This is a genomic window from Pseudomonas sp. LBUM1672 (assembly GCF_059695655.1).
Map to the genome: position 1 here is coordinate 2,678,089 of NZ_CP166781.1, position 55,814 is coordinate 2,733,902.

The window sequence follows — 55,814 nt, forward strand, 5'->3', positions numbered from 1 at the left end:
TGTTAGCCGCTCGTCGAAAAACGATGATTTATCCAAGGTATGGGCTGAAGTATGGGCTGCAGGGTTTTGTCAAAAGCCAGAAACGAAAAAGCCCTGAATAATCAGGGCTTTAGCGTTTAAATATGGCGGAGGCGATGGGATTCGAACTCATGGACCTGTTACAGTCGACGGTTTTCAAGACCGTTGCCTTAAACCACTCGGCCACACCTCCGTTTGCGTTGCGGGCGCCATAATACCTGAATGAAACACACTGTCAAACTCTCTGCATGGCTTGTTACAGAGCGTCTGTTATGATCTTTGCGACTGAACGTTTCAAACCAACAGGAGTGTCGCCATGCGCGAACAGGATTACGCAGTTAATAACAGCGTGCAGGCTGAGCAGCTAGAGGTTAGCCGCGTCCTGCGCAACACATACGGCTTGCTCGCTCTCACCCTCGCATTCAGCGGCGTGATGGCGTTCGTCGCTCAGCAGATGCGTGTCGGCTACCCGAATATTTTCGTGGTGCTGATCGGTTTCTACGGGCTTTTCTTCCTCACCAACAAGCTCCGTGACTCGGCCTGGGGCCTGGTGTCGGCATTTGCCCTGACTGGTTTCATGGGGTTCCTGCTCGGCCCGATCCTCAACCGTTACCTGGGCATGCAGGGCGGCGCTGAAGTCGTCAGTTCGGCTTTCGCGATGACCGCGCTGGTGTTCGGTGGTCTGTCGGCCTACGTGCTGATCACCCGCAAGGACATGAGCTTCCTCGGTGGTTTCATCACCGCAGGTTTCTTTGTACTGCTGGGCGCGACGCTGGCGAGCTTCTTCTTCCAGATCAGCGGTCTGCAACTGGCGATCAGCGCAGGTTTCGTGCTGTTCTCCTCGGTCTGCATTCTGTTCCAGACCAGCGCCATCATTCACGGCGGCGAGCGTAACTACATCATGGCGACGATCAGCCTGTATGTATCGATCTACAACCTGTTCGTCAGCTTGTTGCAGCTGTTCGGCATCATGAGCCGCGATGATTAATCGCAGGTTCTAAATAAAAAACCCGCTCAGGCGGGTTTTTTATCGCCCGGAGTTCGGGTTTATTCCGTGATGATAATGCTGCCATCGGCCTGCTGGCGGTAGATGGTATAGGGCAGGAGCAACGTATCGAGGGCGCCGGAAATGACTACGTCGATGAGGACAATGGCCGGAGCACTGTCATGCACCTGCGCATCCCGTCCTTTTTGCAGGGGAGCATTGAGCATGCAGAAATCGTAAGTCACGCCGCTGTAGATACGGGGAACGGCACCGCAGTAACTTTTGTACTCCTTGAGATCCTTCGCCGCCACTTCGTCACCGCGAATCACAGTCTGTACCGTACCGCAACCCGTCAGCATCAATGCCGCGAGTAAAACCACCTGAATTTTCATACCGCCAATCCTTCGCCGGAAAACTGTCAATTTACGCGTTTCCAATCAAAACCGCACTCAAGCCATCGGTGGCAAGCGGCGTTTGACCGGGGTCTTCTTGACGATGGCGGTGTTGGTTTCGGCGTGGGTGTTGAGGCGGTCGAGCAGGGTGTCCAGTTGCTCCATCGAGCGAACATGCAGGCGCGCGATGAAACAGTCGTCGCCGGTAACTTTGTCGCACTCGGTGAATTCGGGGATGGCCTGAATCTGCCGCTCGACTTCCTGCAACTGGCCCGGCAACGGGCGTATCCGTACGATGGCCTGCAGTTGATAGCCGAAGCATTTCGGGTCGATTTCGACGGTGTAACCCTTGAGCACGCCACGCTCTTCCAGCCTGCGCAAACGCTCGGCAACGCTGGGTGAGGACAAGCCGCTGATCTGCGCCAGGGCCTTGAGCGAACGGCGGGAATCTTCCATTAATGCGGTGATGAGCACTTGGTCGATGTCGTCGGTCATGGCAAATCCTCTGTTAGGCAGTTGACGGAATACGCCTTGATAAAAAAGGCAGAAACCGAGTTTAGCCTGCTTTTTGCGCTGGAGAAGCCCTTGGGCGGATTGGCATAATTTGGGCTCAATCACAGGAGTCTGATGATGGACAAAACAATACGTCGCGGTTCATTTGAAATGACCGCCGCCATGCTGATCTCCGGGACCATCGGTTGGTTCGTGCTGGTGTCCGGGCAGCCCGTGCTGGACGTGGTGTTCTGGCGGTGCGTGTTCGGCGCCGGCACGCTGTTGCTGATCTGCGCGGCATTCGGCTTTCTGCGCCCGGGCATCCTCACCCGCACCACGTTCTTGCTGGCGGTGCTCAGCGGCGTGGCGATTGTCGGCAACTGGGTGCTGTTGTTCGCCTCTTATTCTCGCGCGTCGATTGCCATTGGTACGGCGGTTTATAACGTCCAGCCGTTCATGCTGGTCGGGTTGGCGGCGCTGTTTCTGGGCGAGAAAATCACCCTGCAAAAGCTGTTCTGGCTGGGTATTTCGTTTCTCGGGATGCTGGCGATTGTCAGCGCACATGGCGAGCAGGGCGCGAGTGGCAACGATTACCTGATGGGCATCGGCCTGGCGTTGGGCGCTGCGTTTCTGTACGCGATTGCGGCGTTGATCATCAAACACCTGACCGGCACGCCACCGCACTTGATTGCTCTGATCCAGGTCAGCACCGGCGTGCTGCTGCTCGCGCCATTTGCGCACTTTTCAGCGTTGCCGCAAGCGCCCAGTGCCTGGGCCAGCCTGGTGACGCTGGGCATTGTTCACACCGGCGTGATGTATGTCCTGCTGTACGGCGCGATTCAGAAACTGCCGACGGCATTGACCGGCGCGTTGTCGTTCATCTACCCGATTGCGGCGATTTTCGTGGACTGGTTTGCCTTCGGCCACCGCCTGGAGCCGCTGCAATGGATCGGTGTTGCCGCGATTCTGCTGGCCGCCGCTGGCATGCAGCAGGGCTGGGGCCTGAAGACTCGTCGCGCGGTCACCCAATAAACAGGCGTCAGATGTTCCAGCGCGGCGCGGTCTTGGCCAGTCGCTGGCGCATCTCGCCGATGTTCGATGCGAACTGGCGGATCAATAACCGATAGCCGTCCAGCGCGTTATAAACGGGCGCTTCGAGACTTGAATCAACCGGCAAATCGACAGAACGACTGAGGCGCTGCGATGCGCCGGTTTTCAGCGCCCGGGCCATGCCGATCAGTTGCACGCGAATCTGCCGGTGCTCGGCTTTGAAACTCGATTGCAGATGGGCCATGGCGTCGCGATCGTTGGCATCGGGCCGGGTGTTGCCGAGGATCTCCAGGGTGCTGACGCACATCCGCAAATTGCGCTGGATGGCATCGAGCTCAGTCATGGAAATCTTCACTTCCTTGGACACCGACGGCATCAGCGAACGCAGTTGCACCATCGCTGCGTTCAGGCGATTCATGATCTTCAGGTGTTCGTCATCGGAGACGGACTGACCATCGATGATGCGCCCGTAAATCGTCGCGCAATCGCGCAGCGAGTTGGCCAGGTTGTAGCGCCAGGAATAAACCGCATACGACGGCAGGGCGAAGGAAAAGGCCAGGGCCAACGCCACGCCAATCAGAATATCCACGCCGCGCCACAGTCCGTCGGAGATCGGGTTGTCACCATGCCCGGCGACAATAAACACCGTGATCCCCGCCAGCAACGCGGTGTAACCGCCCTTGCCGATGGCGTGATACGAGAAGAATCCGCACACCACCGACATCACAAAATAGGTCAGCCACGGCATTCCGAGCCAGGCCTGTTGCGCCACCAACAGCAAGCCGATGGTGGCGCCGATCAACGTGCCGACGGCGCGCTCGGCGGCTTTTTTGCCGATGTTGCCGTGGTGCTGCAAACCGCCGATCACCACCAGCATCGTCACCGACGCCCACTCACCGTGGGGCAGGTTGATGCCGGTGGTCAGCACGATCGATGCCAGCAACCCCAGCGACACGCGGACCGCGTGGATCAGTTTCGCGTGGCGGTAGCGCCGGTACGGGTCCAGCAACGGACGCAGTAGCCGACGCAGCAGCGGTGGCAGTCGATGGGCTCTGAACGTGTTCAGGCTTGGTGTCCTCAGAAGATGTAATCGGTGGTCAGGAAACTCGAACTGCGTCCGCTGATGATCTCGCTGATGAGTTCTTTATTGGTTTCCTGGAACTTGGTTGCCACCAGCGTGCGGATAGAGAACACCCGCAACGCGTCATGCACCGACAGCGTGCCTTCGGCGGAGTTTTTGCGGCCGTTGAACGGGTAGGTGTCCGGGCCGCGCTGGCACTGGGCGTTGAGGTTGATCCGGCCGACTTGGTTGGCAAAGGTGTCCACCAGCCGACCGACCGCCACCGGGTTGGTGCCGAAGATACTCAACTGCTGGCCGAAGTCCGACTCCAGGACGTAGTCGATCACTGTGTCGAGATGCCGGTAAGGCACGATTGGCACCACCGGGCCAAACTGCTCTTCCTGATAGACGCGCATCTGCGGCGTCACCGGGAACAACACCGCCGGGTAGAAGAACGACGCCCGTGCCTCACCGCCATTCGGGTTCACCACCCTGGCGCCTTTGCTGACCGCGTCCGCGACCAGCGAGTGCAGGTAATCGACCTTGCTCGCTTCCGGCAGCGGCGTCAGCGCAACACCGCTTTCCCACGGCATACCCGGTTTCAGGGTGGCCAGTTTGGCGTTGAATTTCTCGATGAACGATTCGACCACGTCTTCATGGACGAAGAGGATTTTCAGGGCGGTGCAACGCTGACCGTTGAACGACAGCGAGCCGGTCACTGCTTCGTTGACCGCGTTGTCCAGATCGACCTCCGGCAACACGATGCCCGGGTTCTTCGCATCCAGGCCCAATGCTGCGCGCAAGCGGTGGGGTTTCGGGTGGAGTTTTTTCAGGTCGCTGGCGGCTTTGTTGGTGCCGATAAACGCAAAGATATCGATCTTGCCGCTGGCCATCAGCGCGCTGACGGTCTCGCGGCCGCTGCCGTAGATCACGTTGATCACCCCGGCCGGGAAGCTGTCGCGAAAAGCTTCCAGCAGCGGACGAATCAACAGCACGCCCAGCTTGGCCGGTTTGAACACCACGGTGTTGCCCATGATCAGCGCCGGAATCAGCGTGGTGAAGGTTTCGTTCAGCGGGTAGTTGTAAGGGCCCATGCACAAGGCGACGCCCAGTGGAACGCGGCGGATCTGCCCGAGGGTGTCCTGTTCCAGCTCGAAGCGGCTGGAGCGGCGGTCGAGTTCCTTGAGGGCGTTGATGGTGTCGACAATGTAATCGCAAGTGCGATCGAACTCTTTCTCGGAGTCCTTGAGGTTCTTGCCGATCTCCCACATCAGCAGCTTGACCACCGCCTCACGCTGTTCGCGCATGAGGCCCAGAAATGTTTCGACGTGCTGGATGCGTTCGGCCACGCGCATGGTCGGCCACAGTCCCTGACCCCGGTCATAGGCGCGGACGGCGGCGTCCAGTGCGGTCAATGCAGTTTCAGCGTCGAGCAGCGGCGTGCTGCCGAGGATCACTTGTTCGTCGCCATTTTCGCCGGTCAGGTACACGGGACTGCGGACTTGGGCGAGGGGGCCGGACCAGGTTTTCAGTTCGCCATCGACCAGGTATTCACGCTGCTCGGTCTGACCGTCGAGGCGGTATTTTTCCGGGATGTCGCTTGAATCGGGAAACAGGTTGCCAAGGATGTGTGCTGTGGTCATGTCGCTACCCCGTCTGGATTGGGTGATGAACTGATGAATCGTTTTAGCAGACCTCGGCCTCGCTTGTCATGACTCATCTCATCGTTCGGCGGTTCAGGGTTTTCGATCGTGGAACGGCCGGCACCTACGGTCATGGCCTCAGATGCCCCCCTTGTTGGCCCCCGATGCCCTCAACCCGTGCGCGTTGGTGCCTTAGTGTTGACCTGTGCCTGATCACAATAAAAAGTGCTCCCCGCGAGGGATGCCCAACGAGAGGACAACCATGCGGGCCAGTCGAGTCTCTGAAAAGCCTAGCCTTTGTTTGGCGTTGATGGGCGGCATCTTCGCCGCGCTGCTGAGCGGTTGTGGTGATGAGCGGAAAAGCCCGGCGGTGCACGGCGACGGCCAACGCCATTCCCACAATAAGAACGGCGGATGCGATTCATGACGATGGATTTAACACGGCGCCAACTGCTGCAACGGGCGAGCGTCATTGGCGCCTTCACCGCGCTGGGCTCAACCCCCGCGTTGGCCGAGTTCCTGCGCGGGCCACGGCTGATTCCCTGGCGTAACTGGTCGGGCGGCCAGAGTTGCTTGCCGGCAGCCGCACCTTGCGTCGGCGCCTGACCGAACATGCGCTGACTTTCGAGACGCTGCTGGAACAAGTACGCCAGGCCCGGACGATGAGCCTGCTGGCCAATCCGGACCTGTCCATCGAGCGCATCACCGAAGAAGTCGGCTACAGCGACGTGCGCAGCTTTCGCCGAGCCTTCAAACGCTGGACCGGCATGAGCCCGAGCGCGTTTCGCAATGAATCCCCACTCTCAACAAATCCCATGTAGCAACTGACTTGTGGTGAGGGGATTTATCCCCGTTCGGCTGCGTAGCAGTCGTAAAACCTGAACGCACGGTCTATCTGGCGCACCGAGTTGTCTCATTTCACGACGGCTTCGCCGCCGAACGGGGATAAATCCCCTCACCACAAGGGAGCTGCGACAGGGAGTGCACAGAAAGGCTCATCCCCGGTTAAACTCCGCGCTCTTTTTCAAGGAGTTCATATGAGTTACTACCAGCCGGGCATTCTCGCCACCCCCGTTCCGCCTCAAGCCCGTCATATGTTCTTCGCCCTCGAATCCGCCGAATCCTTGCCAGCCGCGCTCGATAACTTGATGCAGCTGGTGGACGGAAAGTCGGTGGTGGTCGGCTTTGGTGAATCCCTGGTCAAGGCTCTGCACGCGCAAATCGATGGCCTGCGACCGTTTCCGGCGCTGACCGGTGTCGGCGTCGATAACCCGTCGACCCAACACGCGCTCTGGTGCTGGTTGCACGGTGTCGACCGTGGCGAGTTGCTCAATCGCAGCCACGCCATCGAAGCCGCGCTGGCCCCGGCCCTGCGCCTGGTGCAGATGAACGAAACCTTCCGCCACATGACCGGCCACGACCTGACCGGCTACGAAGACGGCACCGAAAACCCGCACGACGAAGCCGCCATGGCCGCCGCGCTGTTGGGCGACGGCGCTGAAGGCCTGGTCGGTGGCAGCTTCGCCGCGATCCAGCAGTGGCAGCACGACCTGAAAGGCTTCCACGCGATGCCGTCCCATGAAAAGGACAACATCATGGGCCGACGCTTGAGCGATAACGAAGAGCTGGATGACGCGCCGATTTCCGCCCACGTCAAACGCACGGCCCAGGAAAGCTTCGCCCCCGAGGCGTTCGTGGTCCGTCGCTCGATGCCGTGGATCGAAGGGGATCGTGCCGGCCTGATGTTCCTGGCGTTCGGTTTTTCCCTCGATGCGTTCGAGGCCCAGCTGCGACGCATGAGCGGACTGGAAGATGGCATCACCGACGGTTTGTACCGCATCAGCCGCCCGATCACTGGCGGTTACTATTGGTGCCCGCCGCTCAAGGACGGTCATCTGGACCTGCGCGCCTTGCGCATAGGCTAAGGATCAAGGAGAAAACATGGACGTCGTACGCTGGGGCATGATCGGTTGTGGCAGTGTCGCCGAACGCAAGAGTGGGCCGGCCTTTTACAAGGCCCCCGGTTCGGCGCTGGTGGCAGTGATGGGGCGACGCCTGGAGGCGGTCACCGACTACGCCGCACGCCACGGCATCGCCCGGGTTTACACCGATGCACAGGCGCTGATCGATGATCCCGAGGTGGACGCGGTGTACATCGCCACGCCCCCCGACAGTCACCATGCCTATAGCTTGATGGTCGCTGCGGCCGGCAAGCATTGCTGCGTCGAAAAACCGATGTCGCTGAATGCCGGGCAAAGCCGCGAGATGCAACAGGTCTTTGCCGACGCCGGATTGCACCTGTTCGTGTCCTATTACCGACGCTCGCTACCGCGCTTTCAACACGTGCGGCAGTGGTTGGAGGAGGGGCGGATCGGCGAGGTGCGGCATCTGTCCTGGACCCTGACCAAAGCACCTTCCCCGAACGATCTGGGTGGCGCCGACAATTGGCGCACGAATCCGGTGATGGCCGGCGGCGGCTACTTCGCCGACCTGGCCAGTCATGGTCTTGACCTGTTCCAGTATCTGCTCGGCGATATCGTCGAAGTCGCCGGTTTCACCGCGCGGCAGGCCGGTTTGTATGCCGCCGAAGACGCCGTCAGCGCCAGTTGGCGGTTCGCTTCGGGTGCCCTGGGCATGGGCTGCTGGAATTTCGTGGCAGATCGCCGAGAAGACCGGGTCGAGCTGATCGGCAGCAAGGGCCGGATCAGTTTTTCAGTGTTCGATGAACACCCGTTGCAGCTTGAAGCGGATGAGCACCTGAGCCTGCTCATCGACCATCACGAGCACATCCAGTGGCATCACGTGCTGGGCATGAACGCTCACATCCGTGGCGTTTCGCAGCATCCGGCGGTGGCCGAACAGGCGCTGAAAACCGATTGGGTGATGGACCAGATCCTCAAGCGCACCTGAACCCTCCCGAGTTCACTCACGAAACGGAATCGCTGGATCAGCTGCCGACCACCGCGAGGCTGCGTTGTGGCACAGTGCCGGTTATCAGCCATTGCGATGCGGTACGCCGAGCGGTCTATGCTTGCCAGTGCGCCCATCGTAATGGGAGAACTCTGATGATCAACGTACGCACCGCCCGCATGCTTGCCGATTACAAGCAATGGGCCGATCAGCGCCTCTTTGACAGCCTGGCCGCATTGCCGCCGGGGGAGGTCAACAAGGAGCGAGTGTCGGTGTTCAAGAACATGATCGGCACCCTGAACCACATCTACGTCGTGGACTGCATCTGGCAGGCTCACCTCGAAGGCCGAGGGCACGGCTTCAAAACCTCACACGATCTGCTGCATCCCGACCTCGCTGATTTGCACATGGCGCAAAGGGAGATCGATCACTGGTATTGCAACTGGAGCGCCCGACAGACAGAGAGGTCGCTGGATAAACCCGTCGAGTTCACGTTTGTCTCGGGCGAAAGCGGCACCATGAGCGCCGGCGCGATGCTGCTGCACGTGGTCAATCACGCCAGTTATCACCGTGGCTGGGTGATCCAGATGTATTTCGACATTCCCGCCATGCCGCCGATGACCGACATGCCGATCTTTCTGCGCGAGACCGATCCGGATTTCAACTCGCTCAGAGCACCGGCAGTTCAGCCGACATGTGTTGGGCAATTCGCGAGCGCAACCAACGTTCTGCCGGATCGTTATCGTTGACCCCGTTCCAGACCATGGACAGTTCGGACAGCACGATGTCAAACGGCGGGTCGTCGGCTCGCAGCTGGTTGCTGCCTTCGATCAACGCACAGGCCGCGTAGTCCGGCACCGTGGCCAGCATATCGGTGCCGGTCAGCAAGGCGCGCAGCCCGGAGAACTGCGGCACCGCCAGCACCACCCGCCGCGAGCGGCCGATGCGTGCCAGATCGTTGTCGATGGCACCGGTCAAATCCCCGGAAAACGACACCAGCGCATGGGGACGTTCGCAATACTCATCCAGGGTCAATGGACCCGGACGGTTATCGCCACGCAGAATCTTCACGCTCAAGTCCCGCAACTTCTTGCGCTTGGCATTGGCCGGCAATTCCGTGGTGTAGCTGATCCCGACGGAAATCTCCCCGGAGGAGAGCATCGGTGACATCAACAGGTAATTCACCCGCCGCACCACCACCACGACGTTCTGCGCTTCTTCGCGTATCTGCTTGAGCAGCGGCGGAAACAGACCGAACTCGGCGTCGTCGGACAGGCCGATGCGAAACACATCACGGCTGGTCGACGGGTCGAAATCCTTGGCCCGGCTGACCGCACCGGAGATGGTGTCCATCGCCGGCTGCAACTCCTTGAGAATCGCCAACGCCCGTTGGGTCGGCTCCAGCACCCGACCGTTGCGCACCAGCAACGGATCGTCGAACAGATCGCGTAACTTCGCCAGCGAAGCACTGACCGCAGGCTGACCGAGGAACAGCTTCTCCCCGGCCCGGGTCAGGTTCTTCTCGAACATCAACGTTTCGAAAATCACCAGCAGGTTCATGTCCACGCGGCGCAGGTCGTTGCGGTTCATGGGAGGGCTACTCGCAGGGTTTTTGGGGTCTTTTCAGTAAAGCATCAAACCCTGTGGCGAGAGAGCGCCGGTGATGAGGGGGTTACCTGTGATGCAAGACCCACCTGAAATGAAAGCCCTACCCGTGGCGCAGGGATTTACCTGTGGCGAGGGAGCTTGCTCCCGCTCGACTGCGCAGCAGTCGTAAACCCTGTGCATGCGGTGTACCTGAATGACCGCAGTTGCAGGTTTTGGGGCCGCTTCGCGACCCAGCGGGAGCAAGCTCCCTCGCCACAGAAAGCGGCGCTTATTTGGGCAGATCAATCTTGTCCAACACCCGGTTCGCGGTGATCTCCGCCACCATGATGCTGTTGGAGATACCCAGCAGGGCGTAGCGCGACTCTCCCTCCAGATGATCCACCAACTGATGGACCATCACGTCGACCGAGGCGAGTATTTCGACCAGATAGACCGCCAGGGTTTCGGCCGTGGCCTCGGGGTCTACGGAGAACAGGGTGCTGCGGGTTCGCGGGGTGGCTTTGATGTCGGCGTTCGATGGGAAGTGGAAGTCGAGGGCTCGCTCGGCGGCCTCGTTGAGTTTTTTTGAATCGGGTTCATACGGGGATGCCGGATCGGCGTCCGGTGGGTTGGGCGTTACTTTGAACATAGATGCTTCCCTTTTGTAGTAGGGGCCGCAACCATCTCGCGACTAAACGAGGGGGTGGCAGCCGTGCGCAAGTTAGTCGACCGGCAAGGAAAAGCAAAAATCCGGCGCGTCCGAAGACGCCTTGCGCACAGCTGCCATAAAGTACAGGCGAATACCTGACTGACAATACTCATGCGACCGCTTTAACTTAGCCGGGCGACTAAACCCGATCACTGATGGGCAGTGACGGGAATCAAGTTACCGAGCAGCCCCAAGGCGCACAAGCCGGCGGATTCTGGCGCAGCCGTAGGCAACGGCGCAAGGATTTGTAGCTTTCAGGAAGTATCTTCGAGGGTGTTTAAACAAGCGCTGTTTCGGTGTTAAACAGGCGAGCGCGACAGGATCTATTCATCCACCCAGCTCTGTGGCGAGAGGATTTATCCCCGTGGGTTGCGCAGCAACCCAAAAACCTGCAGCCGCGGTCATTCAGTCAAACCGCATGCACAGGATTTGCGACTGCTGCGCAGCCGAACGGGGATAAATCCCCTCGCCACAGGGGTTTTGTGAACTCCAGACATTGAGGTTTTGCAGGCCAAAAGGTTTTTGATCGTTCCCACGCGTGGGAACGATCAATGCGGGCCCGGCTCGGTCAGCACCTTCCTGAACGTCTCCACCAACGGCCGCAAATTGATCCGGTGCCACGCTGCCCACAAGGGCGTGGTAAACGAAATCCACGGCACTTCCCGCAGCACCACGCCCGGCGGTGCGTTGCGGCTCAAGCCTTTCTGAATCATCGCAATCCCCAGTCCTGACGCCACCAGACCCAACGCAGTGAAAGGCTCGGTGGCTTCCATGCGAATGTCCGGGGTGAAACCGGCGCGGATGCAGGCGCTGACGAAGTCTTCGCGGCTGGCGCAATTCTGGCGGTGCTGCACGCCGATCCATTCCTGATCGGCCAGGTCCGCCGGGGTCAGCGTGGCCTGCTGGGCGAGGGGATGGTGTTCGGGCAGGGCCAGCAGCATCGGGTCGTCCAGCACTTGAAAACCCAGCAGGTCCGGGTCATCGGCGACGGGCGGTTCACTGACCAGCGCGATATCCAGACTACGCTGGCGCAGGCCTTCGAGTTGTTCGGCGGAGCTCAGGTTGTACAGCGCAACGTGCACGCTCGGTCGGTCGACGCGCAGCACCCGCAAGGCATTGGGCAACACGCCGGCGTGCATGGCGTTTTCGATGTAGCCGATGCACAAGCCGCCTTCTTCGCCGCGACCGAGGCGCTTGCCCAGGGATTCGAGGCGGCTGGCGTGGGTCAGCAGGGCGCGGGTTTCGGCGAGGAACGTCTGGCCGTCGCGGGTCAGGCGGATGCGCTGTTGGCTGCGCTCGAACAGGGTCAGGCCCAGGCGTTCTTCGAGCTGGGCGATCTGCCGGCTCAAGGGCGACTGGGAGATGTGCAAACGTTCGGCGGCGCGACCGACGTGTTCTTCTTCGGCGACGACGACGAAGTAGCGCAATTGGCGAATGTCGATCATGTCAGACCTATCAGGACTTAAGTGCTGCACATTATGTCTTGGACGGTCCGACCATCGCAATCTAGGATCTGCTCAACGGTCAGGCAACTGACCACTGAAACTGACGAGGATTGAATCATGAGCTTGAAAGACAAACTGCCCGGCACGCTGGGTTTCGGTACCGCTCCATTGGGCAACATGTTCCGCGCCATTCCTGAAGACGAGGCGCAGGCCACCGTGCACGCCGCCTGGGATGCCGGCGTGCGTTACTTCGACACCGCGCCGTTCTACGGCTCGGGCCTGTCGGAGATTCGCCTGGGCACCGCACTGGCCCAATACAACCGCGACGACTACGTGCTGAGCAGCAAAGTCGGCCGGGTCATCCTCGATGAAGTCGAAGACGCGTCGGCCCGCGACCTCGGCGAAAAAAGCGGCGTGTTCGAACACGGCCGCCCGAACAAGATCGTCAACGACTACAGCGCCGACGCAACGATGCGCTCGATCGAAGACAGCCTCAAGCGCCTGCAAACCGATCGCCTCGACATCGTCTGGGTGCATGACATCGCTCAGGACTTCTACGGCGATCAATGGCTGGAATATTTCAATCAGGCCCGTACCGGCGCGTTCAAAGTGCTGACCCGTTTGCGCGAAGAAGGCGTGATCAAGGGCTGGGGCCTGGGCGTGAACAAGGTCGAACCTTGCGAACTGACCCTTGATCTGACCGAAGCCCAGCCGGACGGTTTTCTGCTGGCGGGTCGCTACACTCTTCTCGACCACGACCGGGCCTTGCAACGTCTGATGGACGCGGCGCTGGCGCAGAACGTTGACATCGTGGTCGGCGGTCCCTACAGCTCGGGCATTCTGGCCGGCGGTACGCACTTCGAATACCAGAAAGCCAGCCCGGCCATCGTCAACAAAGTCGAGCAGATCAAACGCATCGCGGCTGCCCACGGTGTCGACATCAAGGCTGCAGCCTTGCAGTTCTCGCTGGCCAACCCGGCCGTGGCGGCGGTGATTCCGGGCTCCAGCCGTCCGGACCGGATTGCTGAAGATGTTGCGGCACTGTCGGCCGTGATCCCCGCTGCATTCTGGCAGGCGATGCGTGACGCGAAACTGGTGAGCGAACGCGCTCCATTGCCAATCTGAGGAGTTTGAGCATGAAGATCGATCTGACTGGAAAACTCGCCATTGTCAGCGGCAGCACTGCCGGCATTGGCCTGGGCATCAGCAAGGCGCTGGCCGAATCCGGCGCCACGGTGGTGGTGATCGGCCGCGAGACGGCCAAGGTCGAACAGGCGCTGGCGAGCATTCGCCAGAGCGTGCCGGGCGCGCAATTGCGCGGCCTGACCGCCGACCTCGGCACGGCCGAAGGGGCTGAGCAACTGTTCGCCGCCGAACCGCGCGCGGACATCCTGGTGAACAACCTCGGGATCTTCAACGAGGTGGATTTTTTCGACACGCCCGACAGCGAGTGGACGCGTTTCTATGAGGTCAACGTGATCTCCGGCGTGCGCCTGTCCCGGCATTACGTGCCGGACATGGTCAAGCAGGGCTGGGGCCGGGTGATTTTCCTGTCCTCGGAATCGGGCATCGCGATCCCGGCCGACATGCTCAATTACGGCGTGACCAAAAGCGCCAACCTTGCGGTGTCCCATGGCTTGGCCAAACGGCTGGCGGGCACTGGCGTGACGGTCAACGCGATCCTGCCGGGCCCGACGTTGACCGATGGCCTGGAGCAAATGCTCAAGGACGCCACCGCCGAATCGGGGCGCAGTGTCCGGGAAGAAGCCGACGCATTTGTACGCAAGGCGCGGCCGACCTCGATCATCCAGCGCGTGGCAGATGTCGAGGAAGTCGCCAACCTGGTGGCCTACATCGCTTCGCCGTTATCCTCGGCCACGACGGGCGCGGCATTGCGGGTCGACGGCGGTGTCGTCGACAGCATGGCGATCTGAATTTTATTGATTGAGAGAGAGCATTACATGGCAAAGGCATCAGCGTTTATTGATATTCCGGCTTCGGCCGATGCGGTGTGGCAATTGATTGGCGGCTTCGACACGCTGCCGGACTGGCTGCCGTTTATTCCGAAAAGCGAACTGAGTGAAGGCGGGCGAGTGCGCAGTCTGCAAACGTCCGACGGCGCGGTGGTGGTTGAGCGGTTGGAGACGTTTGATAACGCCGGCAAGACCTACAGCTACTCGATTTTGCAGGCACCGTTTCCGGCGACTGAGTACCTGGCGACGATCAAGGTAGAGGCTCAAGGGCAGGGGGCTCGGGTGACCTGGTCGGGGCGGTTTACGCCCGTCGGTGTCAGTGAGGCCGAGGTTGAGGCGTTGTTTGCCGGGATCTATCAGGGCGGGCTTGAGGCCCTGCGGGCGAACTACCCAACCTAGAAGTACAACGCAACCTTTGTAGCAGCTGCCGAGCCTGCGAGGCTGCGTTCGGCGACGCAGTCGTCGTGAAATCAACCCCTGCGGTGTTTCAGGAAAACCGCGTTCTCAGGGTTTACGACGACTGCGTCGCCGAACGCAACCTCGCAGGCTCGGCAGCTGCTACCAAATGGTGTGTGGCTTCAGGTCTGTGGAATCAGATCTTGGCCGCAATCGAGCACCAACCGGGCACCACCCAACTCACTGCTGCCCACTTCAAGCGCAAACCCATGCAGGCTGACAATCGCCGCAACGATCGACAGCCCCAACCCGAACCCGCTTTTCTGATTCCCGCCCTCGGCACGATAAAAACGCTGGAACACCGCTTCACGTTCGCTTTCCGCAATGCCGGGCCCTGAATCGAGCACCTCGATTCGCGTGCGCCCACCTTCATTGACCCCGCGCAAAATCACCTCGCCACCGGGCGGTGTGAATTTGATCGAGTTGCTCAACAGGTTCGCCACCGCTTCAAACAACAGCGCCCGATCACCGTTCAACATCGGCAGCGATGCCGGCAGTTGCAGCTTGAACACCAGTTCGCCTTCCTCCGCCAGCGGCAGGTAAAAGTCATGCAGTTCCTGCAACAACGGCACTGGGTCCAGTTGCACAAAACCGGATCGGCGCTGGCGATCCTCCAGTTCGGAAATCCGCAGCAACCCGCGAAACCGTGCCATCAGCGTATCCGCTTCACCGAGGACGGAATCGAGCTGCACGGCCAGGGTCGAGCCGTCATCCGCCTGCTGTTGGATCCGGTACAACTGCGCCCGCAAGCGGGTCAGCGGTGTGCGCAGGTCGTGGGCGATGTTGTCGCACACACCCTTGACCTCGTTCATCAGGCGTTCGATGCGTTCGAGCATGGCGTTGACGATGGCCGCGAGCATGTCCAGCTCATCGCGGCGGTTGGACAGCGGCAAGCGTCGGGTCAGGTCGCCGGCGACGATGGCCTCGGCGCTGGCCTGGATCGCCCGAATCCGCCGCAGCGGACGCCGTCGCAACAGATGCCAACCGGCGATGCCGGGCAGGATGGTCAGCGTCACGCCCCAGAGCAACGCGTGCAGAATGATCCGGGTCACGGCAAACAGCGAACCGTTATCGCGCACCAGCACCAGCCAGCGACCGTCCTTGGTCTGGGTCGCGACCGCGTCGCAACTGTCGGTGGGCAGGCTGGGGTCGTCAGACTCTGCGCAGTCGCCGAGCATGTGAATCTTGCCGTCCAGCGGCAGGCCTTCGGGCATGTGCCGCAGCGCGCCGCTGAGGTAGCGGTGCTGCGAATCGAACAGGCCATAGGCGTCTATGCCGCGAATGTCGAAGGTCATGCTGACGGCGAGGGCGTCGGCCAATTGCTCGCCCTTAAAGTGCGAAAACAGATGCTGACGCTGCATCAGCGAGTGCTTGGCCAGGTTGTCCAGGTACGCGGATACTTCGTAGTACATGACCCCCATCAGAATTCCGCTCCAGATCACGAACAGCGAACTGTAGAGCGCGAGCAAGCGGCTGCTGGAAGAGCGCCAGCCGTTAGAGGGGTTCAGCAATGACATAACCCGAGCCTCGCACGGTCCGAATCAGTGGGACTTTGCCAGGCGGATCGATCTTCTTGCGCAGCCGGCCAATGTGCACGTCGATCAGGTTGGTGCCCGGGTCGAAGTGATAACCCCAGACCTCTTCGAAGATCATCATCCGCGAGAGGATTTGCCCGGTGTTGCGCATCAGGAATTCCAGCAACTTGTACTCGGTGGGCAGCAGCGTCAGCAGCTGATCGTCGCGACTGGCTTCATGGCTGATCAGGTTCAACTCCAGATCGGCGACCCGCAGCGTGGTCGCCTGGGCGGTCACGGTGTTCTGGCGACGAAGCAGCACTTCAACCCGGGCGGCCATTTCATCGGTGGCAAACGGCTTGGTCAAGTAATCATCACCACCCGCCCGCAAGCCGCGCACCCGCTCATCGACGTCGGAGAGGGCGCTGATCATCAGGATCGGCGTGGCCACGCCCATGGTCCGCAGCGTGGTGACGATGGCCAGGCCATCGAGCTCCGGCAGCATGCGGTCGAGGGTGATCAGGTCGTAGTTGCCGCTGACCGCACGCTCCAAGCCTTCGCGGCCATTGTCGACCCAATCGACGTCGAGGCCATGGCTACTGAGTTCGGCGACGATTTCCCGGGCGGTCACGGCGTCGTCTTCGATGGTCAAGATGCGGGTCATAGGGCTGGCCTGATAGTCAGTTCATGGCAGAGTGTGGGAGCATTTTGCCAATAAATGCTTGCGGACTTTCTAAATAAAACTTCACGTGAAGGAAAGACAAGAACTCGCAGCCTCGTTTCACTCGACAGCTGCTACAGAGTAATGCGTATTCCCTGTAGCCGCTGTCGAGTGAAACGAGGCTGCGAGCTTTGGATCGTCCAATGCATAAAACCCGCTGCGATTGCCGCTTCCTTGCAATTTGCATGGATTTCGGAAGTTCAAAATTTATAAGCAGTTGAAATAAATCGATTTATTGAAAGTTGGCGACTGGCACGGTGACTGCAATTACTCATTCGAAGAGTTGTAACACCATCTTTCCTGCCTGGAGCGATACAACAATGAATAGATCCTCTGATGGTTTCTATCCTGCCGCAGAAGAATCAAGCACGCTCTCGGGTGTGTCCTGGGGAGCGATCTTCGCCGGTGCCGCTGCGGCAGCTGCGTTATCGCTGATTCTGGTACTGCTGGGTTTTGGTCTTGGATTCTCGGCCGTTTCGCCTTGGGCTAACGAAGGTGTGAGTGCCAAGGGCCTGGGGATTTCAACGATTATCTGGCTGGCCGTTACACAGATCGTCGCGTCCGGGCTCGGTGGTTACATCGCCGGTCGCCTGCGGGTCAAATGGGCCAACATGCACGGTGATGAAGTCTATTTCCGTGACACGGCTCATGGCTTCCTGGCCTGGTGCGTTGCAACGCTGGTGACCGCGACGCTGGTCGTCGGTTCGGTCAGCAGCATCGTCAGCGGTGGTGTGCAAGCCGGGGCGAGTGTGGTCGGTGGCGCTGCCGGTGTTGCGACTCAAGCCGCGGGCACTGCGGCGGGCAATACCGACAGCGACCAGTATGGTTACTTCGTTGACAGCCTGTTCCGCGATGATCGTCCGGCTGCCGTCAGTGATGACGCTGCCCGTAGCACTGTGACGCGCATCTTCGTCCGCTCCCTGAACAATGATGGTCAGCTGTCGGCCGAAGACCGCACTTACCTGGCCCAGCTGGTCGCCCAGCGCACCAACCTGACCCAAGCCGATGCCGAACGCCGTGTCGATGAAGTCTATGCCCGCACTCAAAAAGCCGTGGCCGACGCCAAACTGGCTGCACAACAAGCGGCTGATACCGCCGCCAAAGTCGCTGCCTGGACGTCGCTGTGGATGTTCATTGCGCTGCTGATCGGTGCGTTTTTCGCCAGCCTCGCCGCTACCTTCGGCGGTCGTCGTCGGGATGCCGTGGAGTATGTGGAAACTGATGCTTATGTGACCACCACTTCCGTGCCACCTGTTCGCTAACCCAGGAGAATTACCATGCGCTCATTACTGCTGTTCTTTCTTGGCGTGCCAATCCCGATCATCATCCTGATCGCCCTGTTCATGCATTGATCTTCTGAGGCTCATGCCTCTGCCGCTTCCGCCTCGGGTGGAAGCGGCGTTTTGCTTTCTGGCGTCCAATAAAGCGAAGATGCGCCCCTTAGTTTGCATTGACTCAAGAAGGGGAGAAGTACATTGGACAAAAAGGAAATAAAACGGCAACTGGTGGCGATGCTCGACGCCGGGCGCTCCAAAACCGAGACGTTCAAGGCGTTCTCCGGTGGGGCGGTCAAGGATCGGGTACTGGCTTACTGGATTGGGGCCAGGCCGGATCCGGCACTGCGCGAAAAGCACTCACTCAAGGTCAACATTCTGATCGCGCTGACTTGCGTTCAAGCCTTGCTGGGAGCGGTCTCCGGGTTTTACCTGGGCGCGATGATCGGCTCCGGTGCGGTCGTGTTCTTCACCTTGTTTGCGGCATTGGTACCGCTGGCGTTCGCCTGGGGCTTCTACAAGTACGTGCCACAGGCTTACACCATTTACGTGATTCTGACGGTCAGCCAGGTCTCGCGGATGTTCAAGGGTTATGAAGAAGACCCGGTGATGACTGTGGTCGGCGTCGCAATCACCTTGGGCATGGCGTTCTTCGTCGCCTTGGTCAAAAACCTGCTGTTCCCGGACCTGGGCTTCATCGGCGCGAAAAAGGTCAGGGGCGAGTACGTGTTCTCCAACTGATCGACGAGGTGGGGGCGGCGTCTTTCACTGGCCTGGATCAATATTCTCTTACGCAATATCTCCTACCGTAAAAGATCCAAGCCCCTACTGCGGCTTCGACTACATTGCTTTGACGCGCACCCTGTTGCGCTGTCGAAGTACCAGTGCGAGTTTTTACATAGCCGTGGCCCGCAAGGTGTAGTGCAGCAAGGAGCTGTGGAACCTCACCTGAACTCATCATGGATGAACATCGCAATGCCACGCTTAGACAGAACGTTTGATATCCAGCCGCTGCTGCGCGCGGATATGACTGTGCACATCAACGGCCAGGCGGTCAGCGCCGCCCTCGGCGAAACCGTCCTCTCGGTCATTCAATCCCTTGGCCTGCGCCAGGTGGCCCGTAACGATCACGACCAAATCAGCGGCGCCTATTGCGGCATGGGCGTGTGCCAATGCTGCCTGGTGAAAATCAATGGCCGACACAAACGTCGCGCCTGCCAGACCGTAGTGCGTGACGGCATGACAGTCGAAACCCAAGTCAACCGCATCGTTGAGCAGGAGGGCGTATGAGCCAGCTTCCGGTGATCGTTGGCGGCGGGCCGGCGGGGATGGCTGCGGCCATTGAACTGGCCCGACACGGCGTGCGTTGCACATTGCTTGAAGAAGCTTCGCGGCTGGGGGGTGTGGTCTATCGCGGACCGCTGCGCGATGGCGTGCAACTCGACTATCTGGGGCCGCGCTACTCGGAAGCGCTGGACACCTTGCATGGCGAGTTTCAGGAACACTCGGCGCTGATCGACGTGCGCCTGAATCACCGGGTGATCGGCGCCGAAGGCACGCGCGCGTTGGTGGTGCTGGACAGCGACGAGCAGTTGCAGGAAATCGACTACCCGCAACTGCTGCTCGCGGCCGGTTGCCATGAGCGCAGCGTGCCATTTCCGGGCTGGACCTTGCCCGGCGTTATCCTGCTGGGCGGTCTGCAATTGCAGATCAAGAGCGGAGTGGTCAAGCCGCAGGGGCCGGTGGTGATTGCTGGCACCGGACCGTTATTGCCGTTGGTGGCCTGTCAGTTGCACGCGTCCGGCGTGACCGTCGCGGGTGTGTATGAGGCGTGCGCGTTCGGCAAGATCGCTCGGGAAAGCCTGTCGCTGCTGAACAAGCCGCAGCTGTTCCTCGATGGCTTGAGCATGCTCGCGTTCCTCAAACTGCATGGCATCCCGATGCATTACGGCTGGGGCGTGGTGGCGGCGCAGGGCGAAGGTGAGCTGAACTCCGTGACCGTGGCGCCGTATTCCAACACTTGGGTGCCGGACCTGAGCCGCGCCGAGCAGGTTCCGGCGCAAACCCTGGCGGTCGGCTACGGCTTCATTCCACGCACCCAACTCAGTCAGCAGATGGGCCTGAACCACGGTTTCAGCGACGACGGTTACCTGCGGGCCAGCGCCAATATCTGGCAGCAAAGCAGCGGGCCTCACGTGCACCTGGCCGGTGATATGGGCGGGATTCGCGGTGGCGAAGCGGCGATGCTCGCGGGGCGGATCGCGGCCACGTCGATCCTGTTGCAACGGGACGTGCTGGACGCCGAATTGGCGCTGGTTCGGCGCAACCGCTATTTGTCAAAACTCAAGGCCATCGTGCGCTTCCGTGCAGCAGTGGACCGCTACACCGAACGCGGCGCCGGGCAAACCGCGCTGCCGGCCGCCGACACGGTGATTTGCCGCTGCGAACACGCGACCCGCGCCGATATCGACCGGGCGCTGGAGCAGGGCGTGCAAGACCTGGCCAGCCTGAAAATGCGCACTCGGGTGAGCATGGGCGATTGTCAGGGGCGGATGTGCGTCGGCTATTGCACCGACCGCTTGCGCGAAGTCACCGGTCGGCAGGACGTGGGCTGGTTGCGGCCGCGCTTCCCGATCGATCCGATTCCCTTTTCTGCGTTCCACTCCGTCGGCACGGAGGCCGCACATCATGAGTAGGTTTTATGACGTGGTCATCGCCGGTGGCGGTGTGATCGGGGCGTCCTGCGCTTATCAGTTGTCGAAACGCAAAAACCTCAAGGTCGCGTTGATCGACTGCAAGCGCCCGGGCAATGCAACCCGCGCTTCCGCCGGTGGCCTGTGGGCGATTGGTGAATCGGTGGGACTGGGCTGTGGGGTGATTTTCTTTCGCATGATGTCGGCCAACCGCAAGCGCGAAACCCAGGGTTCGGCAGTGGTGGTGGACGCCAGCACACCGCACATTTTGCCGCCGTCGTTCTTCGATTTTGCCTTGCAGTCCAACGCGATGTACCCGGCGCTGCACCAGGAGTTGAAAGACCACCACGGGATGGATTTCAAGTTCGAGAAGACCGGCCTGAAGTTCGTGATCTATGACGATGAAGACCGCCTCTACGCCGAGCACATCGTTGCCTGCATTCCGCACCTTGCCGATCAGGTGCGCTGGCTCGATCAGGCGGCGCTGCGCGAGGCCGAGCCGAGTGTCAGCCATGAGGCGAGCGGGGCGCTGGAGTTTCTCTGCGACCATCAGGTCAGCCCGTTCCGGCTGGCCGATGCCTACACCGAAGGCGCGCGGCAGAACGGCGTCGACCTCTACTTCAACACCAACGTCACCGGGGTTTTGCACCACGGTTCCCGCGTCAGCGGTGTGCAGACGGCCGAAGCCGGAGTGTTTCATTGCAACACGCTGATCAATGCGGCGGGTGCCTGGGCGGCGGATCTGAGCGAGCAGGCCACCGGGATCCGGATTCCGGTGAAACCGGTAAAGGGGCAGATTCTGCTGACCGAGCGCATGCCGAAAATCCTCAACGGTTGCCTGACCACCAGCGATTGTTATGTGGCGCAGAAGGACAACGGCGAAATCCTGATTGGCAGCACGACGGAGGATAAAGGCTTCGACGTGACCACCACGTACCCGGAAATTGCCGGGTTGGTGCAGGGGGCTGTTCGGTGTATCCCCGAATTGGCGGACGTCAACCTCAAACGGACCTGGGCCGGGCTTCGGCCGGGGTCGCCGGATGAGTTGCCGATTCTTGGGCCGATGAAAGGGGTGGAGGGTTATCTCAATGCTTGTGGGCATTTCCGCACGGGGATTTTGACGTCGGCGATTACCGGGGTGTTGCTGGATAAGCTGGTTAACAACGAACCGTTACCGTTGGATATCACGCCGTTTTTGGCGGATCGGTTTGGGGTGGAGGAGGTCGGGTTGAAGAAAATGGCCTGACATCACACCGCGTTATCGTTCATCGCGAGCAGGCTCGCTCCCACAGGGATTGTGTGAACACTGAAGATCCACTGTGGGAGCGAGCCTGCTCGCGATGGCGGCATAACTGCCGCCACAAGGCTCAAACCTTACCCGCTTCCCGCTCCTCCATCTGATCCGACTCAAACAACCGCGCCAATTCCGCCCGGGCTTCCTGGGCGGTCTGCAGCACCTTCGCCGCATCGTCATACACCGCATGCTGAGCCTCCAGCACCTGTTCATCGTGATGCTTGAAGCGCTTGATCCGCGCATCGGCCTGCGCCTGGGTCAGCCCCAGCCCGACCAGGGTGCGGCGGCTCATTTCCAGGCTCGAATAATAGGTCTCGCGAATCGCCTCGGCGCCCAGGTCCACCAAGCGGTGCACATGCTGGCGGTTACGTGCCCGGGCGATGATCTTGATGTGCGGATAGAGCTTGTGCACGATTTCGGCAGTCTTGATGTTGGTGTCCGGGTCATCAGTGGCGATGACGAAGTATTCCGCCTGCTCGACCTTGGCCGCGCTGAGGATTTCCGGGCGCATCGGGTCGCCGTAGAACACCGGCACGCCGCCGAAGCTGCGGGACAGCTCGATGGTTTCCACCGAGGTGTCCAGCGCCACGAACTTGATGTTCTGAGCCCGCAGGATCCGCGCCACGATCTGGCCCATCCGGCCCATGCCGGCGATCACCACACGCGGGGTGTCGGTGTCGATTTCGCGGAATTTCTCCGGCACCACCACGGGCTGCACTTTCGGCGAATACAGGCGTGCGCACAACAACAGCAACAGCGGCGTGACGGCCATGGACAGGGTGATCGTCAGCACCAGCAAGTCGTACAGGCGCGGCTCGAACAAACCCTGGTCGCGACCGATCTTGAACACCACAAACGCGAATTCACCACCGGCAGCGAGCACGATGCCGAGACGAATGGCGCTGACTTTGCCCAGCCCGCCGGCCAATCGGCCCACCACAAACAGCAGCGGCAGCTTGATTGCGATCAGCAACAGGGTCAGCCCCAACACCGTGATCGGTGCGCTGAGCAGCAGGCTCAGGTTGGCGCCCATGCCGACGCTGATGAAAAACAGCCCCAGCAACAGCCCCTTGAACGGTTCGATCTGCGCTTCCAGTTCGTGACGGTATTCAGAGTCTGCCAGCAGCAAACCGGCGAGAAACGCCCCGAGCGCCATCGACACGCCGACCAGGTCCATCAGCCAGGCCGTGCCGATCACCACCAGCAACGCGGTGGCCGTGGACACCTCCGGCAAACCGGTCCTGGCCACCACGCGAAACACCGGGCGCAGCAGATACCGCCCGCCGATCACCACCACCGCGATGCTGCCCAACACCCGCAAACCGTGATTCAAATCCTCGGTCGCCGTGGTGGTGTGATCGCCGCCCGCCAACAGCGGCACCATGGCAATCAACGGGATCGCGGCGATGTCCTGGAACAGCAGAATCGCGAACGCCAAACGTCCATGGGGACTGGTCAGTTCCTTGCGCTCGGCCAGGCTTTGCAGGCCGAACGCGGTGGACGACAACGCCAGGCCAAGGCCGAGCACAATGGCGCTGTTCAACGGCTGGCCGAAGACAAACAGCGCCAGCACGCCAATCACCGAACCGGTCAGCAGCACCTGCGCCAGCCCCACGCCAAACACCGATTTGCGCATCACCCACAAACGACGCGGCGATAATTCCAGGCCGATGATGAACAGCAGCAACACCACGCCGAGTTCGGAAATATGACTGACGCTTTGCGGATTGCCGATCAAGCCCAGCACAGACGGACCGATGATGACCCCGGCAAACAGATAACCCAGCACCGCCCCTAATTGCAGGCGTTTGGCCAAGGGCACGGTGAGCACCGCCGCGAACAGAAAAACGACAGCGGCTTGCAACAGGTTGCCTTCGTGGGGCATGGCTTACTCCAGAACTCGGTACGGCGGAGTGCCAAGGATAAAGGGTGGGGCTTCAGGCGTCAGCCATGAACATGAACTGATGTTGACTGACAGGCCGCTTTCGTGAGCAAGCCCGCTCCCACATTTTGACCGTGCTCGTCTGGACAACTCGGTCGAATGTGGGAGCGGGCTTGCTCGCGAAGGCGTCCGAATGGACAACCAGTGACTCAGATAAACCCCTCAATATGCGCCATCCCCCGAGCCACATACGCTCACTCCATTGCAGAATCATCGCAACAGTAAGGAATGATTCAGCACAGGCGCAGTCGGAGTTCAGATACCACGAATTTACTGGAGGTTCATCAATGAACAACAAGACCTTTATTGCCAGCCTTGCCCTCGTCGCAGGCCTCACCGGTCTCAGCCCGATCGTTCAAGCGGATGACCCACCCCAAAAAACCGTCCAGCCCGGGGTCAACAACACCCGCGAGCTGGTGGTCGGCGACCGCGCCCCGGACGTTTACCAACGCAGCGACAAAGCACTGCGCAACTGGAAGGCGAAAGGCTTGAAAGCACCGAAAGAACAGGCGCAGTGGGTGCAGATCAATGACAAGTACATGATGGTGATGGTCACCAACGGGACGATTGTGGACATCACGCCGGTGGAGCGTTAGGCCACCGAAAGACTATTCGCTGTGAGCACGCGCAGGGTTTTCAGTGCCCAACCGATACTGATTATTCCCGCTGCGTTTCGCCTCATACATCGCCAGGTCCGCAATGTGAATCAACCGGTCCATGCTCGGCGCGTGGTCCGGGAACACCGCCACGCCCAGGCTGGTGCCGATGTGGCGCTGGTCGTTGCCGATGGTGATCGGCGGTGACAGTTCGACGAAGATTTTCTGGCAGATGCGGCGTGCCTCGTCTTGCAGGCTGACGCCTTGGGGCAAGCCCTGAAGAATGACCACGAATTCATCGCCGCCGATCCGGGCGACGGTGTCGGTTGAACGCAGGATTTTCTTTAATCGCGTAGCCATAGTGATCAGCACTCGGTCGCCGGCCGCATGCCCGTAATGGTCATTGATCGCCTTGAACCCATTCAGATCGACAAACACCAACGCCACCCGCGTGGCGCTGACGCGTGCCTGTTCAAGCGCTTCGCAAAGGCGCTCTTCTAGCACCAGGCGATTGGGCAGGCCGGTCAACGGGTCGTAATGCGCCAGGTGCTGCAGATAGCTGGCCGAGGCTTTTTCCTCGGTGATGTCGCGCACCACGCCCATCATCTTGATGGTGGCGTCATGGTCGTTCTTGACCACGTTGCCGGTTTCCCGTAGCCAGCGAATGCTGCCGTCGGGCCAGACCACGCGGTATTCCTCGTCATGGTTTTCACCGGTTTCCAGGCAGCGCAGTTCCCCGGCCCGGACTTTGGCCCGGTCATCCGGGTGCACGCAGGCGCAGAAAAGGGAGTAGGAGGGCGTTACCTCTCCGGTCTTGAAGCCGAACATCCCGTAGATCGCGTCTGACCAGTAGAGCTTGTCGGTGTCGACATCCCAGTCCCAGGTGCCGATGCGGGCGAAGTATTGACTGCGTTTGAAACGTTCGGCGTCGCCGTCCTGGCGGATGTGCAGGCCTTCGGACAGGCTGGCGATCAGTGCGCGTTGCTCAGTCAACTGCTTCTGCAGCGAGCGTTCGCGGCAGATCAGCGTGACGATCAGGGCAAGCATCACCGAGCCGATGGCTGCGTTGGTCCAGACGTCATTCATTCAAAAATTGCCATCGTGTCGTATTGTTCCGTGTGCCTTGGTGTTGCTTATCTTAGTTGAGGTTAATGCCGAAAACCGTTCCGAATGGGTTGCCAATGGCGCACATTTCTGGGAAAACGGCGCCCATTGGGCCCTATCGTGTGCGAGAACAATAGAGTGAACGTGATGAATGATGAACTGCAGGTAATCGATCTAGAAGTGGGCGACGGCAAAGCCGCCGTCAAAGGCGCGCTGATCACCACCCAATACCGCGGCTGGCTGGAAGACGGCACTGAATTCGATTCGTCCTACAGCCGTGGCAAACCTTTCCAGTGCGTGATTGGCACGGGGAGGGTGATCAAGGGTTGGGACCAGGGGATTATGGGCATGCAGGTTGGCGGCAAGCGCAAAATGCTGGTGCCGGCGCATTTGGCTTACGGCGAGCGCACGATGGGCAAGATCACGCCGAATTCGAACCTGATTTTTGAGATTGAGTTGTTGGAAGTGCTGACGCGGGATGATTGATTGGCGCGCGGGCTGAAAGGGCATGTGCAGCGAGGGGGCAACCCCTCGCCGCAATCAGGCAGATTTCCTCACTACTCCCGCACACCGATGAAGAGGTCCAGGTCAGTCGGTAGCTGCACATCGAGTGCCATGGCGATTTGTCGGATTTGTTCAGCGGTCAGCAAGCAGTCCCCGTACGCGCTTTCTTCAAGATTTTTCCAGCCGAGTACACGCATCATTGCGTCTTCAAACTCAGGTAGAACGGTCAATTCGTACTTTAAGACGTCACCCTCGTGATCACCCTTTGAAAATCCACTGATCCAGAAAACATAATGGGCCTCCTGATTTTTGCCCGGATAGTCCAGCGAGGTCTTGCGGGCGGCGTGCCCGTCGCCTGACGGTGGGTTTTGAATCGGAGGTATGTTTGTGTTGCTAGCCATGAGCGTCCTTGTTTCAACTTTTGTAAGCGATGCGGACGCTATCTCAATGGGCATTAAATGGATGTAGGCATTTTCTGAATATTGAGTTGTTGTTGCAAAAGGTACGGCTCGCTACGGCTCTTGTGGTGAGGGATCCGCCTCACCACAGAATTCCGCTAGCCTTTCGGATCGATGCTATCCAGCGCCCGGTTTACCGCCAGTTCGTCCAGCATGACGACCTTCGCAATCCCCAGCGCCTTGCTGCGATGCAGGCCTTTCAGCGGGTCGGCGAAGTCGCTGTAGTGATCAAGCGGCTGCACACCTTCAGACCTGAAATGTCTCCCGATAGGCATACAACCCCGGCGTTCCCCCGGTCATCACAAACAGCACATTGTCACCGCGCTGGAAACGTCCTTGCCTGAGATCACCCAGCAATCCGGCAAACGCCTTCCCGGAATACACCGGATCAATCAACAAACCTTCGGCGCGAGCCATCAGGTGCACCGCGTCCAGCATGGCAGGCGTCGGCAGACCGTAACCGTCACCCAGTTGACTGCCCTCAATGACAATATCTGAAGCCTGAACCACGGCGTTGCTGCCCAGTAACATCAGTGCGTCCTGAGTCAACTTCACGGTCCTGTCCGCTGACGTGTCCCGATCAGACAAGACCGAATACGACTTGACGATCGACGTCCCCCGACCCAGCAACTGAAAACCTGCCGCGAGCCCGGCATGGGTGCCAGCGCTGCCATTGGGCACGATCACCTGGCTAAAAATCAGGCCGAGTTCCGTTTCCTGCTGCGCGATCTCCGCTGCGCAACGCGCATAACCGAGGCTGCCGAGCGGCGTTGAGCCCCCCGTCGGTATCACCAAAACCGTGCGTCCGGCTTCTCGAAGTTGCACGGCGCGTTTCTCAGCCTCGGCGAGTGAGTCACTGCCACCGGCAAGCACCCGTATTTCTGCGCCGAACAATTGGTCGAGCAGGATGTTGCCGTTCAGCTCGTAGTCCACTTCGGATTTTGGCACCGACCGGGTCAGGATCAGTTCGCAGGCAATGCCCAGACGGGCGCACACCGCGGCGGTCAGGCGCGCATGGTTGGACTGGAGACCGCCGATGGTAATGACCGTGTCGACCCCGGCCGCGAGCGCCGCGCCAAGGTGGAATTCAAGTTTGCGCAGTTTGTTGCCACCACCGCCGATCAACATGTGATCATCGCGCTTGAGAAACAGGCCGATGCCTTGCGCCTTCAAGCCCAGCAGTTGCTCCAGGCGTTCAGCCCGCTGAATCGGCGTGGGGCCTTGCAACAGGTCGGCCCGCGCAAAAGAACTCAGTGACGTGTCCAGTAGGGTTTGCATCAATGGCGCCTCGTTATGCACTTTATTGCAGTGACTCTAGGGACAAAGTCCCGGGTGATAAACGCATCGGCGGTTATTACTCCTTTAACCTGATGTATTGAATGCAAGGCAGGATGATGAGCAAACTCAGGCAAATGGAAGTCTTCGTCGCCGTCGTCGAGGCGGGCAGCTTCGCCGATGCGGCCAGTGAAGTCGGCATGTCGGCGGTCATGGTCGGGCGGCACATCCAGGGCCTGGAAAAAACCCTCAATACCCAGTTGGTCAAACGCACCACCCGCCGCCAATCCATCACGGGCGAGGGGCGCTTGTTTTACGAAGAAGCCAAACTGGCGCTGGAGCAAGTGAGGTACGCGTTCAGTCGAGTGGAGGCATCAAATCCAGAGCCTAGTGGCCTGCTGCGGATCACCGCGCCGATGAGTCTCGGCGTTTCCCTGGTCGGGCCTCTGGTGGCCGAGTTCATGCAGCGTTATCCGCAGATTCAGGTTGAGTTGATTCTCAGTAATGAAGTGGTGGACTTGTACGAAACGTCATTCGATCTGGCGTTCAGGATTTCCGAACTGATCGGCGTCAACCTGCTGGCCACACCATTGCCGCCGTATCGAATGGTGATCTGCGCCTCGCCCCGGTATCTGGAAAAATGGCAGGAACCGCAGTCCCCCGAAGACCTGCACCGTCACCGAATTCTCACCCACACATCCTGGAACAACCGCTTTGCCTGGCCGCTACGAAATGGCGCCAGCGAAGTGCCCTGGCCTGAAGGCGCGGTGTTGAAGAGCAATGACGGTCAGGTGCTGTTGCAGGCGGCCGTGGCCGGCGAGGGGATCTTGATGCAGCCCGATTTTCTGGTGTCGGCGGCGTTGGCCAGCGGTGACTTGGTGCGGATCATGGACGCCTACGTTCCGCCGCCCAAACCGGTGCAGATGGTGTATCCGCGCTCCAGGAAATCGCTGCCCAAGTTGCAAGCCTTCGTCGACTTTGTCGCGGGTCGACTGGCGTCCTGAAGCGCAGAAAGATGCAGGGCTAGCGCAGGGCGTAACCGCTGTCGACCACCCAATCCTGGCCGTACACGCTACGTGCGCTGCGGCTCAATTGGACCAGGCTACGCTGCCCCCCGATGGTTTCACTTCTCTACGTGATTGCCTTATTGCCAGGCCTGCCCGCATCGATGACTATGTTTGTCATATAGGGGGAGGGGGTATTGGTATGTCGCATATTCACGAACACAAAGACGATTTGCTCAACCGGGTACGGCGCATTTCAGGTCAGGTCCAGGCTGTGGAGCGCGCGCTGGAGTCCGACGCTGACTGCGCCAAGACCCTGCACCTGGTCGCCGCCATCCGGGGTGCGGTCAATGGTTTGATGGATCAGTTCATCGACGCCCACGCCCGGGAACATGTGGCCCGTCCAGGCTTGAGCGCCGAAGCGCGCGCCGAAGGTCTGGAAGAGTTGCTGCAAGCCATCCGTCGTTACTCGAAATAAGGCCAAAACCCATGACACTCACGCCGCAGGCTTCGCGCTTTTCCCACGACCATGTGTTCTTGGGTGCTTCCCATGATGAAAACGCCCGCCGCACCTTGTGGGTGGTGGCGTTGACGTTTTTCATGATGATCGGCGAGATTGTCGCCGGTTACATCACCGGTTCGATGGCGCTGCTCGCCGATGGCTTTCACATGGCGACCCATGTCGGTGCCTTGGGCATCGCGGCGGCGGCCTATGGTTATGCCCGACGTCACGCCAACAACGCCCGCTACAGTTTTGGCACCGGCAAGGTGGGAGATCTGGCCGGTTTTGCCTCGGCCATGGTGCTGGGGCTGGTGTCGCTCGGCATTGCCGTGGAGTCCACCCTGCGGCTGTTCCAGCCAACCACCGTGGCCTTTACGGAGGCGACAGTGATTGCTGTGATCGGGCTGGCAGTGAACATCGCCAGTGCCTTTTTACTGGCGGGCAATCATGGGCATCACGGCCATGATCATGGCCAAAGCCATCACCACGAGCACCCTCACGACAACAACCTGCGGTCGGCTTACGTTCATGTGCTTGCCGATGCCTTGACCTCGGTGCTTGCGATTGCGGCCTTGCTGGCGGGCCGTTACCTCGGCTGGGTCTGGCTGGATCCGGTGATGGGCATCGTCGGCGCCATTATCATTGCCAAATGGGCCTATGGCCTGATGCGCGACAGTGCGGCGGTATTGCTCGACACCACCGACGAGCCTGTCGCAGCTAAAATTCGGGAGTTGCTGGAATCGGCGGGTGACGTGCGCATCAGCGACCTTCACGTCTGGCAGGTGGGGCCTGATGCGCGGGCAGCGATAGTCAGTGTCGTAGCCACCGGCCAGGTCAGTGCCGACACTATTCGCGAACGTCTGGCACCGGTTCATGAGTTGTCTCACCTCACCGTGGAGTTTCGCAACGCCTGATGACGCCAGTGGAGCGATCATTGAAATGCGGCAGGCGGCTGTTGAGGGAAGGGCGGTAATGCCAGCTCAGGCAATCCCAATCGGGTTGATGGGCCAGAATCTGCGTCAGCGTCGCTCTGGCAATCTGCAGTGCCAATAATTGCCCCGGACATTGATGGCGGCCTTCGCCAAAAGTAAAGCTGCGCCGACGTGGGCGATCCAGAATAAAGGCGTCGGGATCTTCATTGAGCAGCGGGTCGCGATTAGCCGAAGCCAGCAGCACCAGAATCACATCGCCTGCATTGAGGTGTACGCCCTCGATTTCGCACGGTGCCGCGACAAACCGGCGGGTGTTTTGTACGGAAGGGTCCAAGCGCTGAACTTCGGCGATCAAGGCTTCAACCGGCGTCGAGTCAGGCAGAAATAACGGGGTTCGGATCAACGCCACGATCGCGTTACCAATCAAACCGGCGGTGGCTTCATATGTCTGGGAAAACAGGCCAATCAGATTGGCAATCAGCGTGTCGTAGTCGGCCGCGAAACGCTGGCGAATCCCGGCGAGCAGTGCGCTTCTGTTGTTCGGATCATCCAGCAGTTCAACGAAATAACCCCGCAGCTGTTCCGCCGCTGCATGGGAAACCTTCAGTTGGGCCTGATCACTCAGCGGTGACAGACACGCCACGAAATCCGCCGTCAGCTCACTGATGGGCCGGCCCTGAGCCGGCGAGAACCCCAACAGCGCCGCCACCACGCAAACCGGGCCGCGAAACATCGCGTTGTACAGTCCATCGGCATCCGGCGTGATCAGCCTCGCGCTCACCAGCGCATTGACCTCGTCGACATCAATCAGCGCCAAACCCGGCTCAATCGCCGACCTCGGGCAACGCTGACGCTCACCCTCATTCATCCGCATCAATTGGCCAAATACCTTGCCGGCCATGCCGTCGGCAATCGACTTGGGCACCGGCTCACTGGGCGGTCGGACATGACAATCCGGATGCGCCAGCACCGCCGCAACGGCCCGGGCGCTGCTCGCCACCCACAATTTCAGTCCTTGGTGAAATACCAGCCCACCCTTGGCGCGCAGCCGGGCGTAATAGGGATAGGGGTCGGCATGAGTCGCAGCGGTGATCGGGTCCATGGGGCGCAGCCTTGTTCGTGGAGGGAGAAGTGTTGCTACTATCTCCAGTTCAAAACGGCCTTGATTCGTCCGGGAGCGAAATATGAACGTTGAACAACACGACATCGGCGTCTCTCAAGTGGCCGCGGCCATCGCGGAACCGGCCCGGACGAAAATCCTCTGCTCGCTGATGGACGGCCACGCCCGCACCAGCACCGAGCTGGCGGCGATTGCCGAAGTCAGCGCCTCCACCGCCAGCGCGCACCTGGCCAAGCTCAAGGAGCTGGCGCTGCTGCGTTTGCACGTGCAGGGCCGCCATCGCTATTACAGCCTCGCGGACAAACGCGTGGCCCAGGCGCTGGAAGCGCTGATGGTGATCGGCCAGAACACCGCGCCGCCCTTCAATTCGCGCACGCCGGACCGCCTGCAATTCGCCCGCACTTGCTACGACCACATGGCCGGGACGCTGGCGGTCCTGCTACATGACCGGATGCTGGAAAAAGGCTGGTTGCTGGAAACCGACGAGCAGGTTTATCGCCTGAGTGAAAGTGGCGAGGCGCTGATGCAAGGGCTGGGCATCGAGGTCAACGACTTGAACACCTTGCGCCGCCGTTTTGCTTGTCCGTGCCTGGACTGGAGCATGCGTCGGCCGCATCTGGGCGGTTCGCTGGGGGCGGCATTGCTGCAAGCGGCGATCAAGCGCAAATGGGTAACGCAGGATCTGGACAGCCGGGCATTGGCATTGACGGCGCTGGGACGCAAGGAGCTTGGCGCACGCTTCGACCTGACGCTGGCGCAGTCAACCCTGCAACCCGTCCGCGAGCAACGCCAACCGCTGCCTGCACAGGATGTGATCTGACCCGACCAAGGGTTCGCTGATGACTTGTGCCTTGGAGATCGACCCTATACTGTATATCCGCACAGTAAAAGGCGTGCCCCATGGAACTCATCGACAAGCTCAGCATTCTCGCCGACGCCGCCAAGTACGACGCGTCGTGTGCCAGCAGCGGCGCGCCGAAGCGTAGCTCCGAGGGCAAGAGCGGCCTGGGGTCGACCGACGGCATGGGCATCTGCCACAGCTACACGCCGGATGGGCGTTGCGTGTCGTTGCTGAAGGTTCTGCTGACCAACTTCTGTCTCTACGACTGCCAATATTGCGTCAATCGACGTTCCAGCGACGTGCCACGCGCACGCTTCACGCCGGAAGAAGTGGTGACGCTGACCATGGATTTCTACCGGCGCAATTGTGTCAGCGGGCTGTTTCTCAGCTCCGGCATCATTCGTTCGGCGGACTACACCATGGAGCAGCTGATCCGCGTGGCCAAGCTGCTGCGCGAAGACCACGAGTTCCGCGGTTACATCCACCTCAAAACCATTCCCGAAGCCGATCCGGCGCTGATCGAGGAAGCGGGGCGCTACGCCGATCGCTTGAGCGTGAACATTGAGCTGCCCACCGACGCCAGCCTGCAAACCCTGGCGCCGGAGAAGCAGTTGGGCTCGATCAAGCAAGCGATGAAAACCATCTACACCGGCGTGCAAACCGTGCTCAACGAACCCCGCGCGCCGAAATTCGCCCCGGCCGGGCAGAGCACGCAGATGATCGTCGGCGCCGATGACACCGATGACAGCACCATTCTCCACAGCGCCCAGGCGCTGTACGGCAACTTCAGTTTGCGGCGGGTCTATTACTCGGCATTCAGCCCTATCCCCAACAGCCCGAAAAGTGTGCCGCTGGCCGCGCCGCCGCTGATGCGCGAGCACCGCTTGTATCAGGCTGATTTCCTGTTGCGCAGTTATGGCTTCACCGCTGGCGAGTTGTTCAAGGGGCCGGGCCACCTGGCGCTCGACATCGACCCGAAACTGGCGTGGGCGCTGGAGAACCGCGAGGTCTTCCCGCTCGACCTCAATCGCGCCGAAGCGTCGTTGATTGCGCGCATTCCAGGTATCGGCCTGCGTACCACCGAGCGGCTGGTGGAGTTGCGCCGTCAGCGCCGCATTCGCTACGAAGACCTGGCCCGAATGCGCTGCGTGCTGGCCAAGGCCAAGCCGTTCTTCATCACCAGCGATTACCACCCGCAGCAGGCGGAGGTCACCAGCCACTTGCTGTATCAGCAATTGCGCGACCGGCCGCAGCCGCAACAAATGGGGTTATGGGGATGATCAGTCTGGATTGCGATGACTTGTTCGACACCTAGGCGCCAGCAGGCACGCTGGCTGCTGAGCCATGAGGTGGACCCGAGCCGGGTGAGTTGGGCCAGTGAAGGCGTTTCCGATCTGTTCGCCAGCGACGATGCACCCCCTCAGACCCAAGGTCCATTTCATGCTCGAATACCGCGAACGCTGCTGGACACTCTTGAACGCGCGGCTCGTTATCGGGGTGATCAACGTTGGAGTCTGCTGTATGAAGTGCTGTGGCGGGTCAGTCACGGCGACCGCACCGCGATGCTGGCCGGCGACAAGCTAGGCAGTGAATTTCATAGGAGAATCAAACAGGTACAGCGTGAAGCTCATCACTTACATGCATTTGTGCGCTTCGTCGCGATGCCTGAAGGTGAGGGGCCGCAATACGTTGCCTGGCATGAACCGGCCCACGACATCCTGCACAGTGCCAGTGAGCATTTTGTCGGGCGCATGGGCCGGCATCGCTGGTTGATTGCCACGCCCAGGGATGGGGTCTACTACGACGGTGAGCAGTTGATCCACCAGCGCCGGTGCCCGGTTGAATGGCAGCAGCTGGCACAGAACGTCGACGACCCGCACAGTGACATGTGGTTGACCTACTACAGCCACATCTTCAATCCGGCGCGCCTGAACCCGAAAGTCATGCAAGGTCACTTGCCGACACGGTTCTGGAAAAACCTGCCGGAAGGCGCGCTGATTCCGGGGTTGATTACCCAGGCACGCTCGGGTAAGCAACAGGATGGTCAGGCGAGCGGAATCAAGGGCAGGGGAGGCAAACGTATTGCGCGGGGAGAAGCCGAACGTCGTTCATAAAAAAGCCCCCCATCGCCAATACGATGGAGGGCTTCGATGCCGCTGGGGTCAGATCAAACCTTGACGATCCAGCCCGCTGGCGCTTCGACGTCACCCGTCTGTACACCGGTCAGCTCTTTGTAGAGCTTCTGGGTGACCGGGCCGACTTCGGTTTCGCTGTGGAACACGTGCAGGTGGTCGTTGTAGCTGATGCCGCCGATCGGGGTGATCACGGCAGCAGTACCGCAAGCGCCGGCTTCCTTGAAGTCGGACAGCTTGTCGATGAACACGTCACCTTCAACCACTTCCAGGCCCAGACGCGATTTGGCGAGTTCGATCAACGACAGACGGGTGATACCCGGCAGTACCGACGGCGAGTTCGGTGTGACGAACTTGTTGTCGTGGGTGATGCCGAAGAAGTTGGCCGAGCCGACTTCTTCGATTTTGGTGTGGGTCATCGGGTCCAGGTAAATGCAGTCGGCGAAGTGGGCTTTCTTGGCCTGGGAACCTGGCATCAGGCTGGCCGCGTAGTTGCCACCGACCTTGGCTGCGCCGGTGCCTTGTGGGGCCGCGCGGTCGTAGCTGGAGATCAGGAAGTTGTGCGGGGTCAGGCCGCCCTTGAAGTAAGCGCCGACCGGAATGGCGAAGATCGAGAAGATGAACTCGGGGGCGGTGCGCACGCCGATGTTGTCACCCACGCCGATCACGAACGGACGCAGGTACAGCGCGCCGCCGGTGCCGTAAGGCGGGATAAAACGCTCGTTGGCACGAACTACTTCCTTGCACGCTTCGACGAACTGCTCGGTGGACACCTGTGGCATCAGCAGGCGGGCGCAGCTGCGTTGCATGCGCGCGGCGTTCTGATCCGGGCGGAACAGGTTGATCGAACCGTCCTTGCAACGATAGGCCTTCAGGCCCTCGAAGCATTGCTGGCCATAGTGAAGGGCAGTGGAGCCTTCGCTGATGTGCAGCACGTTGTCTTCGGTCAGGGTGCCTGTGTCCCACTCGCCATTACGCCAGTGCGACAGATAGCGCTTGTCTGTCTTGATGTAGTCAAAACCCAACTTGTCCCAATTGATGCTTTCGTTACCCATGACACCCTCTATCACTTAACAACCGCCGAAACGGTTCAAGGCTTCTGACGTTTTTCTGGATGGGGACAACAATACTTCATTCCGGGCCGGTTTCGCAGCCGGAATTCAATCTCTGCGACCATCGATGCACCCCGATGTAGCAGCTGTCGAGCAACGCGAGGCAGCGTTCGGCGGCGAAGCCGTCGTATTCCGGCTGACTCGGTATGCCTGAAAGCATGCGGTGGCAGGTCTTGCGACGACTTCGTCGCCGAACGCTGCCTCGCGTTGCTCGTCAGCTGCTACAGGGTTTTGCGTCTGGTTTTAGAGGTGCAGCGCATGCCCCAAAGCACGCAACGCCGCTTCCTGTACTGCTTCGCCCAGCGTCGGATGCGCGTGGATCGTGCCGGCAATGTCTTCCAGCCGCGCGCCCATTTCCAGGCTCTGGCCGAACGCGGTCGACAACTCCGACACGCCCACACCTACCGCCTGCCAGCCGACAATCACATGATTGTCACGCCGTGCCACGACGCGCACGAAGCCGCTTTTCGACTCCAGCGTCATCGCCCGGCCATTGGCCGCAAACGGGAAGCTGGAAACGATGCAGTCCAGGCCCGCCGCCTTGACGTCGTCCGGGGTCTTGCCGACGACTACCAGTTCCGGGTCGGTGAAGCACACGGCCGCGATGGCAGTCGGGTTGAACTCGCGGGACTTGCCGCTGATCAGCTCGGCAACCATCTCGCCCTGAGCCATGGCCCGGTGCGCGAGCATCGGTTCGCCGCTCAAGTCGCCGATGGCGTATACGTTGCGCATGCTGGTCTGGCAGCGGTTGTCGATCTTGATCGCCGAACCGTTCATGTCCAGATTCAGCGCTTCAAGGTTCCAGCCCTGGGTGTTCGGCTTGCGACCGACGGCCACCAGCACCTGATCCGTTTCCAGGTTCAGGGTGTCGCCACCCGGCTCAAGTACTTGCAGTGTATTACTAGCAGAATCAAAGCCTTGGACGCTGTGCTTCAAGTAAAGCTTAACACCGAGTTTTTTCAGTTCATCGTGTACCGGCTGGGTCAGTTCGGCATCGTAGGCCGGCAGAATGCGCTCCTGCGCCTCGACCACACTCACGTCAGCACCGAGTTTGCGATAGGCAATCCCCAACTCCAGGCCGATGTAACCGCCACCGACCACGACCAGCCGTTTCGGCACGGACGTCGGCGCCAGGGCTTCGGTGGAAGAGATAATGGGCCCGCCAATTGGCAGCATCGGCAGGTTCACGCTTTTCGAACCGGTCGCCAGCACCAGGTGCTCGCACTGGATCCGCGTATCGCCCACATCAACGGTTTTGCCGTCGATCACTTTCGCCCAGCCTTGAATGACCTGGACCTTGTTCTTTTTCAGCAGCGCTGCGACGCCAGTGGTCAGGCGATCAACGATGCCGTCTTTCCACTCGACGCTTTTACTGATGTCGAGGGTCGGCGCCGACACGCTGATGCCCAGAGCCGAATGCTGGCTGTGATGCTGCGTCTGGTGGAACTGTTCAGCGACGTGAATCAGCGCCTTCGACGGAATGCAGCCAATGTTCAGGCACGTACCGCCCAGTGATTCGCCTTCCACCAGAATGGTCGAGATGCCCAGCTGGCCGGCACGGATCGCCGTCACATAACCGCCAGGGCCGCCGCCGATGATCAGCAGCGTGGTGTTCAAAGTTTGCATCTCTTACTCCACAAACAGGGTGGCGGGTTGTTCGAGCAAGCCGCGAACGGCCTGGATGAATTGCGCCGCGTCCATGCCGTCGACCACGCGGTGATCGAAGGAGCTGGAGAGGTTCATCATCTTGCGAATCACGATCTGGCCTTTGACCACCATCGGGCGTTCGACGATTTTGTTGACGCCGACGATCGCCACTTCCGGCAGGTTCAACACTGGCGTGCTGACGATGCCGCCCAACGCGCCGAGGCTGGTCAGGGTAATGCTCGAGCCGGACAGTTCATCGCGGGCGGCCTTGCCATTACGCGCGGCGGTGGCCAAACGGGAGATTTCGGCGGCGTTGTCCCACAGGCTGCGGGCTTCGGCGTGACGTACCACCGGTACCATCAAACCGATGTCGGCCTGGGTGGCGATGCCCACATGGACGGCGCCGAGGCGGGTGATGACCTGGGCTTCGTCGTCGTAACGGGCGTTGATCTGCGGGAAGTCGCGCAGGGCGACAACCAGGGCGCGGACCAGGAATGGCAGCAACGTCAGCTTGCCACGGGAAGCGCCGTGTTTTTCGTTGAGGTGCGCGCGCAGTTCTTCCACCGCGGTCACGTCTATTTCTTCGACATAACTGAAGTGAGCGGCGCGTTGCGTCGCGTCCTGCATGCGCTGGGCGATCTTGCGGCGCATGCCGATGACCTGAATTTGTTCTTCGTCGTTACGCTGGGCGTAAGCGGCGTCTTCGGTCGATTGCGGCTGCTGACCCTGGGCCAGATAGGCGTCGAGGTCTTCGTGCAACACACGACCGGCAGGGCCGGTGCCACGGACCAGACGCAACTGGATGCCGAGGTCCAGCGCATGTTTGCGCACGGCCGGGGAGGCCAGCGGGCGTTCGTCGGCTTCGCGAGCCACCATTGGGCCTTGGCAAACGGCGGCTCGTGGCGCTGCGGCCGCAACCGGTTTGCTTGCCACCACGGCTTCAGCTTTAGGCGCTGCAACCGGGGCTTCTTTAACAGGAGCAGGCTGGGCCGACTCTTTAACGTTGCCCGCGCCTTCGACTTCAATGCTGATCAGAATGCTGCCAACCGCCATGACTTCGCCCGGCTGTCCGCCCAGCGCAATCACCTTGCCGTGCACCGGCGAAGGGATGTCGACCATCGCCTTGTCGGTCATGACATCGGCCAGCACCTGATCTTCGACGACCATGTCGCCGACTTTGACGTGCCACACCGACAGTTCAACTTCTGCAATGCCTTCACCAATGTCCGGCATTTTAATAACGTGCGTGCCCATTCAGACCTCCATAACCCGTTTCAAAGCCGCGCCCACTCGGGACGGACCAGGGAAATACGCCCACTCTTGCGCGTGCGGGTAGGGAGTGTCCCAACCGGTGACGCGTTCGATCGGCGCTTCCAGGTGGTGGAAGCAATGCTCTTGCACCAGGGCGACCAGTTCGGCGCCGAAACCGCAGGTGCGGGTCGCTTCGTGAACGATCACGCAACGGCCGGTTTTCTTCACTGACTTGACGATGGTGTCCAGGTCCAGCGGCCACAGGCTACGCAGGTCGATGACTTCAGCGTCGATGCCGGTTTCTTCAGCCGCGACTTGCGACACATAAACGGTGGTGCCGTAGGTCAGGATGGTTACTTCCTTGCCGGGACGGGCGATGGCGGCAACGTCCAGCGGCACGGTGTAGTAACCGTCGGGCACTTGCGCGGCCGGGTGTTTCGACCACGGGGTTACCGGGCGGTCGTGGTGGCCGTCGAACGGGCCGTTGTACAGGCGTTTTGGCTCAAGGAAGATCACCGGGTCATCGTTTTCGATGGAGGCGATCAGCAGGCCTTTGGCGTCGTAAGGGTTGGACGGCATGACCGTGCGCAAACCGCAGACTTGGGTAAACATGGCTTCGATACTTTGGCTGTGAGTCTGGCCGCCGTAGATGCCGCCGCCGCAAGGCATGCGCAGGGTCATCGGGGCGGTGAACTCGCCGGCCGAGCGATAACGCAGGCGCGCGGCTTCGGAAATGATCTGGTCCGACGCCGGGTATACGTAATCGGCAAACTGGATTTCGGCCACCGGACGCAGGCCGTAGGCGCCCATGCCCACGGCGACGCCGACGATGCCGCTTTCGGAGATCGGCGCATCGAACACCCGGGAAGTGCCGTACTTGTTCTGCAGGCCTTCGGTGCAGCGGAATACGCCGCCGAAGTAGCCCACGTCCTGGCCGAACACCACGACGTTGTCGTCACGCTCAAGCATCACATCCATGGCCGAGCGCAGGGCCTGGATCATGGTCATGGTGGTCGTGGTCATGGCGGTTTCCAACTCGATATTGTTGTTGTGATCGTTCATGTCAGATTCCCAACTCTTGACGCTGGCGCTTCAAGTGCTCCGGCATCTCTTTATAGACGTCTTCGAACATGGTCGCGGCGCTCGGAATCTGGCCACCGGCGAGAGTGCCGTACTGCTCGGCTTCTTTCTGCGCGGCAATCACTTCGGCTTCCAGTTCGGCGCTGACGGCGACGTGTTCCTCTTCGGACCACTGACCGATTTTGATCAGGTGCTGCTTGAGGCGCGCAATCGGGTCGCCCAACGGGAAGTAGCTCCAGTCGTCGGCAGGACGGTATTTGGACGGATCATCGGAGGTCGAGTGCGGACCGGCACGGTAGGTGACCCATTCGATCATGGTCGGGCCGAGGTTGCGGCGCGCACGTTCGGCGGCCCAGGCGGAGGCGGCGTAGACCGCGACGAAATCGTTGCCGTCGACCCGCAGGGAGGCAATGCCGCAACCGACGCCACGACCGGCGAACGTAGTGGCTTCACCACCGGCAATCGCCTGGAACGTCGAGATCGCCCACTGGTTGTTGACCACGTTGAGGATCACTGGCGCACGGTAAACGTGGGCGAAGGTGAGGGCGGTGTGGAAGTCGGATTCCGCGGTGGCGCCGTCACCGATCCAGGCCGAGGCGATTTTGGTGTCGCCCTTGATCGCCGAGGCCATGCCCCAGCCCACACCCTGTACGAATTGGGTGGCGAGGTTGCCGGAAATGGTGAAGAAGCCGTAGTCCTTGACCGAATACATGATCGGCAGCTGACGGCCCTTGAGCGGATCGCGCTCGTTGGACAGCAGTTGGCAGATCAGGTCCACCAGCGGCACGTCTCGCGCCATCAGAATGCTTTGCTGGCGGTAGGTCGGGAAGCACATGTCATCGACATTCAGCGCCAGGGCCTGGCCGCTGCCGATGGCTTCTTCGCCAAGACTCTGCATGTAGAACGACATTTTCTTCTGACGCTGGGCGACCACCATGCGGTTGTCATAGATCCGCGTCTTGAGCATGGCGCGCATGCCTTTACGCAGGATCTCGGAGGGAACGCCTTCAGCCCATGGCCCGAGGGCATTGCCCTGGTCGTCGAGCACGCGGATCAGGCCCTTGGCCAGGTCGGCGGTGTCGGCCGGTTCAACGTCGATTGGGGGTTTGCGCACCGTGCCGGCGTCGGTCAGACGCAGGTAGGAGAAGTCGGTTTTGCAGCCAGGACGGCCCGATGGCTCGGGAACGTGCAGTTGCAGCGGTTCGTACGCTTGGTTCATGGCTTCTACGCTCGATCTTGTGAATTTCTTGTAGTGAGCTGACCGTCATTCTTCGATAAAAGAATTCTTGTCCTACAACAATCATAGGCCCGGCGCAGAAGAATATTTATCTCTGTTTCGTTGCGTTGGCGATCATTTGAGGATAAAAAATCTGCATAAACATAAAAAGCAGGTGGTTTTGTCTCATGCGCAAACTGGACCGTACCGATATCGGCATTTTGAACAGCCTTCAGGAGAACGCCCGTATCACCAACGCCGACCTCGCACGCTCGGTCAACCTGTCGCCGACGCCGTGCTTCAATCGGGTCAAGGCGATGGAGGAATTAGGGCTGATTCGCGAGCAAGTGACGCTGCTGGATGCCGACCTGCTGGGGCTGCACGTGAACGTGTTCATTCATGTCAGCCTGGAGAAACAGGTGGAGGAGGCGTTGCAGCATTTTGAGGAAGCGATCTCGGATCGCCCGGAAGTGATGGAGTGCTACTTGATGGCGGGGGACCCGGACTATTTGATCCGGGTGCTGGTGCCGACCATTCAGTCGCTGGAACGCTTCATGATGGACTTCCTGACCAAAGTCCCTGGCGTCGCCAACATCCGCTCGAGCTTTGCGCTCAAGCAAGTGCGCTACAAAACCGCGCTGCCATTGCCCGCCAATGGCCTGACCCTCAACAACTAAACGAAACCCTCTGTAGCAGCTGTCGAGCACCGCGAGGCAGCGTTCGGCGGCGAAGCCGTCGCAAACCCGGTAACCGAGTTTCTTCAGATTCACCGCAGACGCAGCCTCGCGCTGCTCGACAGCTGCTACGGGTTACGTGTTCGATCGTCCCCATGCGAGGGAACGATCGAGCGTTAGAGTTTATTCAGGGGGATTTTCAGGTACACGACGCCGTTATCCTCCGCCGGCGGCAAATTCCCCGCCCGCACATTCACCTGGATCGCCGGCAGCAACAACGTCGGCATGCCCAGCCCGGCATCACGCTGGGTTCGCATGGCGACGAACGCCGTTTCATCGATGCCGTCATGAACGTGGATGTTGCTTTTGCGCTGCTCGCCCACCGTGGTCATGCAGCGGGATTCGCGGCCTTCGGGCGGATAGTCGTGGCAGACGTACAGCCGGACGCTGGCGGGGAAGGCCAGCAGTTTGTGGATCGAGGCGAACATCTGGTGGGCGTTGCCGCCGGGGAAATCGCAACGGGCGGTGCCGACGTCGGGCATGAACAAGGTGTCGCCCACCAGGATCACATCGCCGTCGATCAAATAAGCCATGTCTGCCGGTGTGTGGCCGGGCACATGCAGGGCGGTGGCTTTGAGGTGGCCGATCATGAACGATTCGTCCGGCGCGAACAGATGGTCGAATTGCGAACCGTCGCTGCGAAATTCCGGCTCAAGGTTGAACAGGGTCTTGAACACACCCTGAACCTTGCTGATCGACTGGCCGATGGCAATTTTGCCACCCAGCTCCCGGCGCAGATAAGGCGCGGCGGACAGGTGATCGGCATGGGCGTGGGTTTCCAGCAGCCATTGCACCTGCAACTGATGGTCGCGCACGAAGGCGATGATCTTGTCGGCTTGCGTGGTAGCGGTGCGCCCGGCGGCGGGGTCGTAGTCGAGCACCGGATCGACGATGGCGCATTGACCGCCAACCTGTTCGTAAATCACGTAGCTGTAGGTCGACGAGGCAGGGTCTAAAAAAGCTTCAATCAAGGCAGGCATGGTGGCCGTTTCTTTCAGGATAAGCCATGAGGGTAGTGTCATTTTCCCTGCGCTGACCAGCCCCGCGTTAATTGATGAAGGAAAAAATCCGCACGGGCTCTATCCTGTCAGGCATCGATACCGGGCGTTCCCGGCTTTTTTTCGCGGATCACGAGTGTTTTATGTTGCTGGCCAGTTTTTTTGGAGTGGTGATGGGCCTGGTCCTTGGATTGACTGGGGCCGGTGGCGGCATTCTGGCGGTGCCGGCCCTGGTGCTGGGACTGGGTTTGACCATGACCCAGGCCGCGCCGGTGGCCTTGTTTGCGGTGGGCAGTGCAGCGGCGGTCGGGGCCATTGATGGTTTGCGCCATGGCCTGGTGCGCTATCGCGCGGCGTTGCTGATTGCACTGCTGGGGGCGGTTTTTTCGCCGGTCGGTATCTACTTCGCCCATCAGCTGCCGGAAAAAATCCTGATGATCCTGTTCAGTCTGCTGATGGTCATGGTGGCCTGGCGGATGCTGCGTCGCGAGCGTCAGGAAGAAGGCCCGAGCGACCATGGCCACGCCAACTGGGGCCAGAAAAACTGCATGCTCGATCAGCAGACCGGGCGTTTTTCCTGGACCGCCAAATGCACCGCGACCCTCGCGGCGCTGGGCGCAGTGACCGGTGTTGTCTCTGGGCTGCTCGGGGTTGGCGGCGGCTTCTTGATCGTCCCGGCCTTCAAGCAACTGACCGATGTGCAGATGCGCGGCATTGTCGCCACGTCCTTGATGGTGATCAGCCTGATTTCGGCCATTGGCGTGATCGGCGCGTTTCATGCCGGGGTCAGAATTGACGCATTGGGTGGGGCGTTCATCGTCGCCAGCGTGGTCGGCATGATTGTTGGCCGAAAGCTCTGCGCGCGCGTTCCGGCCCGAGCGCTGCAAGTCGGCTTCGCCAGCGTGTGTGTTGTGGTCGCCGCTTACATGCTGTTCCGGGCGGGCGTCTAGGAAGTACCGGTTCCTGTGGCCACCCGTCTGCCGGACAGGCGTACATCCTAAGTTCCGGGTCCTGGCGCGACCCGGTCTTACACCGAATTTGCCGCGCTTGACCTGCCACTCCAAAGCACTTCAAAACCGCCCCCAAGGCAGCGTATGCCGCCGCCGGTCACCTTTCGATAATCGCCTCCGACATCCAGTCCCCCGCTGCGGAGCGCGTCATGCCCAACAATAAGAACTTCAAGCATCGTTACTTGCCTGCCTTCATCGCCAGCCTGTCGACCCTCGGTTTGAGCTCAATGGCCGAGGCCGAGATCGTGCTGTACGACAAGGACCAGACCACGTTCTCTACCGACGGCTACATCAACGCCTTCTACGTGAACAGCGATGTGGACCGTGCCGGCGACCAGTACGACCGGAAACAGGCGCGGGTGAAAATGGGCTATCTGCCCAACTACCTGGGTTTCAACATGGGCAAACAGGTCGATGACCTGAAGCTCGGTGCGCGAGCGTCGTTCTGGGTGACCATCAACGACAGCCAGACCAACGGCACCGACACCGCCATCGATGTGCGGCAGTTCTACGGCACCGTGGCCAATCCGGAGTGGGGCGAAGTGCTGATCGGCAAGGACTTCGGCCTGTTCGCCCGCTCCAACATTTTGCTTGATGAAATGCTCGCCGGTTACGGTCAGGTCAGCGATACCCTGGGGTTGGTGGACGGTGGCGGCGTGTCGTTCGGCAATATCGGCACGGGTTATCCGTACCCGTTCCCGACCTCGCAGATCACCTATCGCACCCCGGTGATGGAGGGGTTGCGGGTGGCCGTGGGGATTCTCGATCCGGTCGACACCAACGACAGCAGCCCGTTGGGCAAGGCCTATCAGGAGAACCCGCGTACCGAGAGCGAGGTCACCTATCAGTTCGACGTTGCCGGCGCGAAGATTTACAGCTGGGTCAACGGCAGCTACCAGACCTCGGACAATACCGACTCCACCGTGCAGTCCGTCACTTCCAAAGGCGTCGGCTATGGCGTGCAGGCGAAGATGGGCGGGTTATCGCTGACCGGCTCCGGTTTTCAGGCAAAAGGCATCAATCCGTTCTTCACCAACAACGCCGGCGAACCGACCCTGCGTAACGTCGACAGCGACGGTTACCTGCTACAAGGCTCGTACAAACTGGGCAAGAACCGGCTGGCCTTGTCATATGGCAAGACCAACGATGACGGCAACGGCGTGGTCGGCAGCGGCGCGGATTATGAGACGCGCGGGATTGCGCTGTTCCATGACGTCAACGATAACCTCAAGCTCGTGGCCGAGTACAACCAGTTCGAAATCAACGGCCACGACACCAGCGCCCAGAACGAAGACACCGACACCTTTGCGGTGGGGGCGGTGTTGAACTGGTAACGGCTTGACAGAGATGACCTGTGGCGAGGGGACTTGTCCCCGTTGGGTCGCGAAGCGGCCCCCTTCGGTTGCGCATCGACCGCAGGGGGCCTGCTACGCAGTCCAACGGGGACAAGTCCCCTCGCCACAAGGGTTCGAACGTCACACTGAACTCATCCCATCGAAGCGCCTGACCGCTACCCAAGTAGCATACGTCGCAGCCCGCAAGCTTCGTACACTCGAGCCTCATACACGCGCACCTGCGGGGGGCGACCATGCAGCAGGTCCAGAGTGAAGGAGTGGTCAGCGGCATGTCCCAGGCCATGGATGCCCAACAAGTCGCTCAGGAGCTCGCGCGGCAGTTATTGCACCCGCACCTGGGCTTCGTGCTGTTCTTCTGTTCCGCCGAGTACGACTTGCAGGCGCTGGGCCAGGCCTTGCAACAGAGCTTCGGCGGCATTCGCCTGGTGGGTTGCACCAGCGCCGGGGAAATCACGCCGCTGGGTTACGGTCGCAACTGCGTGACGGCGGTGGGATTCGACCATCGGCATTTCTCCATCGACGCCGAACTGATCTGCGAGATGGAGCGCTTCAGCCTGATCGATGCCCAGCAAATGGTCGAACGCCTGGTCAGTGGCTGTCGCAGCAACACCCTGGCGCCGATCAAGGGCAACAGCTTTGCCCTGACCTTGCTCGATGGTCTGTCCAGCCGTGAAGAGATGGTCCTCGCGGCGCTAAGCGCGGCGTTGGGCGATATCCCGCATTTCGGCGGTTCGGCCGGCGACGACAATTACCTGACCCACACCCACGTCTATTTCGGCGGCGAGTTTCACAGCGGCGCGGCGGTGGTGGTGCTGGTCAATACCTGGCTGGATTTCGAGGTGTTCACCACTCACCACATCTTGCCGAGGGCGGAAAAACTGGTGGTCACCGGGGCTGACAGCGCCTCGCGCCGGGTCTTTGAACTCAACGCCGAACCCGCCGCCGAGGAGTACGCCCGGCACATCGGCGTGCCGGTGGCCGAGCTCGACCACCGGGTCTTCGCCGCGCACCCGTTGGCCGTGCGGATCAACGATCAGTATTACGTGCGGGCGATCCAGCAAGTGCATCCGGACCTTAGTCTGAGTTTTTACTGCGCCGTGGAAAACGGCATCGTCCTCACCGTCATGACCCCCGGCCCGATGCTGCCGAACCTGCAAACCTTGTTTGAAGGCTTGCAAGAGCGACTTGGCGATCTGCTGCTGACCATCGGCTGCGACTGCTTTCTCAGGCGTCTGGAGCTGGAAGACGGCGGCGGCCTGGAGCAAATCGGAACATTTCTGCGTGACCAACGGGTGATGGGTTTCAACACCTACGGAGAACAGTTCAATGGCATGCACATCAACCAGACCTTCACCGGGGTTGCCATTGCCCGAGGCCGGTCCCCTGGACATCGTTGAATTGCAGGCGCAGCTCGCCAGTCTGCGCCACGACAACCACAAACTGCAGCGCATCAACAGTGCGCTGATCGAACGGATCGAATCCGGCATTACCCGCGGCAACGACCCGTACGCGGCCTTCCAGCATTCGGTGGTGCTGGCCGAACAAGTGCGTGAGCGCACCGATGCCTTGAACCAGGCCATGGCCGAACTCAAGTCGGGCAATCACTTGCTCAGCGAAGCGCGCCTGCGGGCCGAGACGGCGCATCAGCATTTGATCGATGCGATCGAAAGCATTTCCGACGCCTTTGTGCTGTTCGATGCCGAGCAGCGCATCGTCTTGTTCAACAGCCGCTTCAAGGCGTTCTGGGGTAACAGCCGGGTGCGGATCAACGCCGGCATGCGCCTGGCCGAGGTCAAGCGCCTGATGAGTTCCACCGGTTTGTTCACTGAAGAACCGCGCGGGCATGCCGACGAAAACCTGATCTATCGCCTGCAGAACGGCCGCTGGTTGCAGGTCAGCGAACGGCCGACCCAGGAAGGTGGGCGGGTGATCCTGTTCACTGACATTACCGACGTCAAACTCAGCGAAACCGTGCGCCGCGAGCAGGCGGTGGCGCAGAAATCCCACTTGTTGCAACGGGCGGTCGATAACCTGTCCCAAGGCGTGGCCATGGTCAATGCCGAAGGCATCCTGGAGCTGTGGAATCGCCGTTTCCTCGAGCTCAGCGGACTGGCCCCGGTGGCGGCCCATCGGCCGTTTGCCGAAGTGATCGCCGACAGCGAATTGAACCTGCTGACCCCAGCGAGTCGCGATGCCAACGGGCGGCCCGTGCAGGAATGCGAGCAGCGTCTTTACGATGGTCGGGTGCTGGAAATCCGCACCCATCCGTTGCCTACCGGCGGTTTCGTCAACACGTTCACTGACATTACCGAACGCTACCAACACGCCGAAGCACTGAGCGAAAGCGAGCGCTGGATTCGCCTGATCACCGACCATGTGCCGGCGCTGATCGCCTACCTCAATGCCGATCTGGTCTATGAGTTCACCAACAAAGTCTACGAAGAATGGTACTGCTGGCCTCGCGGCGTGATGCTTGGGCAGAGCCTGCGCGAGGTCCACAGCGAGCAGCATTACCAGCGCCTCGAAGCCTACGTGGCCCGGGCCCTGGCCGGTGAGAGCGTGACGTTCGAGTTCGCCGAAACCAACATCAACAATCAGGAACGCTACATGCTGCGTTCCTACGTACCCAATCGCCTGGCCACCGGGGAAGTGGTGGGGATCTTTGTGTTGATCCGCGACATCACCGAACGTCGTCGCACGGCCGAGGCGCTGCACCAGGCCTATCAGAATCTCGAGTTGCGGGTGCGCGAACGCACCACCGAACTGACCACCCTCAACGACCAATTGCTGCGGGAAATCGATGAGCGTCGGCGCGTGGAGTCGCGTTTGCGCGAGGCCAAACTCGAGGCCGAGCAGGCCAACCTGTCCAAGACCAAGTTTCTCGCCGCCGTGAGTCACGACCTGCTGCAACCGCTCAACGCGGCGCGACTGTTTACCAGCGCTTTGCTGGAACGCCGCGAGCCGGTGGCCAATGCGATTCTGGTGCGCAATGTCAGCAATTCCCTGGAAGATGTGGAAAACCTGTTGTGCACGCTGGTGGATATTTCCAAACTCGATGCGGGAGTGATAAAGGCCGACATTGCACCGTTCGCCTTGAGCGAACTGCTGGAAAACCTCGCCGCCGAGTACACCCAGGTGGCCCGCAGTGAAGGGCTTGAGCTGCATTTCATCCCGTGTTCGGCGTTAGTGCGCAGCGACATCCAGTTGCTGGCGCGGATCCTGCGCAATCTGCTGAGCAACGCCATTCGCTACACCTACAGCGGTCGGGTGGTACTCGGGTGTCGGCGTCATCATCAGCGATTGACGATCGAGGTCTGGGACAGCGGCATGGGCATTGCCGAAAATCGGCTGGAAGAGATTTTCCAGGAATTCAAGCGCGGCGATGTGCAGCGCCCGGATCAGGACCGTGGGTTGGGTCTGGGGCTGGCGATTGTCGAGAAGATTGCCGGGATTCTCGGTCACCGGATTCACGTGCGTTCGTGGCCGGGCAAGGGCTCGATGTTTTCCGTCGAAGTGCCGTTGAGCGCCACCGCCCCGACGGCGCAACCGGCGCTGCTGATGAGTGAGCCGATGCTGGAGCGTCTGCGCGGTGCGCGGGTGTGGGTGCTGGATAACGACGCGGCGATCTGCGCGGGCATGCGCACGTTGCTGGAAGGGTGGGGATGTCGAGTGGTGACGGCGCTGTCGGAGCAAGACCTGGCGCGGCAGGTGGACAACTATCATGAAGAAGCCGACTTGCTGATCGCCGACTATCACTTGGATGACGATCAGAACGGCGTCGATGCCGTCGCCCGGATCAACGCCCGGCGCGGTTCAGCGATCCCGGCGATGATGATTACTGCCAACTACAGCAATGAGCTCAAGCAGCAGATTCGTGAGTTGGGGCATACGTTGATGCACAAGCCTGTACGGCCGATGAAGCTGAAGACGGCGATGAGTCATTTGCTCGGCCGGCCCTGAATTTTCTGGTGACTGTGCTGGCCTCTTCGCGAGCAAGCCCGCTCCCACATTGGATCTGTGACGTACACAAATTCTGTGTTCACTGAAGATCAAATGTAGGAGCGGGCTTGCTCGCGAAGGGCGCGACGCGGTCTTCCAGACAACCCTCAACGCCGCAGATAAGACCCGAAATCAATATCCCCGGCACTCAAAATTGCCTGCACCCGGTTGTGCACGTTGAGTTTGCGCAGGATCGCCGAGACATGCGCCTTGACCGTGGTTTCGGCGATTTCCAGGGTGTAGGCGATCTGCTTGTTCGATTCGCCCTTGGTCATCCGTTCGAGCACCAGCAATTGCTTGCGGGTCAGGGCCTGGAGCAGTTCCGGCGGGAAGCTCGGGTTGTCATTCATGCGCCGGTGGGTGCCGCATTTTTGTGTGCGGATGATGTCCGGCGGCAAGTACACGTTGCCATTGAGAATCTGCTGGATGGCTTCGGTCATTTGCACCCGGGGCGAGGATTTGGTGATGAAACCCACCGCGCCATAGGTGATGGCTTGCAGCACGATCTGCTTGTCCTGCTCGGCCGAAACGATCACCACCGGAATGGTCGGCGCTTCGTTGCGCAGGTTGATCAGGCCATTGAGGCCGTGCATGCCGGGCATGTTCAGGTCGAGCAGGATCAGGTCCAGGTCGTCGTGTTCCTGAGTCAGCAGCAGGGCGCTGTCGAGGTCGGCGGTTTCCATGACCTCGCTGCCGGGAAAACCATCGCTGATGACGTTATGAATGGCTTCGCGAAACAGCGGGTGATCGTCGGCAATCAGAATTTTGTACATAGCCTTTCACCTCATTATTTTCATTATGGTGTGGCAACAACACTCACGCGTAAAGCTCAGGGGAAGGGCTCGGGCTGGGCGGGCGTCACGGGCAGATTGGCTGCCTGCCAGGCGTCCAGGCCGTCGCGATACCAATACAGTGTCTTATAGCCCATGGCGGCGGCGCGTTTGACGGCATTCCAGCTCAGCCAGCAGTCGGAGCGGCAGTAGAAGACCAGCGGTTGCGCCAGGTTTCCTGCGGTCAATGTGTTCAGGTTACGCGCAAAATAGCCCTGCCAGTCAGCTGTCAGGTCGCCGTCGCCGGTATTGGCCAGCCAATGGCTGCCGGGCAGGTTCTCGTGGGGCTGGTCTTCGATGAAACGGCCTTGAAGCCATTGGCGACGATAGACGTCGATCAGCACCGGGCGCGGTGTCTGGGTGAGCAGGGTTTGCAGGGCGGCGGTGTCGATGATGGCCGCGCCTTGCAGCTGATTCGGGGTCGGGCTGCGGTAGAGGTTGATGCGATAGCCGTCGGCGGAAAACAGCGGTGTCTCGGCGTGCGCGGCGCCCAGCAACAGGCTCAGCGACAGTGCAGCAAGGGAAGGGCACAACAGACGACGTTGGGCACGCGGCATGGGGGTTCAATCCTTATAGTTATGAACCCATTACATGCCAGTCTCGGTGCATTGGGAATGCGACGATAGACAGGAAAACCAGTACTAAAGTAGTAATTTCACCCTGTCTGTCCAACACAAATCCTGTGGGAGCGGGCTTGCTCGCGAAAGCGGTGTGTCAGGCAACATTTTTGTCGACTGGACAGCCGCCTTCGCGAGCAAGCCCGCTCCCACTGGGGGATTTGTGTTGTTAGCTGGTTTTGCGCAGGGCGGCGTGTTGTGGGTTGAAGGTGAGTACGGCCAGCAGGGCGAATACCAGGGTCAGCCCCACGCACACTGCCAGCGCCAGCGGATTGAAGCGCTCATACAAGGCAAACCGCACCAGCTCCACTGCGTGGGTAAACGGGTTCAATGCGCACAGCCAGTACAACCACTCGCTGGACTCGCGCATTTTCCACAGCGGATACAACGCCGATGACATGAAAAACAGCGGGAAGATCACGAAATTCATCACCCCGGCAAAGTTCTCCAATTGGCGGATCGCATTGGACAGCAGCAGACCCAAGGCGCTGAGCATCAACGCCACCAGTAGCAACGCCGGCAAGGCGATCAGCAACCCCATGGCCGGCGGCTGCACGCCATACACCCAGGCAATCGCCAGGAAGGCATACACCTGCAACAACGAAATCAGCGACGTGGCCAACAACTTGCTGCACAGCAGGAAGGTCCGGGGCAGGGGGCTGGTCAGCAGCACGCGCATGCTGCCCATCTCCCGGTCGTAGACCATCGACAACGAACCCTGCATGCCGTTGAACAACAGGATCATGCAGGCCAGCCCCGGGATGATGTACACCTCATAGGGAATGTAGGTGTCGTAGGGCTCGATGATCGCGATCCCGAGTGCCGCACGAAAACCGGCGGCGAAGACCAGCAACCACAACAACGGCCGCACCAGCGCACTGAGAAACCGCGTGCGTTGCAGCACAAAACGCAGCCATTCACGCAGCACGATGCCGCTGAAGCATTGCCAATAAGCATTCATCGGGCGGCTCCTGAGGTGGTCAGGCGGGAGAAGGCCGAACCGAGGTCGCCGCCATGTTCCTGGCTCAAGGCATCGGCCTGCCCACTGGCGACCAAACGGCCCTGATGAAGAATCAGCAAGTCATCGCTCGGCTGCACTTCATCGAGCAAATGGGTGGTCCAGAGCACGCTGAGCTGCTGCTCACGGCACAGGCCGCGGATGTGTTGATTGAGCGCCAGCCGGCTGGCAGGGTCGAGGCCTACACTGGCCTCGTCGAGCAACAACAACCGTGGCTCATGCAACAAGGCACGGGCGATTTCCACCCGGCGGCGGTGACCGCCATTGAGTTCACGCACCCGCTCGCGACGGCGTTCGGTCAGCGCCTGACGCGCGAGTTCGGCGTCGACCCGGATGCCGGTCTGACGCCGGGACATGCCATGCAGCGCGGCGTGATAACGCAGGTTCTGCTCGACGCTGAGGTCCAGGTCCAGCGTGCTTTGCTGAAACACCACGCCCAATTGCTTGAGCGCCGGACGCGCCGCATTGCGCAGCGAACAACCGCCGACTCGGATGTCTCCGCGCTGCACGTCATAAAGCCGGGTCAACAACGCAATCAGCGTGGATTTACCCGCACCATTCGGCCCTAGCAGCGCCGCGAAACGTCCTGGCGCCAGGCTGAAATTCACCTGCCGCAAGGCCTCCCGGGCACCATAGGCGAAGCTCAGCTCGCTGACTTCCAGTGCGTTCATGGCGTCACCACCACGCCCCACGGATAGCGCCCGACCTTCACCGATTTGGTCACCTTGAGGTTGTCGACATCAATCACCGACACATCGCCGCTGACGCCGTTGGTGGCCAGCAGTTGCTTCTGATCCGGGGTAAACGACATCTGCCACACGCGGCGGCCCACCAGCAGGTAATCGAGAATTTCGAAGGTCTTGGCATCAATCACCGCCACATGATTGGCCGGCCCGAGCGCGACGAAACCGTACTTGCCGTCGGCGCTGAGCTTGATGCCCACCGGCTGGACCTTGTCCGGGTGCACGCCCTTGATCTGGAAGGTCAGGGTCTTGAGGACCTGCCGGGTCGCGACGTCGAGGATGGTCACCGTGCCGCCGATCTCCGCCGAGGCCCAGAGCTTGGAACCATCAGGGGCGAACTCGACGAAACGCGGCCGCTGATCCACCAAGGTGCTGTCGGCCAGGGTCTGGGTGCTGGTGTCGATCCAGTGCAGCATGTTCGTGGTTTCGCTGGTGTTCACCGCCCACTTGCCGTCGGGGCTGACGGCCATGCCTTCGGGTTCGACGCCGACGCTGATCTGGCTCAGCACCTTGGAGGTTTCGGTGTCGATCACGGTGACCAGCGCATCGTCTTCGTTGGAGACGTAGAGCCAGCGATTGTTAGGGTGCAGGGCGAACTGCTCGGGGTCTTTGCCCGAGGGCAGTTCCTTGATGATCTTGCGCGTGGCGACGTCCATCACTTGGACCCGGTCCGAGTCGCTGGCGCAGATGTACAGCAGCTTGTTGTCGTGGGACAGCAACAAACCCCGCGGACGCTGGCCGACGGGCAGGGTGTCAGTGACTTGCAGGGTTTGCAGGTCGATCAGGCTCAGGCTGTTGTCTTTTTCGTTGGAGACCCAGGCGGTGCTGGCCGCGGCGTGCCCGGCGGCGAGCAGCAAAGCGCAAGAGAGCAGGGTGCGGCGCATGGTGGATTCCTTTTTTGTTTTGGTTTTTTTGGAAAGTTGGATCAGGGAAAGCGGCAGCTGACCTCGGGCTTGTCGTAGCCGAGGCTGTCCATCTCGTTGAAGGGGTGCAGGAAACCGTCCTGCGGTGACGTGCTGACCAGCGCCCGGGGCTGGACGATGGGAATCGGTTGGCGCAACTGACCGTTCCACGGCCGATAGCTGAGCTTGCGACCCTTGAAACCGTCCAGCGGCAATTGATCGCTGATTTCCAGCGCACGGATCGCCATCGGATCAACCTTTCGCAATTTGCTCACCGCGCTGGCGATGCTGCGCACGGCAATCCATGCCGCGAAATCGCGGTCATTCATCCAGCGCCCGGCCAGGGCTTCGAAGCGTTTCTGCAATTGCGCGGCGCCGTAGGTTTCCACGGTTTTGTGCCATCCCACCGGGGTCAGGCCTTGGGTGCCGGCGACCGGCCGTGGGTACCAGGTCTGGTAAGGCACGTACTCGCCGAAGTCACCGCGCTCATCCGCCACCAGCACCACGTCGTACTCGGCGGTCTGGGTGAACAGCGGCATGTCGGCCTGGGCGCTGCGACGCTGGTCGTTGTCGAAGCTCCAGGCTTTTTCCGCCACCAGTTTTAAACCGAAGCGTTTGGCGGCGCGGCGCAGGGCGGCGGCGTAAGCCTGATCGTCCGGGGTCGGGCCGACGATCAGCAGCGCCCGCTGCCATTTGCGCACCACCAGAAATTGCGCCAGCGCATCGGCGAGCATCGCCCGGCTCGGCAGGCTGTGCAGCACGTTCGGCAGGCAGTCGGTGGTGCGCAGGCTGTCATCCGGGCTGCCGGCGTTAAACAGCAGACTGTCGGGCAGCACGGCGCTGAGTCTACGCAGACTCTCGACCGGTGCATTCACCACAAACAGGCGCAGACCTTGCGCATGCTGGGCCTTGGCCGCTGCGATCAGGGCGTCCGCGCTGTCGGCGTTGACGCTGACAAGGCTGTAACTCTGGTTGAGAAAACGCCCGGTGCTGTTGCTGTCGGTGATCGCCAGTTCGGCGCCGCGAAGTCCGGCATCGACCGGTTCGGGAATCACGTTCGACAGCAACGGGCCGGGGTCAGGTCGAAAGCCCAGGTAGCCGATTTGCACCTGCAATGGCGCATCGGCCGCCTGGCTCTGGGTCGCCAGCCCGGCGGCGCAGGCAATCGCCAGCAGGTAGATCAAGGCGTAAGGGGCAAGCTGGCGCATTTCGGCACTCCATTACAGGTAGCGCCAGCATAGGAAGCCTGCGAGGCAGAATGAAATATGCAGAAAGTACCAGTCAGGCAGTACCAAGGTAGTAGCTCGCCCGGGACGGCGCGGTTTTAGCATGGGCAATAACGGCCATCACACAGGAGGAGATCGACCATGCGAATTCTCAAAGCGTTGCTCCTGCCGTTGCTGTTGATCCTGACCCTGATCGGCGTCGACAAGCTGCACGGCCCGCGTCCGGCGCCGGTGCTGGTCTTGCCCGCAACACCGGGGCGCTAAGCGTGTCGGCCCTGTGGCGGATCAACTTTTGGGTCTGCGGATTTTTCGCCCTGGTCACCCTGGCCTGCATGGGTTTGCTGGTGCACCAGGCCCTGGCGGACGTGGAGCGTGAGCTGCAATCCGCCGAGGCGGTGGTCGAATATTTGAGCGAATCCGCCGAGCGTGATCCCGCCAGTTTGCAGCCACGGTTGACCGGTAGCCTGCGGCATGTGCGGGTGCGCTGGCTGGCACCCGGCGAAGCGGCACGGCTGCCGGTTCAGGACGGGCTCGATGGGTGGCTCGGGCGTCTGTTGTTCGCCGAAGCCCGGCACAGTGCGCGGGTCCTGGATTTGCGCGATGGCCGGCGCGTACAGATCGCAGTCGATCCCCGGGATGAGATCGACGAAGTCTGGGATTCATTGCAGCAATTACTGGGCCTGTGTGGCCTCGCCTTGATCTTGAGTCTGCTCACCATCCGCTGGGCTGTACGCCGAGGCATGGGTTTGCTCGATGAATTGCTGCGCGCGTTGCAGCAAGTCTCGGGTGGCCAGCTCAAGGTGCGATTGCGCGCGGAAGGCGTACCGGAGGCGCGGCAACTGGCGGTGCATTTCAATCGCATGACCGAGGCGTTGGAGCAGGCCCGCGCCGACAATACGCATCTGACCCGGACGCTGTTGGCGGTGCAGGAACAGGAGCGCACTCATCTGGCGCAGACCCTGCACGATGATCTCGGCCAGTACCTGGCAGGGATTCGCGCCCAGGCCTGTCTGTTGCGGCTGGTGACTGATCAACCCGTGGTGGTGGAACGCACGGTGCTCGAGCTGGAACACAATTGCGAACACTTGCAGCAGGGCTTTCGGGCGCTGGTGCATGACCTCTATCCGGTGGTGCTGCAACACCTGCCGCTGGCGGAAGCCCTCGGCTTGCTGGTGGAGCAATGGCAGGCGCGCCAGGGCATCGATTGCCAGTTGCGGGTCAGCGCGCAGTTGCCGGCGTTGTCCGCGTCGAACAAAACCCATCTCTATCGCCTGTTGCAGGAGTCGCTGACCAATATCGCCCGGCACGCCGACGCGACTCAGGTTCGGGTTCGCCTGCAACACCGCGGCGGGCATCTGCGTTTGTTGATTCGCGATAACGGACGCGGCGCAGCGCAGCCACAGCGGCCCGGCGTCGGTTTGTATTCGATGTTCGAACGCGCCCGCAGCCT

53 protein-coding genes, 1 tRNA gene and 4 pseudogenes (1 of these 58 running past the window's edge) are annotated in these 55,814 nt (G+C 60.7%); 30 read left to right on the top strand and 28 right to left on the bottom strand.

The genetic code is table 11. The features are described from left to right. Positions 1 to 123 precede the first annotated feature (123 nt). Positions 124 to 211, bottom strand: a tRNA-Ser gene (locus ACA053_RS12305). Positions 212 to 334: 123 nt separating this feature from the next. On the opposite strand from ACA053_RS12305, the gene ACA053_RS12310 reads away from it, so the two are divergent. Continuing rightward, complete coding sequence (locus ACA053_RS12310; RefSeq protein ID WP_008006561.1) at positions 335 to 1,006, top strand: Bax inhibitor-1/YccA family protein; 672 nt, start codon at positions 335 to 337, stop codon at positions 1,004 to 1,006. Between the two features lie 59 nt (positions 1,007 to 1,065). Here ACA053_RS12310 and ACA053_RS12315 read toward each other — a convergent pair whose 3' ends face one another. Together ACA053_RS12315 and ACA053_RS12320 are read right to left on the bottom strand one after the other, a co-directional pair. After that, complete coding sequence (locus ACA053_RS12315) at positions 1,066 to 1,395, bottom strand: YceK/YidQ family lipoprotein (protein WP_497317483.1); 330 nt, start codon at positions 1,393 to 1,395, stop codon at positions 1,066 to 1,068. Positions 1,396 to 1,452: 57 nt separating this feature from the next. After that, complete coding sequence (locus ACA053_RS12320; protein WP_008155029.1) at positions 1,453 to 1,890, bottom strand: Lrp/AsnC family transcriptional regulator; 438 nt, start codon at positions 1,888 to 1,890, stop codon at positions 1,453 to 1,455. Positions 1,891 to 2,025: 135 nt separating this feature from the next. Here ACA053_RS12320 and ACA053_RS12325 point away from each other — a divergent pair, with 135 nt between their 5' ends. After that, positions 2,026 to 2,919, top strand: a complete 894-nt coding sequence (locus ACA053_RS12325; RefSeq protein WP_109630120.1) for a DMT family transporter — start codon at positions 2,026 to 2,028, stop codon at positions 2,917 to 2,919. A gap of 7 nt (positions 2,920 to 2,926) precedes the next feature. On the opposite strand, the gene ACA053_RS12330 is transcribed toward ACA053_RS12325, so the two are convergent. After that, the gene (locus ACA053_RS12330) at positions 2,927 to 3,946 is read right to left on the bottom strand and encodes an FUSC family protein (RefSeq protein WP_497395689.1); all 1,020 of its coding nucleotides are present in this window, start codon (positions 3,944 to 3,946) and stop codon (positions 2,927 to 2,929) included. 68 nt (positions 3,947 to 4,014) lie between these two features. Then, positions 4,015 to 5,640, bottom strand: coding sequence for an NADP-dependent glyceraldehyde-3-phosphate dehydrogenase (locus ACA053_RS12335; protein ID WP_497317486.1), 1,626 nt, complete (start codon positions 5,638 to 5,640; stop codon positions 4,015 to 4,017). Positions 5,641 to 6,069: 429 nt separating this feature from the next. On the opposite strand from ACA053_RS12335, the pseudogene ACA053_RS12340 reads away from it, so the two are divergent. From ACA053_RS12340 to ACA053_RS12360, 5 genes and pseudogenes are all read left to right on the top strand, one after another. Continuing rightward, positions 6,070 to 6,225, top strand: a pseudogene (locus tag ACA053_RS12340) (twin-arginine translocation signal domain-containing protein); the annotation flags it as partial. Further along, positions 6,207 to 6,461, top strand: a pseudogene (locus tag ACA053_RS12345) (helix-turn-helix transcriptional regulator); the annotation flags it as partial. The pseudogenes ACA053_RS12340 and ACA053_RS12345, both read left to right, overlap by 19 nt. A 216-nt stretch (positions 6,462 to 6,677) precedes the next feature. Next, positions 6,678 to 7,565 (top strand): Dyp-type peroxidase, encoded by an 888-nt coding sequence (locus ACA053_RS12350; protein WP_497395691.1) that lies wholly within the window; start codon positions 6,678 to 6,680, stop codon positions 7,563 to 7,565. Positions 7,566 to 7,581: 16 nt separating this feature from the next. Continuing rightward, positions 7,582 to 8,550: a Gfo/Idh/MocA family protein gene (locus ACA053_RS12355; protein ID WP_497395693.1), complete on the top strand. Its 969-nt coding sequence runs from the start codon at positions 7,582 to 7,584 to the stop codon at positions 8,548 to 8,550. 155 nt (positions 8,551 to 8,705) lie between these two features. After that, entirely contained in the window at positions 8,706 to 9,299 is a 594-nt protein-coding gene (locus ACA053_RS12360; RefSeq protein WP_497395695.1) for a DinB family protein, read from the top strand. Here ACA053_RS12360 and ACA053_RS12365 read toward each other — a convergent pair. From ACA053_RS12365 to ACA053_RS12375, 3 genes are all read right to left on the bottom strand, one after another. Then, positions 9,220 to 10,140: a LysR substrate-binding domain-containing protein gene (locus ACA053_RS12365; protein WP_109630137.1), complete on the bottom strand. Its 921-nt coding sequence runs from the start codon at positions 10,138 to 10,140 to the stop codon at positions 9,220 to 9,222. The genes ACA053_RS12360 and ACA053_RS12365 overlap by 80 nt on opposite strands. 286 nt (positions 10,141 to 10,426) lie before the next feature. Then, a complete protein-coding gene (locus ACA053_RS12370; RefSeq protein ID WP_109630140.1) occupies positions 10,427 to 10,786 on the bottom strand; it encodes a DUF6124 family protein in 360 nt (119 codons plus the stop codon). Between the two features lie 608 nt (positions 10,787 to 11,394). Next, complete coding sequence (locus ACA053_RS12375) at positions 11,395 to 12,291, bottom strand: LysR substrate-binding domain-containing protein (protein ID WP_497317498.1); 897 nt, start codon at positions 12,289 to 12,291, stop codon at positions 11,395 to 11,397. 117 nt (positions 12,292 to 12,408) lie between these two features. On the opposite strand from ACA053_RS12375, the gene ACA053_RS12380 reads away from it, so the two are divergent. The 3 genes from ACA053_RS12380 to ACA053_RS12390 are packed head-to-tail and all read left to right on the top strand — an operon-like array spanning position 12,409 to position 14,663. Continuing rightward, positions 12,409 to 13,416 carry an aldo/keto reductase gene (locus ACA053_RS12380; RefSeq protein WP_497395698.1) on the top strand — a complete coding sequence of 336 codons (1,008 nt, stop codon included), beginning with the start codon at positions 12,409 to 12,411 and terminating at the stop codon, positions 13,414 to 13,416. 11 nt (positions 13,417 to 13,427) lie between these two features. Next, positions 13,428 to 14,225: an SDR family NAD(P)-dependent oxidoreductase gene (locus ACA053_RS12385; protein ID WP_109630147.1), complete on the top strand. Its 798-nt coding sequence runs from the start codon at positions 13,428 to 13,430 to the stop codon at positions 14,223 to 14,225. 27 nt (positions 14,226 to 14,252) lie between these two features. Then, positions 14,253 to 14,663 carry an SRPBCC family protein gene (locus tag ACA053_RS12390; RefSeq protein WP_109630149.1) on the top strand — a complete coding sequence of 137 codons (411 nt, stop codon included), beginning with the start codon at positions 14,253 to 14,255 and terminating at the stop codon, positions 14,661 to 14,663. Positions 14,664 to 14,842: 179 nt separating this feature from the next. Here the strand turns inward: ACA053_RS12390 and ACA053_RS12395 are convergent, their stop codons facing one another. Together ACA053_RS12395 and ACA053_RS12400 are read right to left on the bottom strand one after the other, a co-directional pair. Then, positions 14,843 to 16,237 carry a sensor histidine kinase gene (locus ACA053_RS12395; protein ID WP_497395700.1) on the bottom strand — a complete coding sequence of 465 codons (1,395 nt, stop codon included), beginning with the start codon at positions 16,235 to 16,237 and terminating at the stop codon, positions 14,843 to 14,845. Then, entirely contained in the window at positions 16,215 to 16,898 is a 684-nt protein-coding gene (locus tag ACA053_RS12400; protein WP_109630157.1) for a response regulator transcription factor, read from the bottom strand. The genes ACA053_RS12395 and ACA053_RS12400 overlap by 23 nt, the downstream gene beginning before the upstream one ends. 377 nt (positions 16,899 to 17,275) lie before the next feature. Between ACA053_RS12400 and ACA053_RS12405 the strand changes: the two genes are divergently transcribed. The 5 genes from ACA053_RS12405 (at position 17,276) to hcnC (ending at position 22,168) form a co-directional block, all read left to right on the top strand. Then, positions 17,276 to 18,217, top strand: coding sequence for a hypothetical protein (locus tag ACA053_RS12405; RefSeq protein WP_497395702.1), 942 nt, complete (start codon positions 17,276 to 17,278; stop codon positions 18,215 to 18,217). Between the two features lie 213 nt (positions 18,218 to 18,430). Beyond that, positions 18,431 to 18,970, top strand: coding sequence for a hypothetical protein (locus ACA053_RS12410; RefSeq protein WP_109630163.1), 540 nt, complete (start codon positions 18,431 to 18,433; stop codon positions 18,968 to 18,970). Positions 18,971 to 19,204: 234 nt separating this feature from the next. After that, entirely contained in the window at positions 19,205 to 19,519 is a 315-nt protein-coding gene (gene hcnA, locus ACA053_RS12415) for a cyanide-forming glycine dehydrogenase subunit HcnA (RefSeq protein WP_497395704.1), read from the top strand. Further along, positions 19,516 to 20,925: a cyanide-forming glycine dehydrogenase subunit HcnB gene (gene hcnB / locus ACA053_RS12420; RefSeq protein ID WP_497395706.1), complete on the top strand. Its 1,410-nt coding sequence runs from the start codon at positions 19,516 to 19,518 to the stop codon at positions 20,923 to 20,925. The genes hcnA and hcnB overlap by 4 nt, the downstream gene beginning before the upstream one ends. Beyond that, positions 20,918 to 22,168, top strand: coding sequence for a cyanide-forming glycine dehydrogenase subunit HcnC (gene hcnC / locus ACA053_RS12425; protein WP_497395708.1), 1,251 nt, complete (start codon positions 20,918 to 20,920; stop codon positions 22,166 to 22,168). The genes hcnB and hcnC overlap by 8 nt, the downstream gene beginning before the upstream one ends. A 121-nt stretch (positions 22,169 to 22,289) precedes the next feature. Here the strand turns inward: hcnC and ACA053_RS12430 are convergent, their stop codons facing one another. Continuing rightward, positions 22,290 to 24,101, bottom strand: coding sequence for a monovalent cation:proton antiporter-2 (CPA2) family protein (locus tag ACA053_RS12430; protein WP_497395710.1), 1,812 nt, complete (start codon positions 24,099 to 24,101; stop codon positions 22,290 to 22,292). Between the two features lie 344 nt (positions 24,102 to 24,445). Here ACA053_RS12430 and ACA053_RS12435 point away from each other — a divergent pair, with 344 nt between their 5' ends. Further along, on the top strand, positions 24,446 to 24,754 hold the full coding sequence (locus ACA053_RS12435) for an RcnB family protein (RefSeq protein ID WP_497317511.1): 309 nt from the start codon (positions 24,446 to 24,448) through the stop codon (positions 24,752 to 24,754). A 12-nt stretch (positions 24,755 to 24,766) separates the two neighbouring features. On the opposite strand, the gene ACA053_RS12440 is transcribed toward ACA053_RS12435, so the two are convergent. Beyond that, positions 24,767 to 25,840, bottom strand: coding sequence for a diguanylate cyclase domain-containing protein (locus tag ACA053_RS12440; protein ID WP_497395712.1), 1,074 nt, complete (start codon positions 25,838 to 25,840; stop codon positions 24,767 to 24,769). A 165-nt stretch (positions 25,841 to 26,005) separates the two neighbouring features. On the opposite strand from ACA053_RS12440, the gene ACA053_RS12445 reads away from it, so the two are divergent. Further along, on the top strand, positions 26,006 to 26,344 hold the full coding sequence (locus ACA053_RS12445) for an FKBP-type peptidyl-prolyl cis-trans isomerase (protein ID WP_497395714.1): 339 nt from the start codon (positions 26,006 to 26,008) through the stop codon (positions 26,342 to 26,344). Between the two features lie 71 nt (positions 26,345 to 26,415). Here ACA053_RS12445 and ACA053_RS12450 read toward each other — a convergent pair whose 3' ends face one another. The 3 genes and pseudogenes from ACA053_RS12450 to ACA053_RS12460 form a co-directional block, all read right to left on the bottom strand. After that, the gene (locus ACA053_RS12450; protein ID WP_497395716.1) at positions 26,416 to 26,763 is read right to left on the bottom strand and encodes a pyocin S6 family toxin immunity protein; all 348 of its coding nucleotides are present in this window, start codon (positions 26,761 to 26,763) and stop codon (positions 26,416 to 26,418) included. 155 nt (positions 26,764 to 26,918) lie between these two features. Then, a pseudogene (locus ACA053_RS12455) lies at positions 26,919 to 27,041 on the bottom strand (DUF6124 family protein); the annotation flags it as partial. Between the two features lie 25 nt (positions 27,042 to 27,066). Beyond that, positions 27,067 to 28,098 carry a D-cysteine desulfhydrase family protein gene (locus ACA053_RS12460; protein WP_497395718.1) on the bottom strand — a complete coding sequence of 344 codons (1,032 nt, stop codon included), beginning with the start codon at positions 28,096 to 28,098 and terminating at the stop codon, positions 27,067 to 27,069. A gap of 116 nt (positions 28,099 to 28,214) precedes the next feature. Between ACA053_RS12460 and ACA053_RS12465 the strand changes: the two genes are divergently transcribed. The 3 genes from ACA053_RS12465 (at position 28,215) to dmeF (ending at position 30,515) form a co-directional block, all read left to right on the top strand. Next, entirely contained in the window at positions 28,215 to 29,099 is an 885-nt protein-coding gene (locus ACA053_RS12465) for a LysR family transcriptional regulator (protein WP_497395720.1), read from the top strand. A 202-nt stretch (positions 29,100 to 29,301) separates the two neighbouring features. Then, the gene (locus ACA053_RS12470; protein WP_497395722.1) at positions 29,302 to 29,577 is read left to right on the top strand and encodes a metal/formaldehyde-sensitive transcriptional repressor; all 276 of its coding nucleotides are present in this window, start codon (positions 29,302 to 29,304) and stop codon (positions 29,575 to 29,577) included. An 11-nt stretch (positions 29,578 to 29,588) separates the two neighbouring features. Further along, a complete protein-coding gene (dmeF, locus tag ACA053_RS12475; RefSeq protein ID WP_497395724.1) occupies positions 29,589 to 30,515 on the top strand; it encodes a CDF family Co(II)/Ni(II) efflux transporter DmeF in 927 nt (308 codons plus the stop codon). On the opposite strand, the gene ACA053_RS12480 is transcribed toward dmeF, so the two are convergent. Continuing rightward, a complete protein-coding gene (locus ACA053_RS12480; protein WP_497395726.1) occupies positions 30,490 to 31,635 on the bottom strand; it encodes a cytochrome P450 in 1,146 nt (381 codons plus the stop codon). The two genes, dmeF and ACA053_RS12480, sit on opposite strands and share 26 nt — an antisense overlap. Before the next feature lie 82 nt (positions 31,636 to 31,717). Here ACA053_RS12480 and ACA053_RS12485 point away from each other — a divergent pair, with 82 nt between their 5' ends. The 3 genes and pseudogenes from ACA053_RS12485 to ACA053_RS12495 all read left to right on the top strand — a co-directional run bounded on the left by ACA053_RS12485 (position 31,718) and on the right by ACA053_RS12495 (position 34,608). Then, positions 31,718 to 32,473 carry an ArsR/SmtB family transcription factor gene (locus ACA053_RS12485; RefSeq protein ID WP_497395728.1) on the top strand — a complete coding sequence of 252 codons (756 nt, stop codon included), beginning with the start codon at positions 31,718 to 31,720 and terminating at the stop codon, positions 32,471 to 32,473. Between the two features lie 80 nt (positions 32,474 to 32,553). Continuing rightward, positions 32,554 to 33,774 carry a putative DNA modification/repair radical SAM protein gene (locus tag ACA053_RS12490; RefSeq protein WP_497317529.1) on the top strand — a complete coding sequence of 407 codons (1,221 nt, stop codon included), beginning with the start codon at positions 32,554 to 32,556 and terminating at the stop codon, positions 33,772 to 33,774. Beyond that, positions 33,771 to 34,608: pseudogene (locus ACA053_RS12495) on the top strand (TIGR03915 family putative DNA repair protein). The gene ACA053_RS12490 and the pseudogene ACA053_RS12495 overlap by 4 nt, the downstream one beginning before the upstream one ends. 53 nt (positions 34,609 to 34,661) lie before the next feature. On the opposite strand, the gene ACA053_RS12500 reads toward ACA053_RS12495, so the two are convergent. From ACA053_RS12500 to ACA053_RS12520, 5 genes are all read right to left on the bottom strand, one after another. Beyond that, a complete protein-coding gene (locus tag ACA053_RS12500; protein ID WP_109630208.1) occupies positions 34,662 to 35,681 on the bottom strand; it encodes a branched-chain amino acid aminotransferase in 1,020 nt (339 codons plus the stop codon). Between the two features lie 300 nt (positions 35,682 to 35,981). After that, positions 35,982 to 37,364 carry a dihydrolipoyl dehydrogenase gene (lpdA, locus tag ACA053_RS12505; RefSeq protein WP_497395730.1) on the bottom strand — a complete coding sequence of 461 codons (1,383 nt, stop codon included), beginning with the start codon at positions 37,362 to 37,364 and terminating at the stop codon, positions 35,982 to 35,984. A 3-nt stretch (positions 37,365 to 37,367) separates the two neighbouring features. After that, the gene (locus tag ACA053_RS12510; protein WP_497395732.1) at positions 37,368 to 38,639 is read right to left on the bottom strand and encodes a dihydrolipoamide acetyltransferase family protein; all 1,272 of its coding nucleotides are present in this window, start codon (positions 38,637 to 38,639) and stop codon (positions 37,368 to 37,370) included. Next, the gene (locus ACA053_RS12515) at positions 38,640 to 39,698 is read right to left on the bottom strand and encodes an alpha-ketoacid dehydrogenase subunit beta (protein ID WP_109630216.1); all 1,059 of its coding nucleotides are present in this window, start codon (positions 39,696 to 39,698) and stop codon (positions 38,640 to 38,642) included. Between the two features lies 1 nt (position 39,699). Further along, on the bottom strand, positions 39,700 to 40,935 hold the full coding sequence (locus tag ACA053_RS12520) for a 3-methyl-2-oxobutanoate dehydrogenase (2-methylpropanoyl-transferring) subunit alpha (protein ID WP_109630219.1): 1,236 nt from the start codon (positions 40,933 to 40,935) through the stop codon (positions 39,700 to 39,702). 185 nt (positions 40,936 to 41,120) lie between these two features. On the opposite strand from ACA053_RS12520, the gene bkdR reads away from it, so the two are divergent. Continuing rightward, positions 41,121 to 41,609, top strand: coding sequence for a Bkd operon transcriptional regulator BkdR (gene bkdR / locus ACA053_RS12525; RefSeq protein WP_008005367.1), 489 nt, complete (start codon positions 41,121 to 41,123; stop codon positions 41,607 to 41,609). Positions 41,610 to 41,782: 173 nt separating this feature from the next. On the opposite strand, the gene ACA053_RS12530 is transcribed toward bkdR, so the two are convergent. Beyond that, a complete protein-coding gene (locus tag ACA053_RS12530) occupies positions 41,783 to 42,646 on the bottom strand; it encodes an MBL fold metallo-hydrolase (protein WP_497395734.1) in 864 nt (287 codons plus the stop codon). 161 nt (positions 42,647 to 42,807) lie between these two features. Here ACA053_RS12530 and ACA053_RS12535 point away from each other — a divergent pair, with 161 nt between their 5' ends. From ACA053_RS12535 to nahK, 4 genes are all read left to right on the top strand, one after another. Beyond that, complete coding sequence (locus tag ACA053_RS12535; protein ID WP_497395736.1) at positions 42,808 to 43,614, top strand: sulfite exporter TauE/SafE family protein; 807 nt, start codon at positions 42,808 to 42,810, stop codon at positions 43,612 to 43,614. A 209-nt stretch (positions 43,615 to 43,823) separates the two neighbouring features. Further along, positions 43,824 to 45,008, top strand: coding sequence for a porin (locus ACA053_RS12540; RefSeq protein ID WP_497395738.1), 1,185 nt, complete (start codon positions 43,824 to 43,826; stop codon positions 45,006 to 45,008). A gap of 254 nt (positions 45,009 to 45,262) precedes the next feature. Then, positions 45,263 to 46,426 (top strand): nitric oxide-sensing protein NosP, encoded by a 1,164-nt coding sequence (gene nosP, locus ACA053_RS12545; RefSeq protein ID WP_497395740.1) that lies wholly within the window; start codon positions 45,263 to 45,265, stop codon positions 46,424 to 46,426. Next, entirely contained in the window at positions 46,395 to 48,989 is a 2,595-nt protein-coding gene (gene nahK, locus ACA053_RS12550) for a hybrid sensor histidine kinase/response regulator NahK/ErcS' (RefSeq protein ID WP_497396155.1), read from the top strand. The genes nosP and nahK overlap by 32 nt, the downstream gene beginning before the upstream one ends. Before the next feature lie 146 nt (positions 48,990 to 49,135). Here nahK and ACA053_RS12555 read toward each other — a convergent pair whose 3' ends face one another. The 6 genes from ACA053_RS12555 to ACA053_RS12580 form a co-directional block, all read right to left on the bottom strand. Continuing rightward, positions 49,136 to 49,801 carry a response regulator transcription factor gene (locus tag ACA053_RS12555; RefSeq protein ID WP_094471953.1) on the bottom strand — a complete coding sequence of 222 codons (666 nt, stop codon included), beginning with the start codon at positions 49,799 to 49,801 and terminating at the stop codon, positions 49,136 to 49,138. Between the two features lie 56 nt (positions 49,802 to 49,857). Beyond that, positions 49,858 to 50,415, bottom strand: a complete 558-nt coding sequence (locus tag ACA053_RS12560) for a PQQ-dependent catabolism-associated CXXCW motif protein (RefSeq protein WP_497395742.1) — start codon at positions 50,413 to 50,415, stop codon at positions 49,858 to 49,860. A gap of 229 nt (positions 50,416 to 50,644) precedes the next feature. Continuing rightward, positions 50,645 to 51,436 carry an ABC transporter permease gene (locus ACA053_RS12565; RefSeq protein ID WP_109630233.1) on the bottom strand — a complete coding sequence of 264 codons (792 nt, stop codon included), beginning with the start codon at positions 51,434 to 51,436 and terminating at the stop codon, positions 50,645 to 50,647. Beyond that, positions 51,433 to 52,164 (bottom strand): ABC transporter ATP-binding protein, encoded by a 732-nt coding sequence (locus ACA053_RS12570; RefSeq protein ID WP_497395744.1) that lies wholly within the window; start codon positions 52,162 to 52,164, stop codon positions 51,433 to 51,435. Before ACA053_RS12570 ends, ACA053_RS12565 begins: the two co-directional genes overlap by 4 nt. Beyond that, a complete protein-coding gene (locus ACA053_RS12575) occupies positions 52,161 to 53,120 on the bottom strand; it encodes a YVTN family beta-propeller repeat protein (RefSeq protein WP_497395746.1) in 960 nt (319 codons plus the stop codon). The genes ACA053_RS12570 and ACA053_RS12575 overlap by 4 nt, the downstream gene beginning before the upstream one ends. A gap of 41 nt (positions 53,121 to 53,161) precedes the next feature. Continuing rightward, a complete protein-coding gene (locus tag ACA053_RS12580) occupies positions 53,162 to 54,346 on the bottom strand; it encodes an ABC transporter substrate-binding protein (RefSeq protein WP_497317554.1) in 1,185 nt (394 codons plus the stop codon). Between the two features lie 159 nt (positions 54,347 to 54,505). Here ACA053_RS12580 and ACA053_RS12585 point away from each other — a divergent pair, with 159 nt between their 5' ends. Next, complete coding sequence (locus ACA053_RS12585; RefSeq protein WP_497395748.1) at positions 54,506 to 54,628, top strand: hypothetical protein; 123 nt, start codon at positions 54,506 to 54,508, stop codon at positions 54,626 to 54,628. Positions 54,629 to 54,630: 2 nt separating this feature from the next. Next, positions 54,631 to 55,814, top strand: the 5' portion of a protein-coding gene (locus ACA053_RS12590) for a sensor histidine kinase (RefSeq protein WP_497395750.1). The gene runs 79 nt beyond the window's last position; the window shows 1,184 of its 1,263 coding nt (coding positions 1-1,184); it begins with the start codon at positions 54,631 to 54,633; its stop codon lies beyond the right edge, outside the window.

Coding starts and splice junctions, on each gene's coding strand:
- ACA053_RS12510 (WP_497395732.1), bottom strand. CDS start 38,639: ATGGGCACGCACGTTATTAAAATGCCGGACATTGGTGAAGGCATTGCA.
- lpdA (WP_497395730.1), bottom strand. CDS start 37,364: ATGCAAACTTTGAACACCACGCTGCTGATCATCGGCGGCGGCCCTGGC.
- ACA053_RS12435 (WP_497317511.1), top strand. CDS start 24,446: ATGAACAACAAGACCTTTATTGCCAGCCTTGCCCTCGTCGCAGGCCTC.
- ACA053_RS12320 (WP_008155029.1), bottom strand. CDS start 1,890: ATGACCGACGACATCGACCAAGTGCTCATCACCGCATTAATGGAAGAT.
- hcnB (WP_497395706.1), top strand. CDS start 19,516: ATGAGCCAGCTTCCGGTGATCGTTGGCGGCGGGCCGGCGGGGATGGCT.
- ACA053_RS12445 (WP_497395714.1), top strand. CDS start 26,006: ATGAATGATGAACTGCAGGTAATCGATCTAGAAGTGGGCGACGGCAAA.
- ACA053_RS12325 (WP_109630120.1), top strand. CDS start 2,026: ATGGACAAAACAATACGTCGCGGTTCATTTGAAATGACCGCCGCCATG.
- ACA053_RS12480 (WP_497395726.1), bottom strand. CDS start 31,635: ATGGACCCGATCACCGCTGCGACTCATGCCGACCCCTATCCCTATTAC.
- ACA053_RS12535 (WP_497395736.1), top strand. CDS start 42,808: ATGTTGCTGGCCAGTTTTTTTGGAGTGGTGATGGGCCTGGTCCTTGGA.
- ACA053_RS12585 (WP_497395748.1), top strand. CDS start 54,506: ATGCGAATTCTCAAAGCGTTGCTCCTGCCGTTGCTGTTGATCCTGACC.
- ACA053_RS12375 (WP_497317498.1), bottom strand. CDS start 12,291: ATGATCGACATTCGCCAATTGCGCTACTTCGTCGTCGTCGCCGAAGAA.
- bkdR (WP_008005367.1), top strand. CDS start 41,121: ATGCGCAAACTGGACCGTACCGATATCGGCATTTTGAACAGCCTTCAG.
- ACA053_RS12520 (WP_109630219.1), bottom strand. CDS start 40,935: ATGAACCAAGCGTACGAACCGCTGCAACTGCACGTTCCCGAGCCATCG.
- ACA053_RS12355 (WP_497395693.1), top strand. CDS start 7,582: ATGGACGTCGTACGCTGGGGCATGATCGGTTGTGGCAGTGTCGCCGAA.
- ACA053_RS12500 (WP_109630208.1), bottom strand. CDS start 35,681: ATGGGTAACGAAAGCATCAATTGGGACAAGTTGGGTTTTGACTACATC.
- ACA053_RS12470 (WP_497395722.1), top strand. CDS start 29,302: ATGTCGCATATTCACGAACACAAAGACGATTTGCTCAACCGGGTACGG.
- ACA053_RS12310 (WP_008006561.1), top strand. CDS start 335: ATGCGCGAACAGGATTACGCAGTTAATAACAGCGTGCAGGCTGAGCAG.
- ACA053_RS12365 (WP_109630137.1), bottom strand. CDS start 10,140: ATGAACCGCAACGACCTGCGCCGCGTGGACATGAACCTGCTGGTGATT.
- ACA053_RS12555 (WP_094471953.1), bottom strand. CDS start 49,801: ATGTACAAAATTCTGATTGCCGACGATCACCCGCTGTTTCGCGAAGCC.
- ACA053_RS12360 (WP_497395695.1), top strand. CDS start 8,706: ATGATCAACGTACGCACCGCCCGCATGCTTGCCGATTACAAGCAATGG.
- ACA053_RS12390 (WP_109630149.1), top strand. CDS start 14,253: ATGGCAAAGGCATCAGCGTTTATTGATATTCCGGCTTCGGCCGATGCG.
- ACA053_RS12430 (WP_497395710.1), bottom strand. CDS start 24,101: ATGCCCCACGAAGGCAACCTGTTGCAAGCCGCTGTCGTTTTTCTGTTC.
- ACA053_RS12440 (WP_497395712.1), bottom strand. CDS start 25,840: ATGAATGACGTCTGGACCAACGCAGCCATCGGCTCGGTGATGCTTGCC.
- ACA053_RS12490 (WP_497317529.1), top strand. CDS start 32,554: ATGGAACTCATCGACAAGCTCAGCATTCTCGCCGACGCCGCCAAGTAC.
- ACA053_RS12315 (WP_497317483.1), bottom strand. CDS start 1,395: ATGAAAATTCAGGTGGTTTTACTCGCGGCATTGATGCTGACGGGTTGC.
- ACA053_RS12385 (WP_109630147.1), top strand. CDS start 13,428: ATGAAGATCGATCTGACTGGAAAACTCGCCATTGTCAGCGGCAGCACT.
- hcnA (WP_497395704.1), top strand. CDS start 19,205: ATGCCACGCTTAGACAGAACGTTTGATATCCAGCCGCTGCTGCGCGCG.
- ACA053_RS12580 (WP_497317554.1), bottom strand. CDS start 54,346: ATGCGCCAGCTTGCCCCTTACGCCTTGATCTACCTGCTGGCGATTGCC.
- ACA053_RS12465 (WP_497395720.1), top strand. CDS start 28,215: ATGAGCAAACTCAGGCAAATGGAAGTCTTCGTCGCCGTCGTCGAGGCG.
- ACA053_RS12565 (WP_109630233.1), bottom strand. CDS start 51,436: ATGAATGCTTATTGGCAATGCTTCAGCGGCATCGTGCTGCGTGAATGG.
- ACA053_RS12380 (WP_497395698.1), top strand. CDS start 12,409: ATGAGCTTGAAAGACAAACTGCCCGGCACGCTGGGTTTCGGTACCGCT.
- ACA053_RS12530 (WP_497395734.1), bottom strand. CDS start 42,646: ATGCCTGCCTTGATTGAAGCTTTTTTAGACCCTGCCTCGTCGACCTAC.
- ACA053_RS12485 (WP_497395728.1), top strand. CDS start 31,718: ATGAACGTTGAACAACACGACATCGGCGTCTCTCAAGTGGCCGCGGCC.
- ACA053_RS12460 (WP_497395718.1), bottom strand. CDS start 28,098: ATGCAAACCCTACTGGACACGTCACTGAGTTCTTTTGCGCGGGCCGAC.
- ACA053_RS12400 (WP_109630157.1), bottom strand. CDS start 16,898: ATGACCCGCATCTTGACCATCGAAGACGACGCCGTGACCGCCCGGGAA.
- ACA053_RS12540 (WP_497395738.1), top strand. CDS start 43,824: ATGCCCAACAATAAGAACTTCAAGCATCGTTACTTGCCTGCCTTCATC.
- ACA053_RS12570 (WP_497395744.1), bottom strand. CDS start 52,164: ATGAACGCACTGGAAGTCAGCGAGCTGAGCTTCGCCTATGGTGCCCGG.
- ACA053_RS12335 (WP_497317486.1), bottom strand. CDS start 5,640: ATGACCACAGCACACATCCTTGGCAACCTGTTTCCCGATTCAAGCGAC.
- ACA053_RS12515 (WP_109630216.1), bottom strand. CDS start 39,698: ATGAACGATCACAACAACAATATCGAGTTGGAAACCGCCATGACCACG.
- ACA053_RS12560 (WP_497395742.1), bottom strand. CDS start 50,415: ATGCCGCGTGCCCAACGTCGTCTGTTGTGCCCTTCCCTTGCTGCACTG.
- ACA053_RS12350 (WP_497395691.1), top strand. CDS start 6,678: ATGAGTTACTACCAGCCGGGCATTCTCGCCACCCCCGTTCCGCCTCAA.
- ACA053_RS12575 (WP_497395746.1), bottom strand. CDS start 53,120: ATGCGCCGCACCCTGCTCTCTTGCGCTTTGCTGCTCGCCGCCGGGCAC.
- hcnC (WP_497395708.1), top strand. CDS start 20,918: ATGAGTAGGTTTTATGACGTGGTCATCGCCGGTGGCGGTGTGATCGGG.
- ACA053_RS12450 (WP_497395716.1), bottom strand. CDS start 26,763: ATGGCTAGCAACACAAACATACCTCCGATTCAAAACCCACCGTCAGGC.
- ACA053_RS12395 (WP_497395700.1), bottom strand. CDS start 16,237: ATGTCATTGCTGAACCCCTCTAACGGCTGGCGCTCTTCCAGCAGCCGC.
- ACA053_RS12405 (WP_497395702.1), top strand. CDS start 17,276: ATGAATAGATCCTCTGATGGTTTCTATCCTGCCGCAGAAGAATCAAGC.
- ACA053_RS12370 (WP_109630140.1), bottom strand. CDS start 10,786: ATGTTCAAAGTAACGCCCAACCCACCGGACGCCGATCCGGCATCCCCG.
- dmeF (WP_497395724.1), top strand. CDS start 29,589: ATGACACTCACGCCGCAGGCTTCGCGCTTTTCCCACGACCATGTGTTC.
- nosP (WP_497395740.1), top strand. CDS start 45,263: ATGCAGCAGGTCCAGAGTGAAGGAGTGGTCAGCGGCATGTCCCAGGCC.